This is a genomic window from Microbacterium yannicii PS01 (genome assembly GCF_000304335.1).
In the GTDB taxonomy this organism is placed as follows: domain Bacteria; phylum Actinomycetota; class Actinomycetes; order Actinomycetales; family Microbacteriaceae; genus Microbacterium; species Microbacterium yannicii_A.
This window is the reverse complement of record NZ_CAJF01000007.1, coordinates 57,672-112,706: the sequence shown is the minus strand read 5'-3', so window position 1 is coordinate 112,706 and position 55,035 is coordinate 57,672. Positions and strand designations below refer to the sequence as shown.

The window sequence follows — 55,035 nt, the reverse complement described above, 5'->3', positions numbered from 1 at the left end:
CCGTGGCCTTCCTGGATCGCGTGGACGATCATGATGGCCGCATTGAACCCGTCGGGGCTGAACAGGTCAGGCGTACCGCCCGCCGCTTCGATCGCCTCCACCATCGCGGTGTTGACGTCGTTGTCGGGGGCTGCCGGGAAGTAGTGGTTCAGGAAGTCGATCTTCTCGGACGCCTCGCCGTACGCACCGAACGTGGCCGCATCACCGAGACCGGTCACGACGGGAATCTCGTCGAGAACGCCCTGCTGGCTCATCGCCTGCCACATCGCGCCCGACGTCGCACCGGCCCAGGCGACGAACACGAGGTCCGGAGCGCCGGCCAGCACCTGCTGCGCGAACGGGGTGAACTCGGTCGCATCCTCGGCCACGAGCACGGCCTCGACCGTCGCGCCCTGCCCGCCGAGGATCGCCTCGACCGCGGCGACGTTGCCCTGGCCGAACGCGTTGTCCTGCGCGAACACGGCGACCTTCTTGCCCTCGATGTCGTCGAGGAACGTACCGGCCGTCGCCACATCCTGGGCGCTCTGCCGCCCCGAGCGGAAGGTGTAGTCGTTGATCCCGGTGATCGCATCGGCCGCCGCCGGGCCCGAGATGTAGAGAACCTGATTCTGTGCGGCCTGCTCCGCCACCGCGAGCGCGACACCCGACGAAGCCGTTCCCGCGATGATGTTCACGCCCTCGCCGATGAGCTCCTTGACGGCGGTGACGGCCTTGTCGGGATCGCCGGCGTCATCGCGGTGCTCCACGGTGATCGTGGTGCCGTCGATCTCGCCGGTGCCATCGGTGGCATAGTCCAGCCCCGCTTCGAACGCGTCGAGGTACTGCTGCCCGTATCCTGCGAGGGGTCCGGACTCGCTGGTGACGACGCCGACCGTGACTTCGTCCAGTCTCGCGTCGTCGGTGGTCTCCCCGCTTGGAGCACCGGCCGTCGGCGCGCAGGCCGCAAGAGTCAGCGCCGCGGCGGCGACCGCGGAACCCAGGAGCAACTTCTTCGATACCCGCATGTGCGTGCCTTTCGCCATTGGAAGGAGGGGGCGAGCCGCAAGGCTCAACCTGAGAACCGATTCAGGTTCTTGCAATCTATGAACTGCGGGGCGCGGGGTCAAGTCTCGGGGCGGATGCCGTATGCCGTCGTTATGAAATCGGGACACGGGCAGCGCACCGGAAAACGAAGAGAAGGGCGGTCCGACGGACCGCCCTTCACTGTGGTGCACCCCCTGGGACTTGAACCCAGAACCCACTGATTAAGAGTCAGTTGCTCTGCCGATTGAGCTAGAGGTGCGTGGTTCGCTATGGGGCGAACCGAGGGTCAACATTACCATCACGATTGCGTCAACGAAAAATCGAGCCGGGGATGCGCCGGATATCCTTGTGGGCGTGACCTCCCCCCTCCCCCAGCCGACGTTCGACGCGCCGTTCCCGGGAGACCTGGAGGCCGATCTGGCACTCGCGCTCCGCCTCGCCGACGCCGCGGACGCCGCCTCCATGCAGCGCTTCGATGCCGCCGATCTCGAGATCCGCACGAAGGCGGACGCCACTCACGTCACCGAGGCAGACCTCGCGACCGAGCAGGCGATCCGCTCGCTGCTCGAGGCCGAGCGTCCCGGCGACAGCATCTTCGGCGAGGAGTTCGGCGTCACCGGCCAGTCCAGCCGTCAATGGATCATCGACCCGATCGACGGCACCGCCAACTACCTCAAGGGCATCCCGATGTGGACGACCCTGATCGCACTCGCGATCGACGGCGTGCCGCGCGTCGGGGTGGCGAGCCAGCCGGCGATCGGCCGCCGCTGGTGGGCGGCCACCGGGCATGGCGCGTGGACCGCCTCCGCCTCGGGTGATCCCGTGCGCCTCGCGGTCTCGACCATCGACCGTCTCGAGGACTCGAGCGTCAGCTTTCAGAGCATCGGCCAGTGGCGCGATGCCGGCAGACTCGATGCCCTCGAGCGCCTGACCGCCGCCGTCTGGCGCGACCGCGGCTACGGCGACGCCTGGCCGTACATGCTCCTTGCCGAAGGCCGGCTCGAGTTCGTCGCGGAGTTCGGCGTCAAGGAGTACGACATCGCCGCGCTCGTGCCGATCGTCACCGAGGCGGGCGGGCGCTTCACCTCGTTCGATGGCCGCGACTCCCTCTCAGAGCTCTCCTCGCTCGCGACGAATCGCGTGCTGCACGACGCGTTCCTCGACCTTCTGCACCGCCCCTGAGCTTCTCCTCCTGCCCGCCTCCCCCACACTTCCGGAGAACCCGTGACGCCTCCCACACGCTTCCACCTCGGTGCCCTGGTGGCGGCCGCCATGACCGCGACCCTTCTGCTGACCGGGTGCGCCGGATCGCCCGAGCCTGCGACGCCGCAAGCGACCGACATTGCCCCGACACCGACAGAGGCCGCGCCCGAGCCGAGCGCGACGCCCACTGCGGAACCGGCGAGCGACGAGGACCCGTCGTGCGAGACGCTCATCGCGGAGTCGGTCGTCGCGGACTTCGAGAGTCAGGGTCTGACGTCGCAGGCCGAGCCGCTCTACATCGGCAGCCTCGAGGTCACCGATGGCATGCAGTGCGTGTGGGCCGACTTCGAGGGCCCTGCCGGCGACCACGGTCAGATGTTCGGATGGGCCCGCATCTCGGGGAGCGATGCCGCCGACGCTCAGGCGGAGCTGATCGACCAGGGGTGGCTGCGAGAAGAGGGTCCCGAGGGCGTGTACATCACCGAGAGCCCCGACACGACGATCTCCACCGACGAAGAGGGGTATGGCATGACTTACCTGTTCGGCGACGGCTGGGTCAAGCTCGCCGACACCAAGCAGGGTCTGCTCCTCATCGAGTGGCCGAAAGCCTGACGGGGCCCTCGGCGGGGGCTCACTTCTCGCTGAGCTTGTCCTTGATCACGCCGGTCGCCTTGTCGACGATGTTCGGCTTGCCGTCCGTGCCGTAGAAGCGGGGGTCCGGCTGCGTCGGCGGCGGCATCGGAACCGAGGTCTCGGGCCCTTCGAGGTAGGTGAATTCGCCCTTGCCGTCCGGCGTGGGCCCCGAAGCCCAGGTGCCTTCCGCAGCGGCGGCGCCGTCCGAGAAGTTGATGTACTCGTACGCGACGTCGCGCTGCTCCTGCGACAGCGGGAAGTTGCTCGGCACCGGAAGATCCTCCACGCCCTCGTCATGCAGTTCCTGGGCGGCCCGGATCCACTGGTTCTGATGCATGGTGTCTCGCGCCAGCAGGAACGACAACAGCTCGCGGACGCCGTGGTCGTCGGTCATGTTGTAGATCCTCGCCACCTGAACCCGACCCTGCATCTCGGCATTCGCGTTCGCGGTGAAGTCGGCCAGCAGGTTGCCGCTGGCGGTGATGTACGAGCCCTGCCAGGGATTGCCGTTGCTGTCGACGGGCCGCACTCCGGCACCCGCGACGATGGCCGCCTGCACGTCCATGCCGCCGATCACGGCGCCGAGGACGGGATCCGAGGCCGCTGCGGCCTCGGACTGCTCGACCGGCGCCTTCTCCAGCAGCTGCGCGATCATGATCGCGAGCATCTCGACATGGCCGAACTCCTCAGCGCCGATGCCGTACAGAAGATCGCGGTACTTGCCGGGGATGTGGCAGTTCCATGACTGGAAGCCGTACTGCATGGCGACGGTGATCTCGCCGTACTGCCCTCCGAGCACCTCCTGCAACCGTCGCGCGAAGATCGCGTCGGGCTTGGCCGGGCTCGCCGCGAACTGCAACTCCTGCTTGTGGAAGAACATCAACCGCTCCTTGTCACTGTCATCCCCCTCGCCGATCCGGGCGATCGACGTTCGGCGAGGCTACGTACGCGCAGGCAGATCCCCCGAGGGGGTGGCGTCACGACAGCGAGCCGAGTAGCCTCCGCTGGCACATCGGCGGCGCGGGACGCAAGCCCCCTGGCGATCGGGCGCACAGGCATTTCACTGGAGGTCAGCACCGGCATCGGTCGACCAACGTGAAGGGAAACGCCGAAATGTCAGAGACCACTCCGCAGCAGCGCGCCAAGCGTCCCCGCTCGGCCGTGGCCGGCCCCTACGGCCACCCGTTCCATCCGATCCTCGTGACCATCCCGATCGGGGCATGGGTCGCCAGTCTCATCTTCGACATCATCGGACTCGTATCCGACGACCCCGAGCCCTGGGTCGCGGGCGCGCGGGTGCTGATCCTCATCGGGTTGGTGGGCGCCGTGCTCGCCGCGGGCGTCGGGTTTCTCGACTACAGCCAGCTCGCGCGCGGGACGGCCGCACGCAAGACGGCGACCGTCCACATGGCTCTCAACCTGGGGGTGACGGTGCTCTTCGTCGTCAACCTGCTGGTGCGCTGGTCGGCTGACGACGACGACGTGAGCATCCTCGGCTTCATCCTCAGCATCGTCGGGCTGGGCGCGCTGGGCGTCTCGGGCTGGCTCGGCGGCAAGCTCTCGTACCGCTACGGCGTGCGCGTGGCGGACGAGCGGACGCAGACCGAAGGGTTCCGCTGACCCGTGCTGGCCCGAGCGCGGTCGGGTGCGCTGCTCATCGTCGGCGCGCGAGCGGGGCAGCCGCCACGGCGAGCGCGGCGGCGAGCGCCGTAGCGGCGACCGCGCGTCGGCGGCCGGAACGCCATCCGCCGGTGACCGGGCCTGCCTCGCCGCTCGATTCGAGCACCGTGCCTACGGTGACCTCTGCACCGCTTCCGCGGAGCTCCACGCGGCGCACGAGGAATGAGGAGACCGCATCGTATGCCCGGGGCGAGGCCCGATGCAGCAGGATCGCGCTTCGCTGGAACTGGCCGACGAACGTCGCGAATCGGCGGCGGTCCGGTGCTCGCAGGATCGCGCGCGCGACACGCCGCGGAGATGACGCGGGAGGCAGTGGGTGAACGTGCCGGAGCGTCACGTTCGCCGCGTGCTGATAGATCGGGGTGTCGATCGTGGCGGGAAGGATGAGTCGGAGCCGGATGCCGCTTCCTCGCAGCTCCTGCCGGAGTGTCTCGGCGAAACCGAGCAGCCCGAACTTGCTCGTGACGTAGGGCGAGATCTCCGCCGACCCCACGCGCGAGTACAGAGAGCCGACGAGGACGAGCGCGCCGCTCCCCTGCCGACGGAAGTAGGGCAGCACCGCGCGGGCGCCATGCACCTGGCCCATCAGGTTCGTTTCCACGACCTGGCGGAAGACCCTCGACGGAGTGTCCTCGAAGCCGCCGTAGCTGAAGACACCCGCGTTGCCCACCCAGACGTCGATGCGACCGAACTCGCCCACCGCCGACGCGGCGAGAGCGCGCGTCTCCGCTTCACGCGAGACGTCTGTGGGGACCGCGACCGCCTGCGCTCCAAGCCCGCGGCATTCCTCCACCACCGTGTCGAGGGCCGATCTGCTCCGCGCTGCCAGCACGAGTCGTGCACCGGCACGCGCGTACTCCCGGGCTGTGGCACGCCCGATCCCGCTGGAGGCACCGGTGATCACCACGACCGGCCCTTCCCGGGAGGTCCGGGCGTGAGGGCTCACGGCGACGTCGAGGACCGGCCGGGCAGGTTGAGGTCCTCGGGGTCGACCTCGACGTCTCCGGTGTCGTCGGGGCCTCCGGTGCCCGGCACGGCGCGCACATCCGCCGGGTCGATGTCGTCATCGACGGTGTCGGGGAGCGGGTCGGCCTGCTTGCGCTGCGTCTCGGTCTCGCTCGCGGGGCTGTAGCTCATGTCCTTGCGCAGCGATTCCTGCTCCGACAGCTGGGTGCGCTGGGGGGCGGGAGGCATCTCGTCGGTCTCGCCCGCCGCGAAGCGGGTCTTGTCATCGGGATTCATGGGCCGACGCTACGACGTGGCGGCCGGCTCGGCCGACCCCTTGACAAGGGAGCGCGGAACTGTCGGGCCGCTGCTGGGGCTATACGCCGGAGAAGAGCTCGTCGAGCACCCGGCGCGCGAATTCGGCCTGGCCCGGCGGCTTGTTCGTGATCATGATGAGCCCCTTCCACAGCGCCCATCCTCGTCCTCGGGCCCACGTCGCCTCGTCCACATCCAGGCGTCGCCGGAACTCGTCGCGGGCCCGCCCGGTGAACAGCGTCCACCGCATCACGGTGTCGCACGCCGGGTCGCCCACCGCGGAGCACCCGAAGTCGAGCACGGCCGACAGCCGACCGGCGCTGATCAGCAGGTTGTTCACCGAGACGTCGCCGTGCAGCCACACCGGCGGCCCCTCGAACAGCGCGGCCAGCGCGTCCCGCCAGATCCCCGCCGCCTGATCCCGCTCCCGGCCGTGCACTCGATGAAGGAGTGCGGCCATCTCGTCGTCCCAGTGATCGAGCGGCCCGCCGCGGAAAGCGCTGTGCTGACCCGGTGCCGGGGCATCCGCCGGTACCGGAACGTTCCTCAGCGCGACCAGGAAGTCGGCGATCTCACCCGCGAAGCGCGCCGTGTCGTCGATCTTCGCCACAGCGGCTGGTTCTCCGTCCAGCCAGCCGTAGACCGACCATCGGGCGGGAAAGTCTGGTGAAGGCCGTCCGGCTCCCCGTACCTGCGGAACGGGCAGGGGAAGGCGGGGGGCCAGCCACGGCAGCCACTTCTGCTCCTTCGACACCTGCGGCACGAAGTCCGGGTCGGCGGGCAACCGCACGAGCATGTTCTCGCCGAGCCGAAACATCCGGTGATCGTTGCCCGAGCGATCCATCACGCGCACCGGCAAGTCGGCCCACTCCGGGAACTGCCCGGCCACGAGCCGACGCGCGAGCGGCACGTCGATGCGAGACCGATCGACGACGTTCATGCTCATTCTCGCCAGGCTACCGGCCGAGAGGTCCGACTCGGCGATGTCACCCGGCCAGGGCGCGGTGCACCGATGCGACCGCACTGGAGCCCTCACCGACGGCAGCGGCGACGCGCTTCATCGATCCTCGGCGCACATCCCCCGCCGCGAACACCCGCGGCGTCGACGTTTCGAACGGCAGTGGCTCGCGTCCCAATCGCTGCCACTGCTCGAGCGACTGGGCGGCGATGTCGGTTCCCGTCCGCAGGAAGCCGTCCCGATCCCGGTCCAACGACGACACCCAGTCGGTCGCAGGATCCGCGCCGATGAAACAGAACAGCCCCCGCGCATCGACCTCACCCAGGCTGTCGATGCGGACGCGCTCGAGCGCGACTCCACCGTCGAGTCCGACGACGCGTGACCCGGTGTGCACCTGAACGCGAGGATCCTCCATCAGCCGGTCGACGAGGTACGACGACATGCGTGAGCCGAGATCGGCGCCGCGCGCCACCAGATGCACGGGGCAGCCGTTCGCCGCCAGGTACAGCGCTGCCTGACCGGCGGAGTTGGCGCCTCCGACCACGACGACCGGCGACTCCATGACCTGCCGCAGCTCGAGCTGCGTCGCCGCGTAGTAGATGCCGGCGCGCTCGAAGTCCGGCCATCGCTCGAGGTCCAGTCGGCGGTACGCCGCGCCCGATGTCACGATCGTGCTGCGCGCGCGGATGCGCCGGCCGTCCGACAGCGTCACCTCGAGGACGTCGCCGTCGGGCTGCAGTCCGACCGCTTCGCACGGGGCATACACGCGCACTCCGAACTTCAGCGCCTGAAGACTCGCCTGACCGATGAGGTCTCCGCCGCTGACTCCGAACGGAAAGCCCAGGAAGTTCTCGATGCGCGAGGTCGAGGCCGCCTGGCCACCCGGTGCGACCGCGTCGAGGAGAACCGTGCTCAGCCCTTCGGACGCGCCGTAGATGGCGGCCGCGAGTCCGGCCGGACCGCCGCCGACCACCACCAGATCGACGACTTCGTCACCGTTCGCCTCGTAGGCCAGCCCCAGCCGCTCGGCGACCATTCCCGGCGTCGCCCGCGGCAGCGGCTCACCCTGGATGTAGGCGATGGGCAGATCGTCGACGGTCACTCCGAGCTTCTCGTGATCGCCGAGGTCGGTCGCCGAGAGGTCGACCGACTTGTGCACCAGGTCGAGCCGCTCGGCGAAGCGCTGGAGGGCGAGGTAGTCCCGCGACGAGCTCTGGCCGACGAACTTGAGAGTGAGCGCGGCCGGTCCTCGGCGAAGGGACTCCCGTCGTGCCCACAGCGCGTGCAGCACGAGGTCGCACAGTTCGTCGTCCTCGGCCATCATCCGCCGCAGCTCGGTGCGGCTCACGCGCAATACTCGCCCCGCCTCGGTCGCCCGCGCCGAGAGGAAGGCGCCCTGGCCGTTGAGCAGGCCGAGCTCGCCGACGAAGGTGCGCGGTCCCATGTGAGCGAGCACCGCCTCCTGGATCCAGAAGAGCGAATCGCGGACGAGCTCGACCTGGCCCTCCTCCACCAGGATCAGGTCGTAGTCACGGTCGCCGGATCGGAAGAGATAGTCTCCGGGCGCGACGTCCTCGGGAGTGCCGTAGGCGCGCAGACGCTCCCATTGGGCGTCGGACAGCTCGGGTCGCTGGATCGGGTCGGGGGCGTGAGTTCCCATCGCGAACAGGTTACTGAGCCGCGGGCGTCGTGGGGACCGTTCGAGCGGATTCGGCCTCCGACTCCTCCAGCGCGCGGATGAGGGACTGCGCGTCGTAGGGCCCGACATGGCGACGGCCGTTGACGAAGAGCGTCGGCACCGATGTGATCCCCATGGCTTCGGCATCCAGCATGTCGTCCTGCACGCGACCCGTCACCTCGGCGGACGTGAGATCCCGTTCGAACCGGTCGACGTCGAGGCCGAGCTCGCGCGCGAGCCGGACGATGTCGGACGGCCGCTGATTCTCCTGATCGGCGAAGAGACCGCGCTCGAACTCGAAGAACTTGCCCTGGAGCGCGGCGGCCTCCGAGGCTTCGGCCCCCGCGAGCGCGTTCGGGTGGTACTGCGTGAGCGGGGCGTGACGCCATACGTATCGCAGCCGGTCGCCGAGCACACCGTGCACTTCCTGGATCGACCCCGATGCCTTGAGGCAGAAGCCGCACTGGAAGTCGCCGTACTCGACGATGGTGAACGGGGCATCGGCGGGCCCGAAGACGTGGTCGCGCCGCGGGTCCACCGGCCGTGCGAGAGTCTGGCGTGCGTCATCGTCGGGACGGAGAGCGTCCGAGATGCGAAAGACGATGGTGGCCACGACGAACGCGATGACCGACGCCGCCAGCACCCCCACACGTGCCTCGTTCTGCGCCTCCTCGTCGGCGATCGCGAGGTCCACGATGAACAGCGAGATCGTGAAGCCGATGCCGCACAGCGCCGCGCCGCCTGCCAGGCGGTCCAGCGTCAGACCCGCTCCGAACTCCCCGATGCGGGCGATCTTCATGACGGCGGCCGAGCCGAAGACGCCGATCATCTTGCCGACGACGAGTCCGACGACGATGCCCCATGTGAGAGGAGACACCAGGGCGCCCGCGAGGATGTCGGGGCTGAGCACGACGCCCGCGTTGGCGAGGGCGAACAGCGGCAGGATGACGTAGGCGACATAGGGCGCGTACGCGGTCTGCAGCCGCTCGTTGATCGAGATCGACTCGCGCAGGCTGTTCGCCGCGGCTCGCGCGTACTCGGTGTTCGGCGATTGCCGGAACGTCCTGGCCAGTTCCAGCGCGTGCTCGACGTCGCGCCGATCCGGCCGGTACACCGGCACCAGAAGCGCGATGGCCACACCCGCGAGCGTCGGATGAACGCCCGAGGCGAGAAACGCGAGCCACACGATGATCGACAGCGTGGCGTAGACGGGACCGCGGCCCGTCGGAAAGTATCGCGTGAAGTACACGCCGGCCAGACCCACGGCTGCGATCGCCAGCGGGAGCGGGGTGAAGTTCGCCGTGTAGACGAGAGCGATGATCGAGAGGGCGCCGATGTCGTCCACGACCGCCAGGGCGAGGAGGAACACACGCAGCCGTCCCGGCACGCGTGGGCCGACCAACGCCAGCGCCCCGACGAGGAACGCGGTGTCGGTCGAGATCACGATGCCCCATGCGTGCTCGTAGCGGGAGCCTCGCGCGATGAGCACGAAGAGGAGCGCCGGCAGGACCAGCCCCGCGACCGCCGCGATCACAGGCACCATCGCGCGCGGCCAGCTCGTCAGCTCGCCGATCGCGAACTCGCGGCGGACCTCCAGACCGACGGTGAAGAAGAAGATCGCCATCAGCGCGTCGTTGACCAGTGCGTGCAGCGTGAAATCCAGCTGCAGGTCGCCCAGGCCGACGGTCATGTGCGTCTCCCAGAAGGACTCGTACGAGCCGGTCGAGATGTTCGCCCACAGGATCGCGACGAGAGTCGCGATCAGGAGCAGCAGCGCCCCGATCCGGTTCTGCCCCATGGCGCGGATCTTGTCGGCGATCGAGCGGTGGGTGCGCGAGCGGGCGGCGACGTCTTCGGGATCGGGAGAGCGCTCGATGAGCGTCAGGTTTTCCACGAGTCGGATTGTCCCACGGACCGTGACGCCGCGTGCCGAACGACGGAAAGACCGTCCCGATCGGCGCCCGAGGAACGGTGCTCAGTCGCGCGGCGAGAGATCGGGCAGCGCCCGCGTCCCGAAGTCGTGACGCAGCGCGCTGCGCGCGGCGAACCAGCCGGGCAGCCCGTGCACGCCGGGCCCGGGCGCCACTGATGCCGACGCGAGGTACACGCCGCGCAGCGGCGTACGCCACGGGTCCGGGCTCAGCACGGGACGGCGCACGATCTGCCAGAGCGTGGGTGCGCCGGCGGCGATGTCGCCGCCGGGATAGTTCGGGTTGTGCCGTTCCACCTCGACGGCGTTGCGCGAGCCCGCGGCGAGGATCGTGTCGCGGAAGCCCGGGGCGAACCGCTCGATCTGCCGGATGACCGCCTCCTGCCGGTCGACCCGGCTGCCCGCGGGAACGTGCGTGTACGTCCACAGCGTGTGCTTCCCCGCGGGCGCACGGCTCGCATCGAAGAGCGACGGCTGCGAGACCAGCACATAGGGACGCTCGGGGAGGCGACCGCGATTGACGTCGTTCTCGGCATCCGCGACTTCGTCCCGCGTTCCGCCGACGTGCACCGTTCCGGCCTGACGCGCACCGGGGTCGGCCCACGGCACGGCGTCGCTGAGCGCGAAGTCGACCTTTGCGACGCCGCCTCCGTACCGGAAGTTCTGCAGTGCGCGGCGATACCCCGGGGGCAGAGCGTCGCCCGCCATCCGCACGAGCGCGCGCGGAGTGACGTCGAGAAGGGTGACGCGCGCAGCCGGGATCTCGCGCAGAGAGCTCACCTCCTGGCCGAGGAGGATCTCGCCACCGTGCGAGCGCAGATCATCGAGCATGGCGTCGATGATCGCCTGGCTCCCGCCGACGGGAATCGGCCATCCGCGGGCGTGGGCATAGGCGCCCAGGGCGAGCCCGGCACCGGCGGCCGCGATGCTCGGCTGCGAGAGGATCGTGTGAGCCGCGACACCCGTGAGCATCGCCGGTGCGGCGTCGTCCTGGAAACGCGCCTTCCAGGCGGGGCTGCCCTGCTCGAGCGCACGCAGCCCGAAAGCGAGAGCCGTCGGGATGTCGCGCGGGATCCACAGCAGCGACGAGCCGGTGAACTCGGCGACCTCGGTCGAATGCTCCACCAGCGGCCTCATGAGGGATTCGTACGCGCGGCCGTCACGGCCGAGCTCGTCCCGTGTCCGAGCGAGGTCGCGGTAGGCGATCCCGGCTCGGCCACCGTCCAGAGGGTGGGCGAACGAGATGTCGGGGGTCACGAACTCGACGCGACGGCGAAGGCCGAACTCGCGGAAGAACCGGGACTCGAACGCCATCGGATGCACCGCCGAGCACACGTCGTGCCAGAAGCCGGGGAGTGTCAGCTCCTTCGTCGCCGCACCGCCGCCCGCCTGGTCCGCCCGCTCGTAGACGCGCACCTTCAGCCCCGCGCGTGCCAGGGTGACCGCCGCCGCGAGGCCGTTCGGCCCGGCGCCCACCACGACGGCGTCGAGGTCGGCTGTGCTTCGCGTCCCGGTGCTCACGTGACCGTCGTCCCGCTCTCCCCCGTCGATGCCATCTCTTTCTCCGCCGTGCTGGCGCCGGCCGGTCGTGTCGCACGTCCCTCCGCCAGATACGCCAGCCGGTGCAGGGTCTCGTTGTTGCGCCAGTGCAGCATCACATCCATGACCGGCTCGGGGACGAACCGTCCCGGGCCCGCGACGGCCTCTTCCTGGATGCGCACGACGCACCCGTCGCCCCGCTCCTTCACGTCCAGCGTGACCCGCGCCTCGCCGATCGGCCAGCCTCGGGCACGCATCACCATGCGGCGTCCGGTGATGAACTCCTCGACGACCGTCTTGTCGTTGATCAGTGCCGGCCACACGCCGAACGAATGGTGCAGCTCTGCTCCGGCCATCGGCCACGTCTCATCGACCTCGCGCATGCGCGACGCCCCCACCACCCAGCACGGATAGAGCCAGCCGTCGCTGAGCACCGCGAAGACGTCGTCGGGACTGCAGCGCAGCTCTCTCACGTTGCGAGACATCTCTTCCCCTCGATCGTCGGACTTCTCGGGTTCTGCGAGCGACGATAGGTCAGACGGATGCCGCGGCCGAGGCGCTTGCGCGCGAGCGGGTTCGTGTGATTGACGTCAGGATCACGCCGATCCCGATCCCGCACCCGACACGACGCTGAGTGCCGTCGGGGGCTGAGCCGGATCGCGTTCGACGTCCACGCGCCGCGTGCCGCACACCGCGCATCGTACGTACAGCACGCGCCCCTGGGACGTCGCGTGCGCGGATTCCACCATCCAGCCGTGCTCGTGGACCACGGCCAGGTCGAAGGGCGGGGTGTCTGCCGAGGTCGATCTCGTCGTCATGCTCACACGATGCTGTAATGGTCTTATGCATCTCAACCCTTACGGCGAGTACGCCGTCCTCCTTGCCGGGTCGCTCGCCGACGACTGGCCGGCGGATCGCGAGGGCATCGTCTCGCGCACACGGGACTTCGGCATGACCATGCAGTTCGCCCACGCATCCGACGATCACGGGCAGTCGCGTCGAGTCGTCGACGACTGGCTGTCCGTCGTCGACGCCGAAGACCCCCGTGAGCGTGCGCGACTTCTCAATGTGCACATGGCGACCGTCGCCGCCTATCCGCGCCTGACCGATCACGACGGCGAAGGGTGGCATCTTCACTACCGGGATGACGATGACACGCTCGCTCGCGTCCTCCACGCGGTCATCAGCGTCGGAACGGCTCTGCACCTGACCACGCGCGGCATGCATCGCCTCTCGCGGTGCGCGGCCGGTCGCCTGCCCGCTGACGTATGCCGGAACGTGGTCGTCGACGTGACACGGAACGGCCGTCAACGCTACTGCTCCGTGCGATGCGCGAACCGCGACGCGGTACGCCGGCACCGTGCCCGGCTGGCGGGGTGAAGACGCGTAGGCTCGACCGTTATGGCAGCCGGCGCGACGATCCACACGTTCACGGTCCAGCTCGCCGATGTGGATCGCGGCGTGTACGAGGACATGACGCTTCGCGTGGCACGCCATCCCTCCGAGACCGATGCCTTCATGCTCACCCGAGTGCTGGCCTACTGCCTCGAGTTCGAAGAGGGCATCGGATTCAGCGAGGGGATCTCCGCGACGGATGAGCCCGCCGTGCTCGTGCGCGACCTCACCGGCACCCTCGTCGCCTGGATCGAGGTGGGGGCGCCGGACGCGGCCCGCCTTCACTTCGGCAGCATGCAGGCGGTCCGGACCGCCGTGTACACGCATCGCGATCCCGCCAAGGTCGCGACGCCTTGGGCGGGCAAGCGAATCCATCGCGCGCCCGAGATCCCTTTGTACAGCTTCGATCCGGGGTTCGTCGAGGCGGCCACCGCCGTGCTCGAGCGTCGTAACAGCCTCACGCTCTCGGTCACCGAGCGTCGTATGTACATCGACCTCAACGGCGCGAGCCTCGAGTCGACGATTCACGAGCAGCGTGCCGGCTGAGCTCTGTACGGTCAGGCGGCCGTCGAGATGTGCACGCGCTCGGACGTGGTGATGATTCTCGCGAATCCCCGCGCGCCGAGGATGCTCTCGCTGCGACGCATCAGGTCCTCTCCCGAGACCTCGGCGTAGGACTCGGTCGCGGAGATCGCCGAAGTGGTCGTGGCATCCGTGACGAAGTCGACGTCGAAGCCGAGATCGCTCGCCACACGGGCCGTGGTCTCACAGCACTGCTCTGTGCGGATGCCGCACACGACGACCCTCTGAACCTCGAGCGATCTCAGCTGTCGTTCGAGATCGGTCGAGGTGAAGGAGTTGATGGACGTCTTCGTGACCCGGAGCTCGTCGGCGGCGGGTCGGAGCTCGGAGATGACCTCCACGAAGCCCAGCGCCGGGTCGAAGACGCCGCCGGTGCCCGGCTCGGAGTGCGTGATCCACACGACGACATCGCCGCGTGATCGAGCGTGATCGACGAGCCGAGCGATATTGGTCAGGACGCCGGGGTTGGCCGTCCGCGCCCAGTCATCGGCTCGCTGACGGAAGGACTCCTGGGCGTCGATGACGAGGAGGGCGGTGTGCTTCGGATGGCTCATGCAGCGATCCTCTCCTCCTGTCGCGACGCGGGTGAGGTGCTCGAGCGACATGAGGCGGAGGTATTCGGACATCTCACTGTGATCGGAACGGGCGCTGACCGTTCACGACCAGAATCCGTGGCGCAGCCGCTGCCTGAGCGGACGCCGGCGCGGTCCGACCGGTAGCGTCGAACGCGCGGGCGGGTGAGCTTCGAGGAGAGGTCGGCGATGGAGCACGTTGAGACGATCGTGGTCGGCGCCGGAGTCGCGGGCCTGACCACCGCCAGGCTGCTTGTCGAAGCGGGCCGCGACGTGGTCGTGCTGGAGGCCCGCGATCGGGTCGGTGGCCGAGTGTCCACCGACCGCCGCTTCAGCCTCACCACCGACATGGGCGCATCGTGGATCCATGGCGTGGACGGCTCGCCGGTGGCCGCCGCCGCCGCCGCGTTCGGCATGCCGATGGTCGAGTTCACGGTCGGCGGGTATCAGCCCGACAGCCGGCCCATCGCGTACTACGGGCCGGACGGAGCACGATTGACCGATGCCGCGGCGCAGGCCTTCGCCGCCGACATCCACGTCGTCGATGCCACGCTGCGCGACGTCGTCGCCGGCTCCGGTCCGCAGGCGTCGTATCGCGACGTGACGGAGACGGCCCTCGCCGCCCAGGGCTGGGACGAGGACCGCATCCAGCGCGTGCGGGAGTACCTCGAGCATCGCTCGGAGGAGCAGTACGGGGCGTGGATCGAGGATCTCGCCGCCCACGGCCTCGACGACGACTCGATCGATGGGGACGAGGTCGTCTTCCCTGACGGCTACGACCGGCTCCCGCGTCGGCTGGCCGAGGGCCTCGACGTCCGTCTGACGCACATCGTGTCAGAGGTGCAGTGGGCAGAGGGCGGGGTGACGGTGACGACCGACCACGGCATCTTCCACGGCGCCGACGCCGTCATCACCGTGCCCGTCGGGGTGCTGCACTCCGAAGACCTCGTCATCGCGCCTCCGCTGCCCGAGCCGGTCGCCGGAGCGCTCAGCCGCCTGAGGATGAATGCGTTCGAGAAGGTGTTCCTTCGATTCCCGAGCAAGTTCTGGGATGACGACGTCTACGCGATCCGGCAGCAGGGACCCGAGAGCCGCTGGTGGCACTCCTGGTACGACCTCACCGCCCTGCACGGCACTCCCACACTGCTGACCTTCGCCGCCGGACCCGCCGCGATCGAGACTCGAGACTGGTCCGAAGACGAGATCGTCGATTCGATCCTCGTCCAGCTGCGCCGGCTCTACGGCGACGCAGTACCCCGACCCACGCACGTGCACGTCACCGACTGGCAGGATGACCCCTGGTCGCAGGGCTCGTACGCCTACATGGCGGTCGGGTCGACGACGGCCGATCACGACACGCTGGCGAGCCCGATCGGCGGGGTGCTGCACCTCGCCGGCGAGGCGACGTGGACCGAGGACCCTGCGACGGTCGCGGCGGCGATGTTCTCGGGCCACCGCGCGGCGCAGAACGTCCTCGGGTCGCAGATCCCGATCGATCACGCGTGGTTGATCTGACCCGCCCGAGCCGGACGTGGTCGGTAGCCGAATGTCACTCCGGAGAATTCAGCCCGACGCGGTTGCCCTCGGAATCCTCGATGTAGGCGAACACGCCGCGCCCGCCGCCGATCTCGGTCTTCGGCACGAGGATCCGCCCTCCGGCGGATTCGACCCGCTCCAGCCAGCGGTCGAGCGACGGACCGGCGTCGAAGTAGACACGTGACCCGAAGTGCGACGGCTCATCTTCGGGCGCTGCGAAGAGGCATCCTGCGGCTCCTCCCTCCTCGGCGGCGAAGACGGCGGTCTCCTTTCCCTCGCCGACGGGGAGCCGAATGAGCCGGTCGCCGGTGAGCGCCTCGTAGAACGCGATCGCTCGCGTCATGTCGGTCACGGGGATGTCGAACCACACGACTCTGGACATGGCCTCTTCTCTCGGGACGCCTGATGGGCACGCAGTTCCGAGCATCCCGAAGACCCCTGACCGGGTCAAGACCTCGGTCGCTCGACCCCGTAAGGACTGGCGCAGGCGACGCCTGCCGTTGACAATGGCGCTATGGAGAACTCCGACGCCCCCGATCAGCACGCAGACGCGGCTTCTCTCGACCCGACAGTCGATCGAGTCGCAACTCGCTATCCGAATATCGACCGCAACCGAATCGAGTCGCTCGTCAGCGACTCGGCACACAGCCTGGACGGAGCGCACGTGCGCGACTTCATCCCCGTCCTCGTCGAACACGAAGTCATGGATCAGCTGCGCCGGGAAGCAGACCCGGTCCCCGTCTCCGAGCTGAACCTCGAATCCACCCTCGTCGACGACCCACGTCCACAGGATCCCCGCCGTCCCGACCCTCAGGAAGTGGAGCGCGACGCGGAGCACATCGGGCTGTTGCACGGAGACCTCGGCAACAACTGACTCCGCCTCGCTTCTCTTGTACCTGGATGCCGGTGGTGCCGGCCCACACAATGAAGAGGGCCCGAAATCCGCCTAGTTAGGCGGTTCTCGGGCCCTCTCCTGTGACAGCGGATCGTGGAGATGGGGGGAATCGAATGAACCTGTGGGCGATGGACTGCCCCACTTCGAGCAGCATAATTCGCGCAATGACGCCGCTCTCGAGTACATGCCACGACACGTAGATGCATTGAAAATCGCCGACATTCGGAGCAAACGCGGGCGATTTGTGGGCGGTCCGATGGAGGTAAACCTCGACATTGGTTCGGCGGCCCGACGCCTTCCACGGGCTCGCGGGAGGCTCTGGCTACGCCTACTGACTCCCACGGTACGCCGCCGGGCGATTCGAGGCCACACCCCTCGACAAGGTGGTCAAGGCCCAATCCAACGAACCCCCGCTGCAGCGCCATGCCTCAGCGGATGGCTCAACCAGGACGCATCGATCAGCAATACCGGGCCGACCCATGCGTGGCGTACGCAATACCAACGCTGTGCACGGAGCGCGCGAAACGAGTCACGTGCACGGCGCCCGTTGCTACGGCCCCCACGCGACTCCCCTAGAAAGTCCCAACTCAAGCGTGGACGGATTACAAAACCGAACTCGACATCGACCGAGAAGCGCGAGCAGACTACTGACGATGTTCTCTGCGGTCCCGAGCGCGGACCGATGAGCGTTCACGTCGCGTTCTTGTGGTGTCCTGGGTGCGGGGCTGACTAGGGGTTGATCCGTTTACTCAGGGCTTGCCGACTGAGACCGGTACGCGAGGAGAGCGAAGCCCACGACTCCCCCTCACTGCGCAATTGTGCGATCAGAGCGTCGCGCTCTTTCAATAGCTGCTGTTCTCGTCGATGCAACTTCGTCAGCTCTTTGGATAGGTCAGCGAGCCGTCGCAGTTCGGTACGCGCCAACGTCCGAGCGTGCTTACGAACAGTCGGCGGTTCTGAGGGACGCGCTAGTTGCGCGCCGGTCTGTGATGCTTCGGCGGAGGGAGTAGCTAAACCGAATGCCGCACCCGGTGGACTAGCTCTCTTGTCGACAGGCGTCTCCGCAGGAACACTCGCGACGATGTTCTGCGCCGCTACTGCTGATGAGACCGGGGCGTGGTCATATGCAGCTTTTCGCTTGGAATAGCGTCCGCGACTCATGTAACAAGGTTGACACTACATCGCAGTGTTTTCAACGGATCCAGAAGTGGCCACAGAAGGTGCCTGCGTGCATCGTCGTCATTCCTTGATCGTCCCGCCGCTCTTCCATCATCACCCTGTGTTCGTAGTCGCCCTGGGCGCCGACGCGTCGCTGGTGTCACAGATTGGCCACCCGTCTTGTCGTAGCTGGTGAGCGCATCTCCTCGCGCTCCTCAACGAAAGGCTCATCATGGCAAAGGTCGTCGTCATCGGCGGTTCGGGATTGATCGGCTCGAAGGTCGTCGCGAAGCTCACTGAGCACGGACATGAGGCGGTCGCCGCATCGCCGAACTCAGGCGTCAACACCATCACGGGCGAAGGACTCGTGGAGACACTGTCAGGCGCACAGGTCGTTGTCGATGTGTCGAACTCACCCTCGTTCGCTCCCGACGATGTGATGGACTTCTTCACGACCTCGACGCGCAACCTCATCGCCGCGGCGCGCAACGCAGGCGTCGGGCACTACGTCGCGCTGACCGTCGTAGGGACGAACCGCCCCAACGTAATCCCCTACTTCGCCGCGAAGTCGGCACAGGAGGAGTTGATCCGGGAGTCCGGCCTTCCGTATTCGATCATTCACGCAACGCAGTTCTTCGAGTTCATCGGCGGCATTGCCGGCGTTTCGGGCAATGGCGACGCCGTCCACCTGCCGGGCAACCTCGTTCAGCCGATCGCCGCCGAGGATGTTGCGACAGCGGTCGCCCGGACGGCCGTCGGCGATCCGCTCAACGCCGACATCGAGATCGCTGGACCCGAGGTCATGGGGCTCGACGAGATGGTCGGACGAGGGCTGTCCTTCCGCGGGGACGGCCGCGAGGTGGTGACAGACCCGAGCGCCGAGTACTTCGGCGCCCACATGGAGGAACGCACTCTCATGCCCGTCGGCGGTGTCCGCCAGTTCGAGACGACGCTGGAGGAGTGGCTTCCGGCGAACCCGCCGCGATGAGGTGCAGGTGACCCGGGCCTAGCGACCCGGCCATCGACATCCGCCGACGCCGCGCTGGAAGCTCAAGATCACGGAGGCACCGCCGATGAGCAACATCATGTTCATGAATGTCGCCATGCACGGGCATGTGAACCCCACTCTTCCAGTCGTGGCCGAGCTGGTTCGCCGCGGTCACTCCATTGGCTACTGGACTGCCCCGGAGTTCACGGACACGATCCGTGCGACTGGCGCACGCGTACACCTGTATCCGCGGGGCGACCCACTGGTGGCCAAGCACCCGACGCCACTGGGCATGCTCCAATCGCTTGCCGAGGCGGCTCAACGAAACGTCCCTGTCGTGCTTGGCGATATTGGACGCACTCCTCCCGACCTGATCGTTCATGGAGCGGCATGCCCATGGGGTCTCATCGCGGCGCGGAGCCTGAAGGTGCCGGCCGCTGCCACGTTCACCACGTTCGGATTCAGCACCGCGACGCCTAGCCCGACAGCACCACGTGCGATCTGGAGGGAAATCGGTGCCCATCCAAGAAGCGCCGCGCGATACTTCGCGGCACGATGGTCGCTGGACCGGCGCTACGACACGCGGGGCCTCCCCCGAGTCGACCTAGCGAATGTCGCAGAGTCGTTAAACCTGGTCTTCACGTCGAAGGAGTTTCAGCCGCATGCTGAGCATTTCGATCAGACGTACCGCTTCGTCGGAGCCAGTATCGGGGCCAGGCCAGTGGACCCGACGTTTCCCTTTGATCGCCTGCGAGCACCCGTCCTTCTCGCGTCGTTCGGCACGGTCTTCGAGACGGCCCCAGAACTACTCCGAGCAATTGCAGAGGGTTTGGCTCCGCTAGGCGGCTCCGTCGTGCTGGCGACTGGTCGCACCGATTCGCGCGCCATCGGCGCTCTTCCGGTGAACGTCATCGCGCGGCGGTTCGTCCCACAGCCCGACGTCCTCGCCCGAGCATCCGCGTTCGTCACTCATGGCGGAATGAACAGCGTGAACGAGGCGCTCCACGCCGGCGTGCCCGTGCTCGTGATCCCCCAAGGTGCGGATCAGCCAGAAGTGGCGCGTCGTGTCGTCGATGTTGGTGCCGGCCTTTCTATCGACCCCCGAAAGGCGACATCAGCCGCTGTCCAAGAACAGGCGGCGCGCCTGCTCGCCGAACCGAGCTTTCGCGCCGCGACCGCTGATCTTCAGCAAGCGCAGCTCGACGCCGGCGGACACATCCGTGCCGCAGACGAGCTAGAGGCTTATGCCGAACGAGGCCACTTTCGGGAAGACGGCGCACACACGTGGAGGCAACCGTGAGCCCCGCGGTGGTGGCGTTGCTGATCCTGGCTGGGCTATCCGAATCAGCGGGTCGCATTCTCCCGCTACTCTCGCGTCGCGCCAGCAGTTCCCGGGCCGAGATTCCCAAGCCGATCCTCTTCAGTCTGCTTCTCACCGGCGCGGCGATCGATGCCACCGTCTTCGCGCTGTGGCCGATCTGCGCGTCGCTGCTCGCACCGCTGTTCGGGGCGCCCGCCACGGGACCTGCACCCGTGAACTGGACCGTAGATCTCATCGCTCCGCTGGTGGTGGCCGCGATTATCTCGTTCCCTCTGATCGGCCCGTTCCTCCACGGCCTGCTGATATTTGGCGTGGGGCTGGGACTGCTGGATCAGCTGATCGACGCGACCGGGATGCCCTGGCCGGCTGCTGCGGGATGTATAGCCATCGCTGGCATCGGGCTGGCTGCCTTTGTCGGTCTGCTGCGGGTGCTGGTCGGACGCGTCGTGGTGGTCGGACCGAAACCGAGGGCCGCCGCATGACTCTGTTGCTGCTCGCGCTGGTCATTGGCCCCATCATTCTCGCGGAGGCCATCCTCGCTCGCTACGAAGTGATGGTTTACGCGGCCGGCTGGAGGAATCCCGCGTCACCGCTGCCCGAGGACATCCCGTATGCACGCGGCGCACCTGCCGATCGCCCGCCGAGCAGCTATGTGATTTATCTCGACGGCATCGGGAAACGCCGCCTCACCGACACGCGCGACGGCGGCCGGCTCGTGCGGGCCATTATCGACGCCGCACCCGAGATGCGGGTCCTCGGTCAGATCCAGCCCTACTCACCACTCGCGATGCCGCTGGCCGGCCGCCGAATCTGGGACTGGCTCCGTCGCCACGCCGGGATCGTTTTGTTCCTGCACAACGTCATGCAGACCTTCGTCGCCGCTGACCGGCGCTACCGACCGCTGTATAACCGGGCCGTGGGCCAGCAGATCGCGGAGCAGCTTCGCGGCGCAGGATACGTGGCAGGCAACGGCGTGCCGGTGGTCCTGCTTTCGTACAGCGGCGGAGCCCAGGTGGCCACCGGCGCCGTGTCCGAACTCTTCGCGCAGCTCAAGGCGCCGCTGATCCTGATCAACATCGGCGGCTTTCACAATGGGGCGAATGACCTCTCCGCCGCTGAGCACGTGCACGACCTGACGAGCCGATTCGACCGCATTTCGGGTGTCGGGCGATGGATGTTCCCGCCCCGCTGGCCCGTAGTCCGCATGAGCCCCTGGAATCGGGCGATCAAAGCGGGTCTGGTCAATGTCCATCAGCTGGAGCCCGCCACGCACGTCGGTCCGCGCAGCTACATCAGCGCGACCGCCAAGCTTCCGGACGGCCGAACGCACCTCGAGCGCACCACCGACGTCGTAGTCTCATTGATCCGCGCCCGCGTGGCGCCCCCGGCGCGCTGACGGATGCCGGCGAAGCCCGATCGGGCCCACGACGCTTGAGCGGCTGCTACCCGCCGTCGCGGAAATGCAGCCCCTCAGGATGTCGCCCGACGGTACACCGCGATCATCGCCGCCGTGCTCGTCGACTGCCGGAAGCGCGAGACCAACGCCGGGTCGGGCTGCGGCGCCGAGCCAGCCTTAATGTCGCGCACCGCCTGCCGGATCGTCTGGGCGAGAGCCTCGACCCTTGCGTCCTCGTCGGCGTGCTCGCTCACGAGCCAGTATCCCGCCCTCAATTCCCGGGCGATATCCGGGTCGCTGAGGATGGAGGGGATGCCGAACGAGGCGGCCTCGAACGCCGTCATCCCCTGGGTCTCGAACCCGATCGACGACTGCACGAGCGCGTCGGCATCGATCATCCGCCGAAGTGCCTGCTCATACGGCAGCGTGGCCGTGAATTGCACCCGGTCGCTGATGCCGCGGCGCACCGTCAGGCGCTGCGCCTCGGCCAACTGGACCCCGCCTCCGATCACCTCGACCTCGCAGACGACGTCGGCGTCCGCCACCGCCTCGAGGAACGGGAGCAGACGCTTCTCCGGGCTCATCCGGCCGAGCCACAGCAGCCGCGCCGGCCCCGATCGGCGACGCTCCGGCTTGGAGGCCGCCACCCGCTCGAACGCGTCATCGTCGATACCGTTCCAGATGACGTCGACCGCATCGAACACGTCGTGCTCCTCCAGCCTTCGGGCGAAGTGCCCGGAGGGGGCCGTCACCGCCCGCGCCCCGCGCGCGAGCGCGCGCAGATACGCCCACGCATCCGCCCCGGTATCCGCGGCGCCCGGCAGACCTCGCAGAGCTCGACGCCGCCAGCCGTTCAGTCCGCGCTGGAGGAGGCGGGGCGCCGGCGTGGTGGCCTCGAGCCCGGCGTCGATCCGACTGTGCATGGTGTGGACCACCGGTAGGTCACGGCGGCCCGCGAGCCGGTAGCCGAGGAAGGCGCCCCAGAACTCGCCCTGCACGTGCACGATGTCCGGCGCCGGACGGTTCAGCAGGGCCTGGTCGACGGCTCGGTCGACGCGACGGCCCGGCCAGGTGACGGAGTACTCGCGATCCGTTGTGAGGGGCAGGCCCGGCAGGTCGAGGTAGCCGGGATCGTGCGCGTTCACTCGCCGCTGAGGTCCGTACCTGCGCGGAGCGACGACTGAAACGGTGTGCCCAGCGCGCTCGAGGAATCGTCGCTGCAGCCTGACAGTCACCTGCGCCCCACCGAGGGCCTCGGCGTGCTGGTCCGCGAAGATGACGATGTGCATGATGGTGCCCTCACCGCCGCAGGCGCGCCTCGACGCGCGTCACGAGGAGCTTCTCTGCCTCGAGGAGCAGGAAGATCGTGAGGGCGAGCGCCATTGCGATGCCCCACTCGCGTCCGGCCAGAGGTGCCGTGTGGAATAGCGTCTGCATCGGCGGGGCATAGATGAACAGCAGCTGCAGAGCCACGAGGACCCCGACCGACCACCACAACGCAGGATTGCCGCGTAACGCCCGCACCGTCAGGCTCGAACTTCGCAGGAAGCGCGAGTTGAACAGGTAAGCCACCTGCCCGAGCACCAGCATGGTCACCGCGCTGGTCCGTGCCGCGTCGAGCGTCGCACCTGCAGCAGCCTCGGCAAAGTAGATGCCGATGGTGGCGGCCGTGATCAGGAGGGTCGCCCAGACGACCCTGGGGAGCAGGACCACGTCGATGATCGAGGCCTCGGGGTGTCGCGGCGGACGAGACATCACACCTGTCTCCGCCGGCTCATACGCCAGCGCCAGTGACAACGTGACCGCGGTCACAAGATTGACCCACAGGACCTGCGTGGGCTCGAGCGGCGGGGCGAAGCCGACGAGGACGGCGGTGAGAACGATCAGCGCCTGCGCGAATGTTGTCGGCAGGATGAACATAAGCGACTTCTGAATGTTGTCAAAGATGCGGCGCCCCTCGGCGACGGCGCGTTCGATGGTCGCGAAGTTGTCGTCGGCGAGCACGATGTCAGCCGCCCCTTTGGTGGCCTCGGTTCCGGTGATTCCCATCGCGATCCCCACGTCGGCGCGGGTGAGCGCAGGAGCGTCATTGACCCCGTCGCCGGTCATGGCGACAACCTGACCGCGTTCTTGCAACGCGCGGACGATGCGGATCTTGTGCTCGGGGCTGGTCCGGGCGAACACGTCGACGCCCGGAGCGACCGCAGCCAGCTCCGCGTCGGAGAGACGCTGCAGCTCGGCGCCCGTGACAACCCGTGGTGTCTCGGCCTGCGGGATGCCGAGCTCTCGACTAATCGTGGCGGCGGTCGCCGCGTGGTCGCCCGTAATCATTGTCACGCGGATGCCCGCGTCCCTGCACTGGGCGATCGCCGTGATCACCTCCCTTCGCGGTGGATCCGCGATGCCGACCACACCTAGGAAGGTCAGGCGATTCACGTCCGGCTCCGAAATCGAATCGCGGACCTCAGGTGCCGGCCGGGTCGCAGCCGCCAGAATGCGGTACCCCTCGGCTGCGAGCCCGTCGATGATCCGGTTCCAGTGGTCGAGATCGACCGGGCGCAGGTCACCGTTCGGCCCGCGCTCGGTCTGGCAACGCGCGAGGAGCCGGTCGGGTGCGCCCTTGGCGATCAGCGTCGCGGCGCCAGCGGGGTTGCGGTCCACCACGGCCATGAACTTGTTGGCTGACGCGAACGGCAGCGTCGCTATCCGCACGCCCCCTGCATCTTCGAATCCGGACTTTCGTGCCAGAACCAGCAGGCTGGCCTCGGTCGGCGTGCCGACGATGGACCACTCGCCCTGCGACTCCACCAGAGCGGAGTCATTGCATCTCGCCATCGCGGCGACAACCGCCAACATATCGTCGGCGGTCCCGCCTGGAAGACCAGTGCGCTCGTCGATGATCCGCCCGACCGGCCGGTACCCCTCGCCCTCGACGCGGTAGAGCGCCGACCGGGTCTGCACCCTGCGCACCGCCATCTCGTTGTATGTGAGCGTGCCGGTCTTGTCCGAGCAGATCGTGGTGACCTCCCCCAGTGTCTCCACTGCGGTGAGCCTGCGCGCGATGGCGTGACGCCGCGCCATCTGCTGCACCCCGAGTGCCAACGTGATGGTCACGATCGCCGGCAGGCCTTCCGGGACTGCAGCGACCGCGAAGGTGATGGCAGAGTCAAGCAGCTCCTCGGGTGAGTTCCCGTGAAGAACAAGACCCACGATCGTCATCACGGCCGCGAGCACGAGAATCAGCAGCGCGATGCGCTTGCCGAGGATGTCGAGCTGCCGGGTCAGGGGGGTTCCAAGCGGATCGATCTCGGTGATGAGGTTTTGGATCCGGCCGATCTCCGTCGCGGACCCCGTCGCGACGACGACGCCGGTGCCGGTTCCGGAATGCACGATCGTTCCGGAGAAGGCCATTCCGTCTCGGTCACCGACGACGGCATCCGCCGGGACGGCGCTAGTGTCCTTTGACCGGGCGGCCGACTCGCCGGTCAACGCGGACTCCTCGATCTCCAGATTCTCGGCTGCGAGCAGTCGGAGGTCGGCGGGCACCCGATCTCCGGGACGAAGCCGCACGATGTCTCCCGGCACCAGAGTTTCGGCTGGAACGTCCCGCCAGCCTTCGTCCCGCAATGCCGCGGCACGCACCGACAGCATCCGCTGGATTCCGGCGAGGGCGCGCTCTGCTTGGCCTTCCTGAACGAACCCGATCGCCGCAGTCGCGACCGCGACGACGAGAATCACCCAGAAGTCCAACCAGTCCCGATACACGGCCTTCACGACGGCCGATGCCAGCAGGATGTAGATGAGGATGTTGTTGAAGTGGCCAAGCAGCCTGAGCAGCGGATGGCGGGGATGCGGCTCGGGGAGGAGGTTAGGCCCTTCCCGTTCGAGGCGGACGGCGGCCTCGTCCTCAGAGAGCCCGCCAGCGGTAGAGCCGAGCTGCTCTAGTACCTGCTCGCCCGACAGCGCGTGCGCAGCCTCCGCTTCCACTACGAACGGCCGCGCTCTATGGTCCATCGTCGAACTCCGTGACCCTAGAAGTCTGACCGCTGCGGGTCTAGCAGGTCCTGGTACTCGACGTGCGTCGCGATGAACGCTTGCATGACCGGACACAGCACGGTCACGTGCGCATTCCGTTCGCGAAGGTCGTCAAGTACGTAGGCGATCAGCTCATCGGCGATCCCCCGACGTCGGAAAGCCGGCACGACGGTGGTCGTCAGCAGGACCACGCGCCCGTCCGCTTCCTGGTAGTGGACGGTCGCGATCTCGACGGTGGAGCTGGCGGCGACGTACTCGTGCCGCTCTTCTCGTCGATGTACCGCGATCTCGAAGTCGGCGTCGGTTGACGGGTCATCGACGTGGGCGGATTCGTCGGGCGAGATTGGTGCTGCGGTGTTCATCTGCTCGGTGCTCCGTTCGTTGGGGGCTTCTTGCCCGCCCCGAGGCGTCCGAGGCGAGCAAGAAGCGGCTCGACATGAAAGACCGGGCAGACCGTCGACTTGTGACAGCTCCCGTTCAGTTCGACCCGTGATCGGCGGTGGACACGCCACGAGGTCCCGTGTCAGGAGCCGTTCGAGGGCGCGGCACTCCCCCTCCCGCGCAGCGATGAGAAAGGCCGCGAGGAGGAGCCGATGATCTGCCGCGTCGACGGGTAGATCCCGCCCCGCAGCGACGCGGGCCTGCCCGCGGCGGATGAGCTGGCGCGCGTTCGGCACGCTTGTCTTCAGCAGACGGGCGATGTCGGCGTACGGGTATGCGAAGCCCTTGCGCAACAGGATGGCGACGAGCTGAGTCCGGGACAGCCGCGCCATCAGGGTCTTCAGTACTTGGGCGACGGCGTCGTTTCGCTCGACGCGCCCGGCCGGGTCCTGAGCGCCATCGACGAGATCGTCTGCGAACCACTCTGACGCGATCTCGCGTCGTTGCGCGGCGGTCTGAACGAGGTTGAGCGCAAGATGGGTCACGGTCGTCGCAAGGAAGGCCGACGGCGTCACGACCCGCGCGTGATCGGTCAACTGCCAGCGCACCCACGCCTCCTGCACGCAGTCTTCGGCCCGTGGCACATCCCCCACAATCCGCAACGCGATGCGGAACATGCGGGGCCGGTGATCGAGGAATTCGCGAAGAGCCCATCGGTGCTCGATCGCTGAACGGGAACCGGCGTCGCCGGGCTCGCCGGTCAAACAGACATCGGACGCGGTGCTGAGGGTGGCTGATGACATGGTGACCTCGGGAATGGTCGGGAGAGCGCGATGACGCCACCCTCGCTGCCCGTGGCGCTTTGTCGCGCCACGTGACCACCTGGTGAGGTACGTGGTTCTTAGCGGGGACGCGTAGGCGCTGTCGAGACACGGCGCTCGTGCGCAGAGATGGTCACACCCAGGAGCGCTGTCCGGTCTTTCCAGATGAGGAAACTCTTACCGAACAGGAGCACATCATGCTTACAGCCGCCGATCAGACCGCAGGCAGCGCCATCCAGCCCACCATCGTCCTCGTTCACGGGGCGTGGGCGGATGCGTCCAGTTGGGCCGAGGTCATCGCACGCCTTCGCCGCGACGGCTATCACGTGCGCGCCATTCCCAATGAGCTGCGGTCTCTTGCCGGCGACGCAGGTGTCGTCCGCGCATTTCTCGACAGTCATACCGGACCCGTCGTGCTCGTCGCGCACTCCTACGGCGGAGCCGTGATCACGAATGCGGCGACCGGAATTCCCGGTGTAGCAGCGCTCGTCTATGTCAACGCCTTCGTCCCCGACGAGGGCGAGTCGGCGTTCCAGCTTGCGGGAGCAGACTCGGCTCTGGCCGTCCCGGACCCGACCACGGTGTTCGACCTCGTCCCGTCGGATCTGCCTCCCACCCCCGCGAGCGACGTCTATCTCAAGGAGTCAGCCGTTTCCGGGCCGTTCGCGGCTGGGCTGAGCAGCGATGAACAAGGGCTCGTCTACGCGACCCAGCGTCCGGCGACCTTTGGGGCACTCACTGAAGCATCTGGGGCGCCGGCCTGGAAGACCATTCCGTCTAGATACGTCCTCGGACTCAAGGACCAGATCATCCCGCCCTCCGCCCAGCGCAGTATGGCCGAGCGTGCTGGAGCCGTCGTGACCGAGTACGGTGCCGGGCACCTGGGGCTGTTGTCGGACCCGCAGGTCGTCGTTCATGTCATCGAGGAAGCTGCCCGAGACATCGCCGCCGGCTGAAGGCACCCGGGGGATCGCCGTGACGGCCACGGGTCATCTTCGCGTGCACACCCGCCGCTTCCGCGCAGAGCGGTGTAGAATGCGCGCCGGGAGGCCTTGTGACTCACGGCGGTTCAGGCGTCGAACTGCTCGGCCGACAACGGGAGCGCACAGCCCTCGGCGAATTGGTTACCGCCGTCAGGGCTGGGACGAGTGCGGCCCTGATACTGCGCGGCGAGGCGGGGATCGGGAAGACGGCGCTCTTGGAGTACGCGCGCTCAGCGGCCGCCGGATGCCGCATCCTCCGAGTCGCAGGCGTGGAGTCGGAGATCGAGTTGTCCTACGCGGCGCTACACCAGCTCTGTGGTCCACTGCTCTCCGGCCTGGATAGCCTGCCGGAGCCGCAACAAGACGCGCTTGCCCGTGCATTCGGTCTGCGATCCGGCGGCGCGCCGGACCGCTTCATGGTGGGACTTGCAGTGCTCACGCTCTTCGCCGACGCAGCGGCTGAGCAATCCTTGGTGTGCCTGATCGACGACCTGCAGTGGCTGGACCAAGCCTCGGCACTGACTCTGGCATTCGTCGGTCGCCGGCTCCTGGCTGAATCTGTCCTGCTGATCTTTGCTGTCCGGGAGCCGACCGATACGAATCTCCTTGCCGGACTTCCGGGACTGTTTTTGAAGGGTCTGTCGGACGCCGCGGCTCGACGTCTGCTCGACTCGGTCGCACCTGGACGCATCGACCCGCTGGTTCGGCAACGAATCCTCTCCGAGGCAGCGGGTAACCCCTTGGCGCTGTTGGAAATGCCGCGGGGGCTGATAGCGCCGGAGCTGGCCAGCGGATTCTTGAACGTTGCGGCGCGATCGGCGCCGAGTCACGTCGAAGACGACTTTCTCCGACGTGTCCAGGCACTGCCGGAGGAGCCTCGGCGCATGCTTGTGCTCGCCGCGGCGGATCCTGTCGGGGACGTCCGCCTCTTGAGACGCGCTGCCAAAGCCAGCGGTTTCGATGTGGACCTGACGCTGTCACACGGCCACGCGGCCGACCTTATTTTTGTCGACACCCAGGTGCACTTCCGGCATCCACTGGTGCGCTCGGCGACATACCGCGCAGCTTCGTATAGCGATCGCCTCGAAGCGCACCGTGCGCTTGCTGAATCCATCGATGCCCGGGCTCACCCCGACCAGCACGCCTGGCACCTTGGGCAGGCGACCTCCGCTCCTCACGAAGCGGTAGCGCGTGAGCTGGTCCGATCGGCCGAAGTGGCACAGGCGCGCGGCGGCATCGCTGCCATGGCGGCGTTCCTGGAACGGGCTGCGACGCTGACTCCGGATCCGAAGCTTCGGTCGCAGCGGGCGCTCGATGCGGCGCAGGCGAAGCTCCTATCTGGAGCTTTTGATCAAGCCGCTGGCTTAGTTGCGCTGGCCGAGATCGACCCTCATGACGACCTCGGACGAGCTCGCGTTGACATTCTCAACGCGCAGATTGCGCTGATGCAGAATCATGGAAACGAGGCGACTCCCCTGCTGCTCTCGGCGGCGGGCCGGCTTGAGCGGGTGGATGTTTCTTTGGCCCGTCGGACGTATCTGGACGCAGTCGGGGCCGCGCTGTTCGCGTCCCATCTGGCCGATGGCCCGGGCCTTCGGGAAGTAGGTGCCGCTGCTGCCGCGGCACCCACCAGTGATGTGCCACAACTGTCCGACCGGCTTCTCGACGCGCTGAGCACCCGCCTCACCGTCGGGTATGTTGCCGCCGTGCCTCGGATGAGGGCCGTGCTGGAGGAACTCTGCGAAAACGGCCCTTCGACCCCCGAAACTCTGCGGTGGCTGCTTTTCGGGTCGGTGCTGGCTTCTGAACTGTGGGATCTGGATCAGTGGCTTGCCGTCGCGACCCGACACGTGGCCGTCGTCCGTGAAACCGGGACTCTCACCGATCTTCCCCTCGCGATCGATGCCCTCACAACGGTTCAACTCTTCGCTGGAGACCTGAAGGGCGCCGCCGCGCTCATCGAAGAGGCCAAGATCATTTGCGAAGCAATCGGCAGCCCGCAAGCTCGGCTGGGGCCACTCCTCTTAGCCGTCTTCCAGGGCCGGGAGGATGAGGCCCGCTCGCTGATCGATGAGACGCTGCCGGATGCGACGTCGCGCGGCCAAGGCGCTGCCGTCCTAGTCATCAACTGGTATCACGCCCTGCTCTGCAACAGCCTGTCGCTCTACAGCGAGGCCCTTGCCGCTGCCGAACGGGTCGTCGCGCATCCGGAAGCATTCACCGCGCCCTGGTGGGCCCTCGCCGAGATGATCGAAGCCGCGGCAAGGAGTGGGCACAACGAAATTGCCGCGCAGGCGCTTGACGCGCTGTCTGGGGCCCTACAAGCTAGCGGCACGGATTGGGCGCTTGGGGTCGAGGCCCGTTCCCGAGCTTTGCTACACACGGCGGCCGCCGCAGAAGGTTTGTATCGCAGCGCGATAGAGCACCTCTCGCGAACACGGGCCAACACTGACTTGGCACGCGCGCACCTCCTCTACGGTGAATGGCTACGCCGTGAGAACCGTCGGGTCGACGCGCGGAACGAGCTGCGCATAGCGCACCGGATGCTGGACGAACGCGGCCTTCATGCCTTTGCCGATCGTGCACGCAGAGAACTGCAAGCCACCGGCACAGTGGTGCACCCACCGAAGGAGCAGCTACCTACCACATTGACAATGCAGGAGGAGCAGATCGCCCGAATGGCAGGTGAAGGCCTCACTAATCCTGAGATCGGCGCCCGCTTGTTTCTCAGCCCTCATACGGTCGACTGGCACCTGCGCAAGGTCTTCACCAAACTCGGCATCGCATCGCGCCGCGAAATACGGGGCCTCTTGAGTGCCTCGACTTCCGTGTAACGCCGGAGTTGTCATCGATGAGAGTCAGAAGAATTGGCGCGACTACTCGGCCCCTCCTCCGCCATCATCTTCGCGTAGCTACGATTTCGAAACGACGTTCGACGAGACCCTCCATGACGGTCGCCAACGCCGAAGCGGATGGCGGTGTCCGCGAGAGCCAAATGCCGACGCTTATCCACACGACACACCGGGTTCGCTCAACCGCCCCGCCGCGACCGACGCCTCAGGGCTACCCTGGCCCCGAGGTGACCCATGGGAAGCATTACGGCGTACGAGATTGAGGCGGGACGGCGCTACCGTGTCCGCTGGCGCAACGACCAGCAGAAGCAGGTCGAGAAGAAGGGCTTCCGCACCAAGAAGGATGCGGAGCTTTATCTCGCGCATAGCGAGGTGTCCCGTTCGAACGGCTCCTACACAGATCCCGGCGAGGCGCGCATCACGGTCGGCGCGCTCGGCGTCGAATGGCTCCGCAACAAGGAGCACGCGCTCAAGCCTTCATCGTTCAGTTCGCTGAAGACGTCGTGGAGGGTCTATGTCCTCCCACGCTGGGGCGACGTCCGCATCGGCGACATCCGCGCCTCGCACGTAGAGCAGTGGATCCGGGAGCTCTCCGAGGGAACGGCTACGACGAAGCGCACGAAGAGTGAGAAGGCCGGCGCCAGCCCACGTTCTGCGAGTGTCGTCTACCGTGCGCTAGGAGTGCTCGCGGGCATCCTGGACACCGCCGTACGCGATGGCCGCATCCCGCGCAACGTCGCCCGCGGAGCTCAGAACCTGCCTCCGAAGCAGTCGCAGAAGCCGCGGCGATACCTGACTCATGCCGAGGTGGTCCGCCTTGCCGAGTCGACGAACAACGACACCCACAAGACCCTCATCCTCCTGCTCTCATACTGCGGACTCCGGTGGAGCGAGGCGATCGGCATGCATGTCAGCGACATCATTTTCCCGAGACATCGGATCCAGGTGCGGCGCGCCGCCGTCGAGGTGGAAGGCAAGATCGTGCTCGGCACACCGAAGAATTGGGAACGCCGGCTCGTCCCATTCCCCGCGTTCCTCGAGGGGCCGCTCAAGCAGCTGTGCCGCGGCAAGCGGGCCGATGACCTCGTCTTCACCGACCTCGAGGGCAAGCACCTGCGTCGGGCCAAGACCCAGTACGGCGTGAACTCCTGGTTCACGACGGCGCTCGATCTCGCCGACATCGAGCGGCTGACACCGCACGACCTGCGTCACACAGCCGCGAGCCTTGCGATCTCGTCAGGGGCGAACGTCAAGGCGGTGCAACGGATGCTGGGGCACAAGTCCGCTGCGATGACCCTCGACACGTATGCCGATCTCTTCGATGACGACCTTGCCGACGTCGCGGAGCGGATGAATCAGGGCGGGTTGAACGCCGATGTAGGCCGTCTCTGGGCGAGCTAGTTCCCGGTCGTCTCGCTGCGCTCGCTCGACGAACGACTCGAGCTCGCTCGCGCGGGCAAGCAGGAAATCGACAGCTAGCGGCTTTCGGACACGCTTTCCGACCTATATGAGCCAAAGGTTTGTGGGCGATTTGTGGGCGATCTAGTTTCGAGACGTCTGGCGACCAACGAACAATGGCCCCAAGTTCCGCGTAAATACGCGGCTCTCAGGGCCTTGTTCTGTGACAGCGGGTGGTGGAGATGGGGGGAATCGAACCCCCGTCCATCGCTGGGAAACTGCGGTTTCTCCGGGCGCAGTCTGTGCATGCGTTCTGCTCGGCTCCGACCTTTGTCACAGACACCTAAGTCGACAAGCCCAGCCTGAGAAGAGTCCCGCGCGACGCTCAGGCGACGTCGCGCAGCAAGATTCCTAGATGACGCCAGGGACCGTGACGGAATCACTCACGGACTGACGGACTCGGGCTCGCTACTTACGCAGCGAGGGCGAAGTCAGACTGCTTCTTTTCGGCAGTTATAGGTTTGCAGGGGGCGTTCACGAGATAACCCTGCATCCTCGGCCCGCTTCACGCAGATTTACAGGCGATGTCGAAACCGATCATCCCCGTGATCCTCGAAAGAGGAGTTCCTTCTTGCGAAGGGCCGCTGTCACACTGTGGAGTTGTCAATCACGGGCGGTCGGGCCAGCCGAACCATCCGAGCACATCAGAATACAACGGATGCCGCTCCCCCGCCATTCCCGCGACGTCCACGCACCACGGCATCCGCGTAGAGTCGGCGTCATGAGCGACGTCGTCATCACCGTCCGAGGCGAGCACGAGATCCGCATCGCCCCCGAGCGCGCGGTCGCGCACCTCACGATCCGCGCCGAAGGCCCGGAACGCGGCGCGGTCGTCGAGCGGATGTCGGCACTCACCGAGCCGGTGCGCGACGATCTCGCGGCGCGGAAGTCCGCAGGGACGGTCACCGACTGGACCAGTCAGCGCGTCTCGGTATGGTCGGAGCGTCCCTGGAACAACGAGGGTCGGCGGCTCAATCCCGTGCACTACGCCACGGTCGACTTCTCGGTGACGTTCACCGACTTCGCCGTGCTGTCGTGGTGGGCCGGCGACGTCGCCGAGCGAGACGGCGTGCAGCTCGGGTGGATCGAGTGGAAACTCACTCCCGAGACTCGCGCGCAGACCGAGCGCGACGTCGCGACTCAGGCCGTCGGTGTCGCGGTCGCACGCGCCACTGCCTATGCGGGTGCCATCGGGCTCGCCGACGTCACGGCGCTCGAGATCGCCGACCTCGGGCTTCTCGCGCGACATGACCGGCCGGAGTCAGGTCCGGCGCCGCGCGCTCTGATGGCGAAGGCATCGTTCGCCGCCGATACCGGCTCCGGACCCTCGGTCCAGCTGCAGCCCGAAGACATCGTCGTCTCGTCCGCGGTCGAAGCCCGATTCGTCGCCCGCTGAGTCGCGGCGCCCCGGAACCAGCGCCTCCGCTCCGTTAGTCGCCCAGGCGGTTGCGGGAGCGCATGGCGCGCTCCGCCTCGCGCTTGTCTTCGCGCTCGCGGATCGTCTGGCGCTTCTCGAACTCGCGCTTGCCCTTCGCCACGGCGATCTCCACCTTCGCGCGGCCGTCCGAGAAGTAGAGCTTCAGCGGCACCAGCGTGTATCCGCCTGCGGCGACGGCGTGCGACAGTTTGACGATCTCATCCTTGTGCAGCAGCAGCTTGCGCGTCCGCTTGGCGGAGTGGTTGGTCCAATGCCCCTGGGAGTACTCGGGGATATGAACCGCGTCGAGGAACGCCTCGCCGCCGTCGATGTAGGCGTAGCCGTCACTGAGGTTGGCGCGCCCCTCGCGAAGCGACTTCACCTCGGTCCCCGTGAGCACCAGACCGGCTTCGTACGTCTTCTCGATGGCGTACTCGTGGCGGGCGCGACGATTGGTCGCGACGACCTTCTCACCGCGTTCCTTCGGCATGGCGGGCTCCCTTTTCCGTCCCTGTGCGATGCCGGCGGGCGCACGGCAGCCTGTCAGTCTACCCCCGAGCGGAGCCGGTCACGCGCGCAGCCAGCGCCGGATCGCGAATCCGGCCGACAGCGCCGCCAGCAGCACTCCCACCAGGATGAGCACCGGCACCACCAGCCAGGCCTCACCCATGCCCACCCAGGTCGTCACGAACTCGACCCGGGTGCGCAAGTACTGGTTCACCCCGAAGTGCACGCCTGCGACGATCGCTGCGCTCGCGAGCAGCGATCCTATGAGCGCCGCGAAGACGCCCTCGAGGATGAACGGCGTCTGTATGAAGCGATTGGAGGCGCCGACCAGGCGCATGATGCCGAGCTCCCTTCGCCGCGCATAAGCCGAGAGCCGGATCGTCGTGGCGATCAGAAGGACGGCGGCGATGAGCATCAGCGCCGCGATGCCGACGGCGATATAGGTCGCGATGGTGAGCGCCGAGAAGAGAGGCTCCAGATACTGCAGCTGATCCTGCACCTCTTCGACGCCCTGTGTTCCGGTGAAGGCCTCGATGATGACGTCGGATTGCCGCTGATCGACGAGGTTGATCCAGAACGTCTGGTTCATCTGATCTGGGGTGATGACGCTGGCGTAGTCGTCGCCGAGCAGTTCGACGACGTTCTCGTACGCCTCCTCGCTGCTCTCGAACCGCAGATCGCGGATGAGGGGCGAGAGCGCCTGCCCCTCGAGCTGGGCGCGGACGGCGTCGACCTGCTCCTGCGTCGCCACGCCGTTGGCGCATGTCGGAGACTGCGAGATCGAGGTGCACATGTAGACCGCCACCTGAGCACGGTCGACCCAGAAGTCGCGCATCGTGCCGATCTGCATCTGCATGAGGATCGCGGCGCCGACGAACGTCAGCGAGACGAACGTCACGAGGACGACCGACACCACCATCGACACATTGCGCCGCAGGCCGGTGAGGGCTTCCGACAGGATCAGTCCGAGCCTCATGAGGTCGGCCCCACTTCGTCGTCAGGGTCGGACTCGCCCAGCCCGAGCCGGTCTGCGAGACCGAGTTCGGCCACATCGATCTCGGCCAGATCGAGGACCGGGATGGGCTGCGTGTGCGACGGTGGCGGCGGAGGTGGAGCGGATGCCTCTGTTCGCGGCGGTTCCGTGGGGCGCGGTTCTGCGGGGGCCGTGGCGGCGAGAGCAGCGGACGGCGGTACGGCAGATCGTTCGACGGCCGGCGCCGGCGATCCGGCGCGCTGCGGAACGGTGGGCGAGGACGGCTGGTCGGCGGCCCGGTGCGCGCTGGCCGAGTGTGCCGCGGCATCCGTCGTGTCTTCGTCGTCGGAGGCGACGAGCGTCGGGTCCAGACCGGCGGCTGCGGCGATCGCGGCCTCGCGCTGCACTTCGAGCACCGCTGTCAGCGCGGCCACGGCGGCTGCGCCGCGTTCCGGCTCGGGCGCGAGGCTCGGCAGGCCCGACGTGTCTCCGTAGCCGCCGTGACGCTCATCGCGGACCATCTCACCGAAGCTCAGCTCGATCACGCGGCGCTGCATCTGGTCGACGAAGCCCGCCTCGTGGGTGGCCATCACGACGGTGGTGCCTCCCGCATTGATGCGCGCGAGAAGCTGCATGATGTCGACGGATGTCGCGGGGTCGAGGTTTCCGGTCGGCTCGTCGGCGAGCAGCACCTGGGGGCGGTTCGCGAGGGCGCGGGCGATGGCGACGCGCTGCTGCTCGCCGCCCGACAGCTCGTGCGGGAACCGCTTCTCTTTGCCGGCGAGGCCCACCAGGGCGAGCACTTCGGGCACCGCCTGCTGGATGAAGGCCCGGGACGACCCGATGACCTGCAGCGTGAAGGCGACGTTCTGGAACACCGTCTTCGTCGGCAGCAGCCGGAAGTCCTGGAACACGGACCCGACGTGGCGACGGAAGTACGGCACCTTGCGGTTCGACAGCGATCGCAGATCGCGCCCGAGCACGACCACGCGCCCGTCGCTCGGCGTCTCCTCCCGCAGGATCAGTCGCAGACACGACGACTTGCCCGACCCGGACGCACCGACCAGGAAGACGAACTCCCCGCGCTGCACCTCGAAGTCGACGTTGCTCAGGGCGGGCTTCGCAGTGCCGCGAAAGCGCTTCGTGACGTTCTCGAACCGGATCATGGCCTAACGAGCCTATGCGGCCGCCCCGCCGCGGTGCCCAGCGACACCCGCCCTTCGCCAAAGCTCAGGGCGCGCGTCTCAGTCGTCGTCCTTGCGCTTGCGCCAGCGGATTCCGGCTGCGATCAAGCCGTCGAGATCGCCGTCGAACACGACCGCCGGGTTGCCCACCTCGTATCCGGTGCGCAGATCCTTCACGAGCTGCTGGCCGTAGAGGAAGTACGAGCGCATCTGGTCGCCCCAGCTCGCGGTGATGACGCCGGCGAGCTCTTTCTTCTTCGCCGCCTCTTCCTCCTTTTTGAGCAGGAGGAGGCGGGTCTGGAGCACCCTCATGGCCGCGGCGCGGTTCTGGATCTGCGACTTCTCGTTCTGCATCGACACGACGATGCCGGTCGGGATGTGCGTGAGGCGCACGGCGGAATCCGTCGTGTTGACGGACTGACCGCCGGGGCCGGACGAGCGGAAGACGTCGACGCGGATGTCGCCCTCGGGAATGTCGACCTCGACGGCCTCCTCCATCACCGGGATGACCTCGACGGCAGCGAAGCTGGTCTGGCGCTTGTCGGCCGAACCGAACGGGCTGATCCGTGCGAGGCGATGCGTGCCCGCCTCGACAGAGAGGGTGCCGTAGGCGTAGGGCGTGTCGATCTCGAACGTGGCCGACTTGATGCCCGCTCCCTCGGCGTACGAGGTGTCCATGACCTTCACGGGGTACTTGTGGCGCTCGGCCCAGCGCAGGTACATGCGCAGCAGCATCTCGGCGAAGTCGGTGGCGTCGTCTCCGCCGGCGCCCGAGCGGATCGTGACGACCGCCGCCCGCTCGTCGTATTCGCCGTCCAGGAGGGTCTGCACCTCGAGCTGTCCGATGATGTCTTCGAGTTCGGCGATCTCGTGGCGCGCCTCTTCGGCCGAATCCTCGTCGTCCATCTCGTTCGCGAGCTCGACCAGCACGTCCAGGTCGTCGAGGCGACGCTCGACGTCGGTGATGCGCTTCAGCTCGGACTGACGGTGGCTCAGGGCACTGGTGACCTTCTGGGCCTTGTCGACGTCATCCCAGAGATCGGGAGCGCCGGCCTCTTCGCTCAGACGGGCGATCTCGGCGGTGAGTGCGTCGACGTCGACCACGGACTTGATGTCGGAGAACGTGGAGCGCAGCGCCTGGATGTCGGCGGAAGGATCGAAGTCGAGCATGACAGTCCAGACTAACGTGGTTGAACGTGACGGACCGCCCCGACTCCCCCACAGCGCGTGACGTGCTGTGGCGGTTCGGGCCCATGGTCTACGGCCCGACCGTGCTCTTCGCCCTCGGCGAGGGCGCCGTCCTTCCGGTCATCCCCGTGATCGCGGCCGACCTCGGCGCGGATGTCGCCGTCGCCGCCCTGGTGGCCTCGGCGCTGGTGGTCGGTCAGCTCTGCGGAAACATCCCCGCCGGCTGGGCCGTCGCCCGCATCGGCGAGCGCCTCACGATGGTCATCGCCGGCGTCGTCGCACTCGCCGGTGTCGTGGGAATGGCGCTCGCACCGTCACTGGGCCTGTTCGCCGTCGCGGTGTTCCTCATCGGATTCTGTGCGGCGGCATTCGGGCTCGCCCGCCACTCCTTCATGACGACACGCGTGCCGCTGGCCTTCCGCGCTCGAGCGCTGTCGCTCCTGGGCGGCACCTTTCGCCTCGGCATGTTCATCGGACCCTTCGTCGCCGCCGGACTTCTGAGCCTGTTCGGCGACGAGCACGCCACGATCTGGTTCTTCGGCGGATGCCTCGTGGCGACCGTCCTTCTGGTGCTCTTGGGCCCCGACCCCGAGCGTCAGTTCGTCGGGCCGCCCTCGACGCGCGAATCGCCCGTGAACTACACCGAAGACACCGGCGAGCCCGTCACAGGCTCGATCCCGCTGGCCGCGAATGACCGTGGCGGAGCGGGCGCCGGGGTGTTCCGCACGATGTGGCGCCACCGCCGCGTGCTGTCGCGGCTCGGCCTCGCCGCGGCATCCCTCTCGGCCGTCCGCTCGGCCCGGCAGGTCGTCCTGCCGCTGTGGGGCGTCTCGATCGGCCTCGACGGGCAGACCATCGCCCTCGTCGTCGGCATCTCGGGGGCGATCGACTTCGCCCTCTTCTACGCGAGCGGCCAGGTGATGGACCGGTTCGGGCGCCTGTGGGCGGCGCTGCCCGCGATGCTCCTCATGGGTGTCGGATTCATCGCCCTGTCGTTCACGCACGACGGAGACCAGGCGGCGATGTGGTTCGCCATGTTCGCTGCCGTGCTCGGCGTGGGCAACGGGCTCTCGAGCGGCATCCTGCTCACCCTCGGCGCAGATGTCGCTCCCCGGGCCGACCCCGCTGCCTTCCTCGGCTCGTGGCGCACGCTGACGGATGCCGGCGGCGCGGTCGCCCCGCTGCTCGTGTCGGGGATCACCGCTCTGGCCTCGCTCGCCGTCGCGACGGGGATCATGGGTGTGGTCGGCCTCGTGGGAGCCCTCGCCTTCGTGCGGTGGGTGCCGCGGTTCGTGCCGCCAGCACGCTGATCCGCCGCGCTCGAGTCCCAGCCGCGGCGCAGAGGTGCGTGACGGCCCCTGCCTGCGCGGTACCGTCGTCGGCATGGAGGACTCGACCGCCGCAGCCGCCCCCGGGGTGGTCCAGTTCTGCCGCAGTCGCAATGCCGGCCGTCGCTGTACGCGTCCCCTCGGCCACCCAGGGCTTCATCGTCATCGAACGATCATGTGGTCCGATGCCGGCTCTGACGCACCGCGCTGCCTCGGCTCGGATACGGCCGGCGTCCCCGCCGAGCCTCTGCCCGACGGGTATCCGGACGGTCGGGCGCTGTGCGAGCGCTGTCTGCGGTTCATCGCGCTCGATGAAGAGCATCGGCTCGTCGAGCACGACACGACAGACCCGGCGGAAACGGATGCCGAGCGCGCCCGACGCCGTGAGTGGTTCAACATCCACGGCTGGTAGCCCGTCGGCTCCTGCCCATCAGCGCAGCGCAGTCCGACTGGTCGCCGTCGCCGCGAGCGCGACGCCGTCCGGCACGAACAGCGTCACCACGGGTGGATGCCATGCCCCCGCAACGGTGACACGCGCCGACACGCCGTCCGGCGTGTCCGCGGCCACGAGCATCGCGTCCCCGCCGATCTCGTCGATCATGAGCTGCGCCTGGTCGCGTACGTCGGTATCGCTGAGCGTGGCGACCGGTTCACCGGCGACCACCGTCAGCTCGAAGCCGTCCGCGGCGGCGAGAGCCGCGGCATCCGCCAGGGCGTCCAGACGCTTCTGCGCGAGGTACAGGCTCGTCGCCGCCACACAGATGAGGATCGCCACGATCGCGAGTACGGCGTAGCCGAGCGTCAGGACCATGACACTGCCGTCGTCGTCGGACCCGAAGGCCGGCGCCCTGTCGCCTCGCGCCCGCATCATGAGGTTCCCCAGAAGCGGGACACCTTGTGCGCGGCGGTGGCCTCGATGGGGATCGAGGCCATCCGCTCGAGGCCGAGCACGGGCGGGACGAGTGGCAGTGCGACCGCCGCACGGACGGTCACCATGAGCGTCGCGCCGGGCGCCGGGCATGCGGAGCCCGCGGGCCGGCAGTCGATGTCGATGTCGACGCCGTCCAGTCCGTACTGGTCGATGACCGAGGCGAGGACTCGGTCGGCTCGCTCGCTCGCCTCAGCCGAGTTCCCCGCCGTGGAGATGGCGCGGGCGACATGCCGCGCGCCCGCTTCAGCGCCGAGCGTCTGATGCTGGATCGCGCCCAGGGCGACGACCAGGTAGACCAGCGGCACGAGCATGAGCAGTCCGACGAGGATGAACTCCAGGGCAGCCGACCCGCGCTCGTCATCCGCGGACTTCTCCTCGCACCCCGTGTCAGTCGAGCGACTCGACGGGCGCATGCGCCGTCACCTCCATCGTCCTCGGGGATCCGAGCAATCCGATGAGCGGGAGCGCCGCCGATACGCGCACTTCGACGGACGGGTGGCCGAGCGCCGTCGTCTCTCGTACCGAGACGTCCGCGGAGTACTGTGCGCCGACGGTGCGCGTGACGATGTCGCGGGTCCGGCGTGCGCCCTCGTCGAGCGACGTGTCGGCCAGAGCCGCGTGATACGCGCCTTCCACCGCCGCATCATGCACGACGTTGCGCACATAGACGGCGAGCCCGAGCTGCAGCACGGCCAGGGTCAGCACCGTCAGGAGTGTGCCGACGAGGACGAACTCGACGGGACTCGACCCGTCTTCTCCCTCGTGCGCAGCAGCGAGCCGGGCACGCAGGCCCTTCGCGCGCCGAACACGAGTGTCACCCACGGTTCAGAGGCCGGAGACGCGCTCGATGGCCTGCTCGAAGAGACCTGCCAGGGCAGGCCCCGCGACAGCCCAGATCAGAACGACGAGACCCGCGGTCATCAGCGTGATCAGCACCCATCCGGGGACGTCACCGCGCTCGTCCTCGTCGAGGTCCTGCAACACGGTGCGCACTCTGTCGACTGCATCATGGATCAGCGTCATCTTCATCTCTCTCTTTCGGACCGTGCGGTCATCCGATGCCCAGCCGAAGCATGAAGATCCCCGGAAACACCGCGAACAGCACGCTCAGCGGCAGGATCAGGAAGACCAACGGTCCGGGCATGTCGACTTCACCCTTGTGAGGTGCACAATGTGCCGTTCTGCAAACATGTCATCATGTCCAGCACAGCCAAGCTCGCCACCGCCCTCGCCGCGCTCGTCCTCGCCGCGACCGCGGTCGCCGGGTGCACCGTTGCGACCGCACCGCAGACGGCTGATCCGACACCAAAGCCAACAGTGAGCGCTACACCGACCCCGACCTACCTGACCGAGTTGCCGGAGTGGGCCCGCGAGAACAGCAGGTGGCTCATCTACCCGGACGGCTTCGAGTGCTACGGCACTGAGGGGTGCGCGAACGACTACCGCGCATTCTTCGGCGAGCCAGGCCCGGTCCTGCCGGAAGGCGTGGAGTACTACGAGCCAGCCAGGCACGACTGCGTCGTCGTTCAACCTGCGAGTGTGGACTGCACTGCCGGCTGAAGAAGTGTGTTTACCCAATACTGCGAGGGATCAGCATGTAGATCTCTTTGCGCCCGGCTCGCTCGATGAGCCCGCGCTTGGCGTCTTCGCGGGCATCGAGCGCCTGCGCGTGCAGTACCTGCGCGAGCGGGGCCCCGCGATCGATCGCAGCGACCAGCTGGTCGACCGAACGGCTCACTGAGGCGATGTCGAGCCGTCCCGCAAGCCGGCCGAGCGAGTCCGACAGCGTCGAGCCGGTCCCGACGGCGACCACGACGCCGCGCAGCTCGGCCGTGAGCTCTCCGGCGCCCACCTCGCTCACCCGCCGCAGCGAATCGAGGATCCCTTCTCCCGCCGACAGGCACAGCGCGAGGAACTCGAGCACCGTCGGCAGCTCTTCCTCGATCCGCGCGACGCGCGCCCGGGCTGCCTGTGTGAGCCAGGCATCGCACGCGAGCGCGCCGCCGATCGCTGCCAGCGGAGGGAGCAGACCGAGAGCCGGTGAGCCGCGACCCAGGAGCACCAGGGCCACGACCACGGCGCCGCCGAGAGCGAGCCCGGCCACCGCCCAGCCGAGCTGTCGACCGCGGAAGCGCGGGGCATCCATCGTCCACCCCGCCTGCTGCAGGCGCCGTCGGACGGCCTCGTCTCCGCCGATCGCACGTGCGAAGCGCGCCTGCACGGCGGCCCAGGCGAGGGAGGGGTCGTAGCCGCTTCCAGATGGCGACACGTCCAGACCGCGCGGGTCGGTCACGTCCCGGATGTACGGCGCGATCCGGCGCGCGAGGCTCGGCGCACCCCATCGCGGCGCGAGCGAGACCAGCAGGCAGACCCCGACTCCGAGCGCCGTACCCAGCACGACGGCGTAGGCGAGGTCTCCGGTCGTGAGCGTCATCATCCGAACCACCGCCGCGGCTCGGGCAGCCTGCCCAGGCGGATCATGACGCGGAACGCCATGAACGACACGGCCGCTCCCCCGAGAATGAGGACGATCCCCTCAGGACTGCCATACGCACGCGCGCCCTCGGGACGAAACGCGAGAAGCGCCAGGATCACCCACGGTGCGGAGACGCCGAGCACGGCCGCGCCGCGGATCCACGACTGACGCGACTCGACCTCGGAGCGCAGCGAGGCATCGGCGCGCACGGAGGTCGCCAGAGCCCGCAGCACAGCGGTCAGCTCCGTTCCTCCGACCTGGCGCGCCATCCGGAGCGTCTCGACGATCCGATCGGCGACGGGGTCGGCGAGATACGCCTTCAGCCGCTGCGCGCTGGAGTCGAAGTGGCCCGAGGCGGAGACATCACGTGCGAAGGCGGCGAATGCGGGACGCAGTTCGACGGGCGCGGAGTCCGAAAGGCTTGCGACCGCATCCGGGAGCGACATGCCGGCGCGCACCGAGGCGATCAGCAGGTCGCACACGTCGGGCCACAGCGCGCGCCGGCTGCGCAGCAGGCGGGAGCGGCGCGCCCGCAGCCACGCGAACGGAGCGATCGCACCGGCGGCCGCCGCCACGAGGCTGAGCGCTGCCACCTGCGTGACGAGCCAGGCCGTCGCGGCGGCGACGGCTGCCGTGCACCCGGCGACCACCAGGATCGAGGTCGGCGACACCCGCGGCAGCCCGGAGTCCTCGAGAAGACGGGCGAGCCGGCCGGGTCGTCCTGCGACGGCGCGCCGCTGCCCTGCCGGCCAGAGCCATGGCGAGATCACCAGCAGGACGCCCGCGGCGAGCACCGCTCCCCAGACGAACGTCATGCCCCACCCGCCCGGTACAGCGAGCGCGCGGTGATCACGCCGTCCTCGACTCCCGTCGGGGTGACGATCTCGACCACCCGGCGTGCGCCGGACGCGTCGCGCTCGCAGTGCGCCACCAGATCGACCGATGCCGCGACCGCCGGGAGCACGAAGGCGGAGTCGATGTTGCGTCCGGCCAGCAGCGGCAGCGCCGCGAGCTTGCGCAGCGCCCCGCGCGCCGAGTTGGCGTGGATCGTTGCGGCGCCAGGCACGCCGGTGTTGAGCGCGAGAAGGAGATCGAGCGCCTCCGCGTCGCGGACCTCGCCCACGACGAGACGGTCGGGTCGCATTCGCAGCGCCTCTTTCACGAGGCGTCGGAGACTCACTTCGCCGGTGCCCTCGAGACTCGGCTGTCGTCCCTGAAGCGAGACGATGTCGGGGGCCGCGACGGCGAGTTCGAACGTCTCCTCGACGGTGACGATGCGGTGCTGAGGCGGGCAGGCGGCGATCAGAGCACCCAGCAGTGTGGTCTTGCCCGCGTGCGTGGCACCCGACACGAGCACCGACTGGCCCTGCGCCATTGCCTCTCGAAGAATCTGGGCTGCGTGCGGGTCCAGGGAGCCTGCTTCGACGAGCCGGTGCAGATCCCGATACGCCGGAAGGAACTTCCTGATGTTCACCGCCCAGTGGCGCCGCGTGATGTCGGGGATGACGACGTGCAGCCGCGAGCCGTCCGGCAGCGACGCGTCGACGAACGGCTGGCTGAGGTCGACGCGGCGCCCACTGGACTGCAGCATCCGCTCGACCAGGTCGCGCACGGCGGTGTCGGTCAGCACGAGCGGTGCGCGCTCCGGGACACCGCCTCGAGCCACGAAGACGCGATCGGGGGCGTTGATCCACAGTTCTTCGACGGTCGGATCGTCGAGGTACGTCTGCAGTGGGCCGAACCCCGCCACGACGGCCAGCACCTCGCGCACGCACGCCGACTCGTCGTCGACCGTGGCAAGGCCCCGAGCGAGGGCGAAGTCGTTGTGACGCCGCACTTCGGCGCGCGCGATCTGCGCGGCGAAGTCCGGGTCGCGCGCCGGGTCGGCGCGCTCGGCTCGCAGCCGATCGCGGACGCGCTCGGCCACAAGGGTCGAGACGGGCGGCGGCGCGAGGGTCACCGAAGCATCCTCGCAAGTCGGCGCCGCGGCATCCGCAAGTTATCCACAGGTGCCATCGCGCGAAGCATGAAGTCCGGTGCGAGACCTTCGACCGGATCAGCGCGTGAAGCCGGTGAAGTCGACGGATGGCGCTGTGCCAGCATGAGGGGCATGGCGATCCGATATGTGAGCGATCTGTCGAGGGCGAACTGGAGCTCGGCAGTCGCCGGGATCGTCGGCGTCGCGGTCGTCGTCGGGATCCTCTACCTTCGTCCCGACTTCCCTTACCAGAATCTCGCCACAGTGCTCGCGGCGTTCTACCTCGTCGTATGGCCGATGTTCGTGACCATCTATCTCGTGTGGACGCACATCGTCTACGTGAGTCAAGGGCCGCGACGGCTGGATGCGGCCGCCCGACGAGAGGCGCGATCGCTCCGTCGCTGGTGGATCCGCCTCTTCGGCTACGGGGGCGCACAGAGCTGGGCGCTGACGGGCGCATTCGTCGCTGTCGGACTCACCATCGTCATCGCACAGGACCCGGCGTTCCGCGAAGACCTGATTTTCGTCGTGCTCGGCCTGCTCACGGTGGCCGCCTCCTGGGCGCTGCTGGTCTACTCCTTTGCCCTCGAATACCTCCGTCTGGCGCTTGGCAGCGACGAGGAGCGGCACATCACGTTGAGCATCCAGGACGAGCCTCGCTTCACCGACTTCCTGACCCTCGCGATCCTGCTTTCCACCATGGCCGCGACGGTGTCGGCGACGATCGAGTCACGGCGTGCATGGACTCTTGTGCGCGTCAATGTCCTTTTCGCCTTCACCTTCAACTCCGTGATCGTCGCGATGATGGTGTCCCTCCTGTTCGGCGGGCTACTGTCCTGAAGCTCGTCGGGTGGTCGACCGATCGGCGACGGTCGGCTGCGACGTCCTCCATGTCGAGGCCGGTTTGCCCGCCGACGAAGAATCCTCTCCGCAGGTGCGATCCCGGGCCGTCGGCGGCAGGATGGACGTGGGGAGCGAAAGGAGCATGACGATGGACGAAAAGACGATGGATCAGATCAAGACGCGGATCTCTCCCGGTGCGCGGGCGGGCCTCGGCATTGCGGGGCTCGTGCAGGTGGCCTTCGCCTTCCTGGCCTTCTGGGACCTGGCAAGCCGCGACGCCCGCGAAGTGCGCGGTCCGAAGGCGGCGTGGATCCCGGCGATCCTCGTGAACTGGATCGGGCCCGCGAGCTACTTCCTCTTCGGCATCAAGCGCTAGTCCGCGAGCCGCGTCAAGCGCCACATCCGGGGGCCATCCCCACCGTCCCGCCCGGGTCACCTCAGTAGACTGAACCCACTCGCGGGAGTGGTGGAATTGGCAGACACGCAGGATTTAGGTTCCTGTGCCTCCGGGCGTGTGGGTTCAAGTCCCACCTTCCGCACGCGGACGTTCGCAGACTTCGCCGACCGCCGACACCTCGACCGACGGGAATCCCACCGTGCACGCAGTCCCTACCGCCCTGATCCCCTGGCTCGACCCGGCCGCGATCATCGCATGGGCAGGTCCCTGGGCGCTCGTCGTCGTGTGCTTCATCGTCTTCGCCGAGACCGGACTGCTCGTCGGCTTCCTGCTGCCCGGTGACACGCTCCTGGTCATCGCCGGCCTGCTCTCGCACTCGACCGACGCGGCGCCCAACGGAGTCTTCGGAATCAGCGTGTGGTGGGTGGCGCTCCTGATCGGTCTCGCCGCGTTCGTAGGAGGGGAGGTCGGGTATCTCATCGGCCACAAGGCCGGCCCCGCCGTCTTCGAGCGCAAGGAGAGCGGCCTGTTCAGCGTCAAGAACGTCGAGCGCACCAATGCCTTCTTCGAGCGCTTCGGCGGCCTGACGATCATCCTCGCCCGCTTCGTGCCGATCGTCCGCACCTTCGCGCCGGTCGCGGCGGGCGTCGGCCACATGCACAAGGGCAAGTACACGCTGTACAACCTCATCGGCGCCGTGCTGTGGGGTTTCGGCCTCACGATGTTCGGCTACGCGATCGGATTCATCCCGTTCGTGCGCGACCTGGTCACCGAGTACATCGACGTCATCCTGCTGATCGCCGTCGGCGGCACCGCCCTCATCACGCTGTGGCATTACCTCCGCGAGCGCAGCAAGGCCAAGAAGGCCGCTGCTGCGGGCGAGGACGTCGTCACCGACGAGGCCGAGGCCGAGGCGCTCGTGCTCGACCCCGAGGTCTTCGAGCGTGGCCCCGAGACCGGCGAGACGCCGCGAGCCTGAGACCGCGTCAGGAGGCCTTCTTCTTCGCGGCGGGCTTCTTCTCCGCCGTCTTCTTTGCCGCCGGCTTCTTGGCTCCGGAACCGGAAGCCTTGGCGTCCGACCTCGCGGCGCCGGCATCCTTCTTTCCGGAATCCTTCGAGTCCGATCCGCCGCGCGCCGCGCGCGACTTCTCGACGCTCGCCCGCAGGGCCGCCATGAGGTCGATGACCTCACCGCCGGTCTCTTCCTCGTCGTGGTCGCCGAAGGTCTCGGCCGTGTCGACGGCGTCGCCCTTCTCGAGCTTGGCCTCGATGAGCGTCCGCAGCTCGGCCTGGTACTCGTCGGTGAACTCCTCCGGGTCGAAGTCGCTCGCGAAGCTCTCGACGAGGGATGCCGACAGCTCGAGCTCCTTCGCCGAGATGCGCACCGATTCATCCAGCGCGGGGAACGCCGCCTCGCGCACCTCATCGGCCCACAGAAGGGTCTGCAGCACCAGGACGTCGCCGCGGACCCGCAATGCGGCCAGGCGCGTCTTCTGCCGCAGCGAGAACCGCACGATCGCCGTGCGGTCGGTCTGCTCCAGGGTCTTGCGCAGCAGCACGTACGCCTTGGGCGACGCGGAGTCGGGCTCGAGGTAGTACGCGCGGTCGAGCGTCAGCAGGTCGACCTGCTCGCTCGGCACGAACTCCACGACGTCGATCTCACGGCTCTTCTCAGAGGGCAGCGAGGCGAGGTCGTCCTTGGTGAGCACGACCGTCTTGTCGCCGTCGTCGTACGCCTTGTCGATGTCGGAGTAGGGCACGACCTCGCCGTCTATTTCGCAGACCCGCTGGTAGCGGATGCGTCCGCCGTCCTTGTTGTGCACCTGGTGCAGCGAGACGTCGTGGTCCTCGGTCGCGGAATACACCTTGACCGGCACGTTCACGAGCCCGAACGTCAGCGCACCTTTCCAGATCGCCCTCATCACACCAGTACACCGTGTTTGAGCGCCCAAGGCCAGCGGCGGCACCACTCCCGGCTAGCCTGAACGCATGCCCGGCGGAGAGCAACTGGTGAGCATCGGCGGCAGGCGCCTGCGCATCACGAACCTCGACAAGGTGCTCTATCCCGAGACGGGCACCACCAAGGGCGAGGTGATCGACTACTACACGCGCGTCGCCGAGGTCATGATTCCTCACGTGATCGGGCGCCCCGTCACCCGGAAGCGCTGGCCCGACGGCGTCGGGACCGAGGACGACCCCGGCATGGTCTTCTTCGCCAAGGACCTCGAACGCGGCGCACCGTCGTGGGTGAGGCGGATGCCGATCCCCCACTCCTCGGGCACCAAGGACTATCCGCTCGCCGGCGACGTGCCCACCCTCGTCTACCTCGCGCAGGTGGCCAGCCTCGAGCTGCACGTGCCGCAGTGGCGCTTCGCGCCGGACGGCGGCCGCGGCGACGCAGACCGGCTGGTGCTCGACCTGGATCCTGGGCCCGGGGTCGGGCTCGCCGAGTGCGCCGTGGTCGCCGGCTGGGCGCGGGCGATCCTCGAGGGGATGGGCCTCGAGCCTTTTCCCGTCACCAGCGGCAGCAAGGGCATCCACCTCTACACCGCGCTTCCACCGGGGCAGTCGACCGAGCAGGCGTCCGCGCTCGCGAACGAGCTGGCGCGCGCGATCGAGGCCGACCAGCCCGACCTCGTCGTCAGCAGCATGAAGAAGTCCGAGCGGCGCGGCAAGGTGCTCATCGACTGGAGTCAGAACAACGGGTCCAAGACGACGATCGCCCCGTACTCGCTGCGGGGCCGCTCGCACCCGACGGTCGCCGCGCCGCGCCACTGGGACGAGCTCGAAGATCCCGACCTGCGCCACCTCGAGTTCACCGAGGTCCTCGAGCGGATCGAGGCGATCGGCGACCCGATGGCGCCGCTCGGTTTCCACGCCGGTGGCCGAGAGGCGGAGGCGGGTCCGCTGTCGGCCTACATCTCCAAGCGCAGCGCCGACCGCACGCCCGAGCCGGTTCCCACCAATCCGCTCGGGGCGACACCGACCGATGAGAAGCCGCGTTTCGTGATCCAGGAGCACCACGCCACGGCGCTGCACTGGGATTTCCGTCTCGAGCGCGACGGCGTGCTCGTCAGCTGGGCCGTGCCGCGCGGCGTCCCGCACTCCTACAAGCGCAACAACCTCGCGATCATGACCGAGGACCACCCGATGGAGTACGCGACCTTCGAGGGCACGATCCCGGCCGGCGAGTACGGCGGCGGCTCGGTCACGATCTGGGACGACGGCCGCTACGACCTCGAGAAGTGGCGCGACGACGAGGTCATCGCGACCCTCGAGGGTCGTCCCGGCGGCCCCCTCGGCCGTGTTCGCCTGGCGCTCATCCGCACCGAGGGCGAGGGTGAGAAGTCGTCCTGGCTGCTGCACCGGATGAAGACGGATGCCGAGGGCCGGCTCCAGCCGGACGGCACTCCCGTCGAACCCAGTCCTCAGGCCGACGAGCCGCGACCCACGGCATCCGCCCGCCGTCCCTCTCCCCCGCCGCCGGCGACTGTCGCCGCCGACGATCTGCGGCCGATGCTGTCGACGTCGGCCAGCCCCGCACTCGCGCAACAGGCGGCCCAGCGGTGGGGAGACCCGGCGTGGGTCGAGGCGAAATGGGACGGCATCCGCGCGATCGGCGTCTGGGACGGATCGCGCCTCCGCCTGTACGCGCGCAGCGGCAACGAGCTGACCCACCGCTACCCCGAACTCACGGCCGTCGACGCCGGGCTCGGCGACGAGGCGGCGGTGGTCGACGGTGAGCTGGTGGCGCTCGAGCCCGACGGGCGGCCGAGCTTTCCGCTGCTGCAGACCCGCATGAACCTCGAGCGCGCGGGCGACATCACCCGCGAAGCGCGTCGCACCCCGGTGCGCTACTACCTCTTCGACGTCCTCCGGCACGACGGCGACGACCTCACCCCGCTTCCGCTGCGCGAGCGCCGCGACGTGCTGGAGGCGATCGCGGCCGGCGCGATCGATCCGATCGCCGTGCCTCCGGTCTTCGACGACGTCGACGCGGCGCTGGAGGCCAGCCGTCAGCTGCGCCTGGAAGGGATCGTGGTGAAGGATCCGGCATCGCGGTATCTTCGCGGAGCTCGCTCGGAGTCGTGGCTCAAGGTGAAGATCACCCACACCCAGGAGGTCGTGATCGCCGGCATCCGTCCTGGCAAGGGCGGGCGCAGCAGCACCTTCGGTTCGCTCCTGCTCGGCATTCCCGGGCTGGACGGACTGCACTATGCGGGCCGGGTGGGCTCTGGCTTCAGCGACTCCGCGTTGGCCGCACTGCTCAAGAAGCTCACGCCGCTCCGCACCGACGAGAACCCCCTCGCGGGCGTGCCGCCGCTCGACGCGCGGGATGCGCTGTGGGTGCGCCCCGAGCTGGTGGGCGAGGTCGAGTACGGCGAGTTCACACCCGGCGGGATCCTTCGCCATCCGCGCTGGCGCGGTCTGCGCCCCGACAAGAGCCCGCAGGAGGTGCGCCGCGAGGACGCACCGCCGGCCGAGTAGCCGGACGGAGCGCATTCCGGTCAGGCGTGCGCTTCGTGCTCCACGTGACCGGCCGGCTCGAGCTGGAACGTCGAGTGCTCGACATCGAAGTGCTGCGACAGGCAGGTCTGCAGCTGACTCAGGATGCCGGAGGCCTGGCCGTTGCGCATCACCCGATCGTCGACCACGACGTGGGCCGAGAACACCGGCGCTCCGCGGGTGAGCTGCCAGACATGCACGTCGTGGACGTCGACGACTCCCGGGGTCGCCAGGATGTGGTCGCGGATGTCGCGCACGTGCGTGCCCTGCGGCGCCGACTCGGCCAGCACCGACACGACTTCCTTCAGCAGCCCGATCGCCCGAGGGACGATCATGGCGGCGATCAGCAGAGAGGCGATGGCGTCCGCCGGTGCCCACCCCGTGACGAGGATCACGATCGCCGCGACGATCACGGCGGCCGAGCCGAGAAGGTCGCCCAGCACCTCGAGGTAGGCGCCCCGTACGTTCAGGCTGTGTCGCTGGGCCCCGCTGAGAAGCCACATCGCGACCGCGTTGGCGAGCAGGCCGACAATGGCGACGACGAGCATGAGACCGCCCTCGACCTCCACATCGGCCGGCGCGAGCAGGCGAGACACGCCTTCCACCGCGACCCACGCCGTCAGGGCGAGGAGGATGACGCCGTTGACCAGCGCGCCGAACACCTCTGCCCGCTGATATCCGAAGGTCCGCCGGTCGTTGGCGGGCCGGGCGGCGACGATGCTCGCGACCAGCGCGATCACCAGGGCTGCGGCATCCGTGAACATGTGGGCGGCGTCCGCGAGCAGCGCGAGCGAGCCCGACAGCGCCGCGCCGACGATCTGAACGACCATGACGACCGTCGTGATCGCGAGCGAGATCGCGAGCAGGCGGCGATTGCCCGCCCCGCGGATGCCGCTCGGCGCGTGGTCGTGCATGGCTCCAGGCTAGGCGCCCGGCGTGCGATCCCGCGGCGCGCGCGGCATCTCGGGAATGAGTGTCCTTCTCACCACGCCGGTGATCCGCCCGCGTCGAGGCGTCAGAGATCCTCGAGGAGCGGTGCGAGCGCCGCGAAGGCGCGGGACCGGTGCGACGCGCCGTTCTTCTCCGCCGCGGACCACTCGCCGACCGTGCGGTCGGCGTCAGCGGGCTGACCGTCGGGGATGAAGATCGGGTCGTAGCCGAAGCCGCCGTGCCCCGCGGGAGCGGTGGCGAGCCGGCCCGGCCACACTCCCTCGACCACGCACTCGCTCGAGGCATCGGCAGGCACCACGAGAGCGATCGTGGAGACGAATTGCGCCGTGCGGTGCGGATCCCTGATGTCGGACAGCTGATCGAGCAGCAGCGCGAGGTTGGCCTCCGGGTCTTTCGCGTGCCCGGCCCAGTAGGCCGAGAAGACTCCCGGCGCGCCGCCGAGGACGTCGACGCAGATGCCGGAGTCGTCCGCCAGCGCCGGAAGCCCGGTGTACGCGGCGGCGGCGCGCGCTTTGATCAGGGCGTTCTCGGCGAAGGTCACGCCGTCCTCGACCGGCTCGGGTCCGTCGTACGCGACGACGTACAGGTCGGGCCGAGTCGCGGCCACGATGGCCTGGAACTCCTCCACCTTGTGCGCGTTGTGGGTCGCCAGCACGATCCTGCGAAGGGTGTCGGTCTCCGACAGCGCCTCTTTCACGGCCTCGGACATCTCGTCCGGATGAGCCATGTCAGGCCTCGTCAGCCGGCCGAAGCACGGCCAGCTGGTGCTCACGCAGGTCGGCGCATCCGGCGACGCCGAGATCGAGCAGCGCGTCGAGCTCACGCTTGTCGAACGGCGCACCCTCGGCCGTGCCCTGCACCTCGACGAAGAGTCCGCGCCCGGTGACGACGACGTTCATGTCGGTCTCGGCCCGCACGTCCTCGACGTAGGCGAGATCGAGCATCGGCTCGCCGTCGATGATGCCGACCGACACCGCCGCAACGGAGTCCACGAGCACCTGCGATCGCTGGCCGATGAACTTCTTGGTCCGGCCCCACTCGATGGCGTCCGCGAGTGCGACGTAGGCCCCGGTGATCGCGGCGGTGCGGGTGCCGCCGTCGGCCTGCAGCACATCGCAGTCGATCACGATGGTGTTCTCTCCGAGCGCCTTCGTGTCGACGACCGCCCGGAGCGCCCGTCCGATGAGTCGCGAGATCTCGTGGGTGCGCCCGCCGATCCTGCCCTTGACGCTCTCGCGGTCGTTGCGGTCGTTGGTCGCTCGCGGCAGCATCGCGTACTCGGCGGTGATCCACCCCTTGCCCTTGCCCGACAGCCAGCGCGGGACCCCGTTGGTGAACGATGCGGTGCACAGCACCTTGGTGTTGCCGAACGAGATCAGCGCCGAGCCCTCGGCCTGACTCGACCAGCCGCGCTCGATGACGATGGGACGAAGCTGGTCGACGGTGCGGCCGTCGGCGCGGACGATGTCGGTCATGGGACTCCTCAGGGAAGGGATGCCTAGCCGAGGCGGCTGGCGGAACTGCGGGTGGAGGGAAGCTCGATCGCGCCGGTCTGCACGAGGCGCACGGCGGTCACCTCACGACCCATGAGGCGATGAGCGAGGTCGAGGAACTCGTCGGCGGAGGCACCCGTCGCCTCGTAGACGTGCCTGGGCTCGGCATCCTGGCCAGCGAGCAGGCCGCGGGAGACGAGCTGACGGTAGACGTCCTTGGCGGTCTCGGTGTCGCTGGAGACGAGGCTCACCTCGGGCCCCATGACGTAGCTGATGGCTCCCTCGAGGAACGGGTAGTGCGTGCAGCCGAGCACGAGGGTGTCGACGCCGGCGTGGCGCAGGGGCGCGAGGTATTCCTCGGCCACCGCGAGGACCTCAGGAGAATCCGTGACGCCCGCCTCGACGAACTCGACGAACCGCGGGCACGCCTGGGCGAAGACGGTCAGTCGCTCGTTCACCTCGAGCATGTCCTGATAGGCGCCGGAGCTGATCGTGCCGGCGGTGCCGATGACACCGATCCTGCCGTTGCGGGTGGTCGACATCGCGGTCCGCACCGCGGGGCCGATGACCTCGACCACGGGGACGTCGTAGCGCTCGCGCGCATCGCGCAGCATCGCGGCCGATGCCGTGTTGCACGCGATGACCAGCATCTTCACGCCCTGCTCGACGAGGGCGTCGAGGATCTCGAGCGAGTAGCGCCGCACGTCGGCGATGGGCTTGGGGCCGTACGGCGACCGCGCGGTGTCGCCGATGTAGAGGACCGACTCGCGCGGAAGCTGCGCCGAGACGGCCCGGGCGACGGTCAGCCCGCCGACGCCGGAGTCGAAGATTCCGATCGGCGCGTCGGCGCCGCTCTGAGCCTGTCGAAGAGTCACGATGCCCCAGCCTACGCCAGGCGGTCAGTAGGCTGACCCGCATGAATCCCTCGACCGCCCTGCTGACGGACCGTTACGAGCTCACGATGCTCGACGCCTCGCTGCGTGACGGCTCCGCCGACCGTCGGTGCGTGTTCGAGCTGTTCGCCCGCCGCCTGCCCGGCGCTCGCCGGTTCGGGGTCGTAGCGGGGACAGGGCGCCTGCTCGAGCTGATCCGCGATTTCCGCTTCGGTGATGACGAGCTGCGGTTCCTGCGGGATGAGAAGGTGGTCGCCGCAGCGACCCTCGACTACCTCGAGGGCTACCGCTTCACCGGCTCGATCACCGGCTACCGCGAGGGCGAGCTGTACTTCCCGGGCTCCCCGATCCTCACCGTCGAGGGCACTTTCGCCGAGGCCGTCGTGCTCGAGACGCTGGCGCTGAGCGTGCTCAACCACGACTCCGCGATCGCGACCGCGGCGGCCCGCATGAGCGTGGCGGCAGGCGATCGGCCGCTCGCCGAGATGGGCTCGCGCAGAGCCGCGGAGTCCTCAGCCGTCGCCGCCGCGCGGGCGGCGTACATCGCGGGCTTCGGCGCGACCTCGAACCTCGAAGCGGGGCGCCGCTGGGGGATTCCGACGATGGGGACGGCCGCCCATTCCTGGACCCTGCTGCACGACAGCGAGGAGGCCGCGTTCCGGGCTCAGGTCGATGCGCTCGGCGTCGGCACGACGCTCCTCGTCGACACCTACGACATCAGTGAGGGCGTCGCCACGGCGGTACGGGTGGCGGGCACCGGACTGGGCGGCGTACGCATCGATTCGGGCGACCTGCCGACCGTGGCCGCGGATGTTCGCGCGCAGCTCGACGAGCTCGGAGCGACGCAGACCCGCATCACGGTGACCAGCGACCTCGACGAGTTCGCGATCGCGGCGCTCGCGGCATCCCCCGTCGACGCCTACGGCGTGGGCACCTCGGTGGTCACCGGCTCGGGCAGCCCGACGGCCGGCATGGTCTACAAGCTGGTCGCGCGCCAGGATTCCGCCGGCGGCTGGGTCGCGGTCGCGAAGGCGTCGACCGACAAGGGGTCGCGGGGCGGTCGCAAGGCCGCCTTCCGGACGCTCGACGGCGGCACGGCGACCAGTGAGCTGATCGCGGTGTCGGACGGCTTCGAGGAGCTCGAGACCTCGGCCTCGCATCCCGACGCCCGCGCCCTCCAGGTGCCGCTCGTGACGGACGGGACCCCTGACGCCGGCTACGAGGGCGCCCCGGGGGTCGAGGCTGCTCGCAGGCACCATGCCCGAGTGCGCGAGGAGCTGCCGGTGCGCGCTCTGGCGCTCAGCCGGTCCGACCCGGCGCTTCCGACGGTCTACGTCGACGCGGACTGACCGTCAGCCGCCGAGGGTCTCGTAGATCTCCTTGCAGGTGGGGCAGACCGGGAACTTCTCGGGGTCGCGCCCGGGAGTCCACTTCTTGCCGCACAGCGCCCGCACCGGCTTGCCGGTGATGGCCGACTCGAGGATCTTGTCCTTCTTGACGTAGTGCGAGAAGCGCTCGTGGTCACCCGGCTCGACGCTCTCTTCGCGGATGAGCTCTTCGAGCTCGCGGTCGAGGGTCGCGAGGCCGCCCTGATCCGGACCTTCGAGGGGAGTACTCATGGTGTGCCAGTGTAGTCGCGACGAGCCCGGCCCGGACCGCGGCGGCGTGTTCGGCGAACGGGTCAGGTCGCTTC

The 55,035-nt window shown here is 68.3% G+C and carries 56 protein-coding genes, 2 tRNA genes and 1 other RNA gene (2 of these 59 running past the window's edge); 24 read left to right on the top strand and 35 right to left on the bottom strand.

The window, feature by feature from the left end:
• Both WYM_RS05810 and WYM_RS05805 read right to left on the bottom strand, forming a co-directional pair.
• Positions 1–1,004, bottom strand: the 5' portion of a protein-coding gene (locus WYM_RS05810) for a substrate-binding domain-containing protein (protein WP_019179890.1). It extends 199 nt beyond the left edge of the window; only the first 1,004 of its 1,203 coding nucleotides appear in the window; it begins with the start codon at positions 1,002–1,004; its stop codon lies off the left edge, out of view.
• Between the two features lie 202 nt (positions 1,005–1,206).
• Positions 1,207–1,282: transfer RNA gene (locus WYM_RS05805), tRNA-Lys, on the bottom strand.
• 89 nt (positions 1,283–1,371) lie between these two features.
• On the opposite strand from WYM_RS05805, the gene WYM_RS05800 reads away from it, so the two are divergent.
• Both WYM_RS05800 and WYM_RS05795 read left to right on the top strand, forming a co-directional pair.
• Positions 1,372–2,205, top strand: coding sequence for an inositol monophosphatase family protein (locus tag WYM_RS05800; RefSeq protein WP_019179889.1), 834 nt, complete (start codon positions 1,372–1,374; stop codon positions 2,203–2,205).
• 42 nt (positions 2,206–2,247) lie between these two features.
• Positions 2,248–2,838, top strand: a complete 591-nt coding sequence (locus WYM_RS05795) for a hypothetical protein (protein ID WP_019179888.1) — start codon at positions 2,248–2,250, stop codon at positions 2,836–2,838.
• 19 nt (positions 2,839–2,857) lie between these two features.
• Here the strand turns inward: WYM_RS05795 and WYM_RS05790 are convergent, their stop codons facing one another.
• Entirely contained in the window at positions 2,858–3,739 is an 882-nt protein-coding gene (locus WYM_RS05790) for a manganese catalase family protein (RefSeq protein WP_019179887.1), read from the bottom strand.
• A 233-nt stretch (positions 3,740–3,972) separates the two neighbouring features.
• On the opposite strand from WYM_RS05790, the gene WYM_RS05785 reads away from it, so the two are divergent.
• On the top strand, positions 3,973–4,479 hold the full coding sequence (locus WYM_RS05785; protein ID WP_019179886.1) for a DUF2231 domain-containing protein: 507 nt from the start codon (positions 3,973–3,975) through the stop codon (positions 4,477–4,479).
• A gap of 34 nt (positions 4,480–4,513) precedes the next feature.
• On the opposite strand, the gene WYM_RS19365 is transcribed toward WYM_RS05785, so the two are convergent.
• The 8 genes from WYM_RS19365 to WYM_RS05745 form a co-directional block, all read right to left on the bottom strand.
• Positions 4,514–5,446 carry an SDR family NAD(P)-dependent oxidoreductase gene (locus tag WYM_RS19365; protein ID WP_019179885.1) on the bottom strand — a complete coding sequence of 311 codons (933 nt, stop codon included), beginning with the start codon at positions 5,444–5,446 and terminating at the stop codon, positions 4,514–4,516.
• Positions 5,447–5,481: 35 nt separating this feature from the next.
• A complete protein-coding gene (locus WYM_RS05775; protein ID WP_019179884.1) occupies positions 5,482–5,781 on the bottom strand; it encodes a hypothetical protein in 300 nt (99 codons plus the stop codon).
• Between the two features lie 79 nt (positions 5,782–5,860).
• Positions 5,861–6,745: an aminoglycoside phosphotransferase family protein gene (locus tag WYM_RS05770; protein ID WP_202802628.1), complete on the bottom strand. Its 885-nt coding sequence runs from the start codon at positions 6,743–6,745 to the stop codon at positions 5,861–5,863.
• Positions 6,746–6,785: 40 nt separating this feature from the next.
• Entirely contained in the window at positions 6,786–8,417 is a 1,632-nt protein-coding gene (locus tag WYM_RS05765; protein ID WP_019179882.1) for an FAD-dependent oxidoreductase, read from the bottom strand.
• A 10-nt stretch (positions 8,418–8,427) separates the two neighbouring features.
• Entirely contained in the window at positions 8,428–10,329 is a 1,902-nt protein-coding gene (gene nhaA, locus WYM_RS05760; protein ID WP_019179881.1) for a Na+/H+ antiporter NhaA, read from the bottom strand.
• Positions 10,330–10,410: 81 nt separating this feature from the next.
• On the bottom strand, positions 10,411–11,886 hold the full coding sequence (locus WYM_RS05755) for a phytoene desaturase family protein (RefSeq protein WP_019179880.1): 1,476 nt from the start codon (positions 11,884–11,886) through the stop codon (positions 10,411–10,413).
• On the bottom strand, positions 11,883–12,389 hold the full coding sequence (locus WYM_RS05750; protein ID WP_019179879.1) for an SRPBCC family protein: 507 nt from the start codon (positions 12,387–12,389) through the stop codon (positions 11,883–11,885). Before WYM_RS05750 ends, WYM_RS05755 begins: the two co-directional genes overlap by 4 nt.
• A 111-nt stretch (positions 12,390–12,500) precedes the next feature.
• Positions 12,501–12,722, bottom strand: coding sequence for a hypothetical protein (locus WYM_RS05745; protein WP_019179878.1), 222 nt, complete (start codon positions 12,720–12,722; stop codon positions 12,501–12,503).
• 25 nt (positions 12,723–12,747) lie between these two features.
• Here WYM_RS05745 and WYM_RS05740 point away from each other — a divergent pair, with 25 nt between their 5' ends.
• Together WYM_RS05740 and WYM_RS05735 are read left to right on the top strand one after the other, a co-directional pair.
• Positions 12,748–13,284, top strand: coding sequence for a CGNR zinc finger domain-containing protein (locus tag WYM_RS05740; RefSeq protein ID WP_019179877.1), 537 nt, complete (start codon positions 12,748–12,750; stop codon positions 13,282–13,284).
• 21 nt (positions 13,285–13,305) lie between these two features.
• Positions 13,306–13,845 (top strand): YaeQ family protein, encoded by a 540-nt coding sequence (locus tag WYM_RS05735; protein ID WP_019179876.1) that lies wholly within the window; start codon positions 13,306–13,308, stop codon positions 13,843–13,845.
• Between the two features lie 11 nt (positions 13,846–13,856).
• Here WYM_RS05735 and WYM_RS05730 read toward each other — a convergent pair whose 3' ends face one another.
• A complete protein-coding gene (locus WYM_RS05730) occupies positions 13,857–14,435 on the bottom strand; it encodes an isochorismatase family protein (RefSeq protein WP_040569104.1) in 579 nt (192 codons plus the stop codon).
• A 207-nt stretch (positions 14,436–14,642) separates the two neighbouring features.
• On the opposite strand from WYM_RS05730, the gene WYM_RS05725 reads away from it, so the two are divergent.
• A complete protein-coding gene (locus WYM_RS05725; protein ID WP_019179874.1) occupies positions 14,643–15,968 on the top strand; it encodes a flavin monoamine oxidase family protein in 1,326 nt (441 codons plus the stop codon).
• A gap of 34 nt (positions 15,969–16,002) precedes the next feature.
• Here the strand turns inward: WYM_RS05725 and WYM_RS05720 are convergent, their stop codons facing one another.
• Positions 16,003–16,371, bottom strand: coding sequence for a VOC family protein (locus WYM_RS05720; protein ID WP_019179873.1), 369 nt, complete (start codon positions 16,369–16,371; stop codon positions 16,003–16,005).
• A gap of 132 nt (positions 16,372–16,503) precedes the next feature.
• Between WYM_RS05720 and WYM_RS21915 the strand changes: the two genes are divergently transcribed.
• The 5 genes from WYM_RS21915 (at position 16,504) to WYM_RS05685 (ending at position 21,747) form a co-directional block, all read left to right on the top strand.
• Positions 16,504–16,863 carry a three-helix bundle dimerization domain-containing protein gene (locus WYM_RS21915; protein WP_019179872.1) on the top strand — a complete coding sequence of 120 codons (360 nt, stop codon included), beginning with the start codon at positions 16,504–16,506 and terminating at the stop codon, positions 16,861–16,863.
• 1,411 nt (positions 16,864–18,274) lie between these two features.
• Positions 18,275–19,030, top strand: coding sequence for an SDR family oxidoreductase (locus tag WYM_RS05710; RefSeq protein ID WP_019179871.1), 756 nt, complete (start codon positions 18,275–18,277; stop codon positions 19,028–19,030).
• An 85-nt stretch (positions 19,031–19,115) separates the two neighbouring features.
• Positions 19,116–20,330, top strand: coding sequence for a macrolide family glycosyltransferase (locus tag WYM_RS21395; RefSeq protein ID WP_083866150.1), 1,215 nt, complete (start codon positions 19,116–19,118; stop codon positions 20,328–20,330).
• Entirely contained in the window at positions 20,327–20,833 is a 507-nt protein-coding gene (locus tag WYM_RS05690) for a hypothetical protein (RefSeq protein ID WP_040569103.1), read from the top strand. The genes WYM_RS21395 and WYM_RS05690 overlap by 4 nt, the downstream gene beginning before the upstream one ends.
• Complete coding sequence (locus tag WYM_RS05685; protein WP_019179866.1) at positions 20,830–21,747, top strand: hypothetical protein; 918 nt, start codon at positions 20,830–20,832, stop codon at positions 21,745–21,747. The genes WYM_RS05690 and WYM_RS05685 overlap by 4 nt, the downstream gene beginning before the upstream one ends.
• 74 nt (positions 21,748–21,821) lie before the next feature.
• Here the strand turns inward: WYM_RS05685 and WYM_RS05680 are convergent, their stop codons facing one another.
• Genes WYM_RS05680 through WYM_RS21005 form a run of 3 tightly spaced genes read right to left on the bottom strand, consistent with a single transcriptional unit; the run spans position 21,822 to position 26,927 of the window.
• Positions 21,822–23,036 (bottom strand): glycosyltransferase, encoded by a 1,215-nt coding sequence (locus tag WYM_RS05680; RefSeq protein WP_019179865.1) that lies wholly within the window; start codon positions 23,034–23,036, stop codon positions 21,822–21,824.
• A gap of 10 nt (positions 23,037–23,046) precedes the next feature.
• Positions 23,047–25,761: a cation-translocating P-type ATPase gene (locus WYM_RS05675; RefSeq protein ID WP_051008070.1), complete on the bottom strand. Its 2,715-nt coding sequence runs from the start codon at positions 25,759–25,761 to the stop codon at positions 23,047–23,049.
• Positions 25,762–25,778: 17 nt separating this feature from the next.
• Positions 25,779–26,927: a GNAT family N-acetyltransferase gene (locus WYM_RS21005; protein ID WP_019179863.1), complete on the bottom strand. Its 1,149-nt coding sequence runs from the start codon at positions 26,925–26,927 to the stop codon at positions 25,779–25,781.
• 254 nt (positions 26,928–27,181) lie between these two features.
• On the opposite strand from WYM_RS21005, the gene WYM_RS05665 reads away from it, so the two are divergent.
• From WYM_RS05665 to WYM_RS05655, 3 genes are all read left to right on the top strand, one after another.
• Complete coding sequence (locus tag WYM_RS05665) at positions 27,182–27,940, top strand: alpha/beta fold hydrolase (RefSeq protein WP_019179862.1); 759 nt, start codon at positions 27,182–27,184, stop codon at positions 27,938–27,940.
• A gap of 98 nt (positions 27,941–28,038) precedes the next feature.
• Complete coding sequence (locus WYM_RS05660; RefSeq protein WP_019179861.1) at positions 28,039–30,801, top strand: helix-turn-helix transcriptional regulator; 2,763 nt, start codon at positions 28,039–28,041, stop codon at positions 30,799–30,801.
• A 252-nt stretch (positions 30,802–31,053) separates the two neighbouring features.
• Positions 31,054–32,220: a tyrosine-type recombinase/integrase gene (locus tag WYM_RS05655; protein WP_019179860.1), complete on the top strand. Its 1,167-nt coding sequence runs from the start codon at positions 31,054–31,056 to the stop codon at positions 32,218–32,220.
• Between the two features lie 231 nt (positions 32,221–32,451).
• On the opposite strand, the gene ssrA is transcribed toward WYM_RS05655, so the two are convergent.
• Positions 32,452–32,822: a transfer-messenger RNA gene (gene ssrA, locus WYM_RS21390) on the bottom strand.
• A gap of 176 nt (positions 32,823–32,998) precedes the next feature.
• Here ssrA and WYM_RS05650 point away from each other — a divergent pair.
• Complete coding sequence (locus tag WYM_RS05650; RefSeq protein WP_019179859.1) at positions 32,999–33,673, top strand: SIMPL domain-containing protein; 675 nt, start codon at positions 32,999–33,001, stop codon at positions 33,671–33,673.
• A gap of 34 nt (positions 33,674–33,707) precedes the next feature.
• Here the strand turns inward: WYM_RS05650 and smpB are convergent, their stop codons facing one another.
• The 4 genes from smpB to prfB all read right to left on the bottom strand — a co-directional run bounded on the left by smpB (position 33,708) and on the right by prfB (position 37,528).
• Positions 33,708–34,184 (bottom strand): SsrA-binding protein SmpB, encoded by a 477-nt coding sequence (gene smpB, locus WYM_RS05645; protein WP_019179858.1) that lies wholly within the window; start codon positions 34,182–34,184, stop codon positions 33,708–33,710.
• A 78-nt stretch (positions 34,185–34,262) separates the two neighbouring features.
• Entirely contained in the window at positions 34,263–35,177 is a 915-nt protein-coding gene (gene ftsX / locus WYM_RS05640) for a permease-like cell division protein FtsX (RefSeq protein ID WP_019179857.1), read from the bottom strand.
• Positions 35,174–36,340, bottom strand: coding sequence for a cell division ATP-binding protein FtsE (ftsE, locus tag WYM_RS05635; RefSeq protein ID WP_019179856.1), 1,167 nt, complete (start codon positions 36,338–36,340; stop codon positions 35,174–35,176). The genes ftsX and ftsE overlap by 4 nt, the downstream gene beginning before the upstream one ends.
• 78 nt (positions 36,341–36,418) lie before the next feature.
• Positions 36,419–37,528: a peptide chain release factor 2 gene (gene prfB / locus WYM_RS05630; RefSeq protein WP_019179855.1), complete on the bottom strand. Its 1,110-nt coding sequence runs from the start codon at positions 37,526–37,528 to the stop codon at positions 36,419–36,421.
• Positions 37,529–37,611: 83 nt separating this feature from the next.
• Here prfB and WYM_RS05625 point away from each other — a divergent pair, with 83 nt between their 5' ends.
• Positions 37,612–38,856, top strand: coding sequence for an MFS transporter (locus tag WYM_RS05625; RefSeq protein ID WP_192813718.1), 1,245 nt, complete (start codon positions 37,612–37,614; stop codon positions 38,854–38,856).
• A 193-nt stretch (positions 38,857–39,049) separates the two neighbouring features.
• Entirely contained in the window at positions 39,050–39,286 is a 237-nt protein-coding gene (locus WYM_RS05620; RefSeq protein ID WP_019179853.1) for a hypothetical protein, read from the top strand.
• 18 nt (positions 39,287–39,304) lie between these two features.
• Here WYM_RS05620 and WYM_RS05615 read toward each other — a convergent pair whose 3' ends face one another.
• Genes WYM_RS05615 through WYM_RS19350 form a run of 4 tightly spaced genes read right to left on the bottom strand, consistent with a single transcriptional unit; the run spans position 39,305 to position 40,828 of the window.
• Positions 39,305–39,745: a pilus assembly protein TadG-related protein gene (locus WYM_RS05615; protein WP_237739318.1), complete on the bottom strand. Its 441-nt coding sequence runs from the start codon at positions 39,743–39,745 to the stop codon at positions 39,305–39,307.
• Entirely contained in the window at positions 39,742–40,218 is a 477-nt protein-coding gene (locus WYM_RS05610; protein ID WP_019179851.1) for a TadE/TadG family type IV pilus assembly protein, read from the bottom strand. Before WYM_RS05610 ends, WYM_RS05615 begins: the two co-directional genes overlap by 4 nt.
• Positions 40,193–40,627: a TadE/TadG family type IV pilus assembly protein gene (locus tag WYM_RS05605; protein ID WP_019179850.1), complete on the bottom strand. Its 435-nt coding sequence runs from the start codon at positions 40,625–40,627 to the stop codon at positions 40,193–40,195. Before WYM_RS05605 ends, WYM_RS05610 begins: the two co-directional genes overlap by 26 nt.
• Before the next feature lie 3 nt (positions 40,628–40,630).
• Positions 40,631–40,828, bottom strand: a complete 198-nt coding sequence (locus WYM_RS19350; protein ID WP_040569101.1) for a hypothetical protein — start codon at positions 40,826–40,828, stop codon at positions 40,631–40,633.
• Between the two features lie 174 nt (positions 40,829–41,002).
• On the opposite strand from WYM_RS19350, the gene WYM_RS05590 reads away from it, so the two are divergent.
• The gene (locus tag WYM_RS05590; RefSeq protein WP_157524910.1) at positions 41,003–41,365 is read left to right on the top strand and encodes a hypothetical protein; all 363 of its coding nucleotides are present in this window, start codon (positions 41,003–41,005) and stop codon (positions 41,363–41,365) included.
• Positions 41,366–41,375: 10 nt separating this feature from the next.
• Here the strand turns inward: WYM_RS05590 and WYM_RS05585 are convergent, their stop codons facing one another.
• From WYM_RS05585 to WYM_RS05575, 3 genes are read right to left on the bottom strand one after another with little or no spacing between them, the layout of a single operon-like run.
• Positions 41,376–42,239, bottom strand: coding sequence for a type II secretion system F family protein (locus WYM_RS05585; RefSeq protein ID WP_019179846.1), 864 nt, complete (start codon positions 42,237–42,239; stop codon positions 41,376–41,378).
• Positions 42,239–43,096, bottom strand: a complete 858-nt coding sequence (locus WYM_RS05580) for a type II secretion system F family protein (RefSeq protein ID WP_019179845.1) — start codon at positions 43,094–43,096, stop codon at positions 42,239–42,241. Before WYM_RS05580 ends, WYM_RS05585 begins: the two co-directional genes overlap by 1 nt.
• A complete protein-coding gene (locus WYM_RS05575) occupies positions 43,093–44,241 on the bottom strand; it encodes a CpaF family protein (RefSeq protein ID WP_026059581.1) in 1,149 nt (382 codons plus the stop codon). The genes WYM_RS05580 and WYM_RS05575 overlap by 4 nt, the downstream gene beginning before the upstream one ends.
• 150 nt (positions 44,242–44,391) lie before the next feature.
• Here WYM_RS05575 and WYM_RS21385 point away from each other — a divergent pair, with 150 nt between their 5' ends.
• The 4 genes from WYM_RS21385 (at position 44,392) to WYM_RS05555 (ending at position 46,478) form a co-directional block, all read left to right on the top strand.
• Positions 44,392–45,099 carry a DUF1345 domain-containing protein gene (locus WYM_RS21385; RefSeq protein ID WP_192813715.1) on the top strand — a complete coding sequence of 236 codons (708 nt, stop codon included), beginning with the start codon at positions 44,392–44,394 and terminating at the stop codon, positions 45,097–45,099.
• Between the two features lie 151 nt (positions 45,100–45,250).
• Positions 45,251–45,478, top strand: a complete 228-nt coding sequence (locus WYM_RS05565) for a PLDc N-terminal domain-containing protein (protein ID WP_019179842.1) — start codon at positions 45,251–45,253, stop codon at positions 45,476–45,478.
• A gap of 81 nt (positions 45,479–45,559) precedes the next feature.
• Positions 45,560–45,641 (top strand) — tRNA-Leu (locus WYM_RS05560).
• Between the two features lie 57 nt (positions 45,642–45,698).
• Positions 45,699–46,478 carry a DedA family protein gene (locus WYM_RS05555; RefSeq protein ID WP_026059579.1) on the top strand — a complete coding sequence of 260 codons (780 nt, stop codon included), beginning with the start codon at positions 45,699–45,701 and terminating at the stop codon, positions 46,476–46,478.
• A 7-nt stretch (positions 46,479–46,485) separates the two neighbouring features.
• Here the strand turns inward: WYM_RS05555 and WYM_RS05550 are convergent, their stop codons facing one another.
• A complete protein-coding gene (locus tag WYM_RS05550; RefSeq protein WP_019179841.1) occupies positions 46,486–47,421 on the bottom strand; it encodes a Ku protein in 936 nt (311 codons plus the stop codon).
• Between the two features lie 67 nt (positions 47,422–47,488).
• Between WYM_RS05550 and WYM_RS05545 the strand changes: the two genes are divergently transcribed.
• Positions 47,489–49,987, top strand: coding sequence for an ATP-dependent DNA ligase (locus tag WYM_RS05545; RefSeq protein WP_026059577.1), 2,499 nt, complete (start codon positions 47,489–47,491; stop codon positions 49,985–49,987).
• 20 nt (positions 49,988–50,007) lie between these two features.
• On the opposite strand, the gene WYM_RS05540 is transcribed toward WYM_RS05545, so the two are convergent.
• From WYM_RS05540 to murI, 4 genes are all read right to left on the bottom strand, one after another.
• Entirely contained in the window at positions 50,008–50,919 is a 912-nt protein-coding gene (locus WYM_RS05540) for a cation diffusion facilitator family transporter (RefSeq protein WP_019179839.1), read from the bottom strand.
• Between the two features lie 101 nt (positions 50,920–51,020).
• On the bottom strand, positions 51,021–51,683 hold the full coding sequence (rdgB, locus tag WYM_RS05535) for an RdgB/HAM1 family non-canonical purine NTP pyrophosphatase (protein ID WP_019179838.1): 663 nt from the start codon (positions 51,681–51,683) through the stop codon (positions 51,021–51,023).
• Between the two features lies 1 nt (position 51,684).
• On the bottom strand, positions 51,685–52,431 hold the full coding sequence (gene rph, locus WYM_RS05530) for a ribonuclease PH (protein WP_019179837.1): 747 nt from the start codon (positions 52,429–52,431) through the stop codon (positions 51,685–51,687).
• A gap of 23 nt (positions 52,432–52,454) precedes the next feature.
• Complete coding sequence (gene murI, locus WYM_RS05525) at positions 52,455–53,324, bottom strand: glutamate racemase (RefSeq protein WP_019179836.1); 870 nt, start codon at positions 53,322–53,324, stop codon at positions 52,455–52,457.
• Between the two features lie 41 nt (positions 53,325–53,365).
• Between murI and WYM_RS05520 the strand changes: the two genes are divergently transcribed.
• Positions 53,366–54,691, top strand: coding sequence for a nicotinate phosphoribosyltransferase (locus WYM_RS05520; protein ID WP_019179835.1), 1,326 nt, complete (start codon positions 53,366–53,368; stop codon positions 54,689–54,691).
• 3 nt (positions 54,692–54,694) lie between these two features.
• On the opposite strand, the gene WYM_RS05515 is transcribed toward WYM_RS05520, so the two are convergent.
• On the bottom strand, positions 54,695–54,961 hold the full coding sequence (locus WYM_RS05515; protein WP_019179834.1) for a DUF3039 domain-containing protein: 267 nt from the start codon (positions 54,959–54,961) through the stop codon (positions 54,695–54,697).
• A gap of 62 nt (positions 54,962–55,023) precedes the next feature.
• Positions 55,024–55,035, bottom strand: the 3' end of a protein-coding gene (locus tag WYM_RS05510) for a hypothetical protein (RefSeq protein WP_019179833.1). Its footprint extends 1,557 nt past the window's final position; 12 of the gene's 1,569 nt are visible here — the last part of the coding sequence; the start codon falls outside the window, past its right edge; it ends in the stop codon at positions 55,024–55,026.

Excerpts from the sequence above, each read along its gene's own strand:
- WYM_RS05790 (WP_019179887.1), bottom strand. The coding sequence starts at position 3,739 with ATGTTCTTCCACAAGCAGGAGTTGCAGTTCGCGGCGAGCCCGGCCAAG.
- WYM_RS05785 (WP_019179886.1), top strand. The coding sequence starts at position 3,973 with ATGTCAGAGACCACTCCGCAGCAGCGCGCCAAGCGTCCCCGCTCGGCC.
- WYM_RS05775 (WP_019179884.1), bottom strand. The coding sequence starts at position 5,781 with ATGAATCCCGATGACAAGACCCGCTTCGCGGCGGGCGAGACCGACGAG.
- WYM_RS05770 (WP_202802628.1), bottom strand. The coding sequence starts at position 6,745 with ATGAGCATGAACGTCGTCGATCGGTCTCGCATCGACGTGCCGCTCGCG.
- WYM_RS05765 (WP_019179882.1), bottom strand. The coding sequence starts at position 8,417 with ATGGGAACTCACGCCCCCGACCCGATCCAGCGACCCGAGCTGTCCGAC.
- WYM_RS05750 (WP_019179879.1), bottom strand. The coding sequence starts at position 12,389 with ATGTCTCGCAACGTGAGAGAGCTGCGCTGCAGTCCCGACGACGTCTTC.
- WYM_RS05745 (WP_019179878.1), bottom strand. The coding sequence starts at position 12,722 with ATGACGACGAGATCGACCTCGGCAGACACCCCGCCCTTCGACCTGGCC.
- WYM_RS05740 (WP_019179877.1), top strand. The coding sequence starts at position 12,748 with ATGCATCTCAACCCTTACGGCGAGTACGCCGTCCTCCTTGCCGGGTCG.
- WYM_RS05735 (WP_019179876.1), top strand. The coding sequence starts at position 13,306 with ATGGCAGCCGGCGCGACGATCCACACGTTCACGGTCCAGCTCGCCGAT.
- WYM_RS05730 (WP_040569104.1), bottom strand. The coding sequence starts at position 14,435 with ATGAGCCATCCGAAGCACACCGCCCTCCTCGTCATCGACGCCCAGGAG.
- WYM_RS05725 (WP_019179874.1), top strand. The coding sequence starts at position 14,643 with ATGGAGCACGTTGAGACGATCGTGGTCGGCGCCGGAGTCGCGGGCCTG.
- WYM_RS05720 (WP_019179873.1), bottom strand. The coding sequence starts at position 16,371 with ATGTCCAGAGTCGTGTGGTTCGACATCCCCGTGACCGACATGACGCGA.
- WYM_RS21915 (WP_019179872.1), top strand. The coding sequence starts at position 16,504 with ATGGAGAACTCCGACGCCCCCGATCAGCACGCAGACGCGGCTTCTCTC.
- WYM_RS05710 (WP_019179871.1), top strand. The coding sequence starts at position 18,275 with ATGGCAAAGGTCGTCGTCATCGGCGGTTCGGGATTGATCGGCTCGAAG.
- WYM_RS21395 (WP_083866150.1), top strand. The coding sequence starts at position 19,116 with ATGAGCAACATCATGTTCATGAATGTCGCCATGCACGGGCATGTGAAC.
- WYM_RS05685 (WP_019179866.1), top strand. The coding sequence starts at position 20,830 with ATGACTCTGTTGCTGCTCGCGCTGGTCATTGGCCCCATCATTCTCGCG.
- WYM_RS05680 (WP_019179865.1), bottom strand. The coding sequence starts at position 23,036 with ATGCACATCGTCATCTTCGCGGACCAGCACGCCGAGGCCCTCGGTGGG.
- WYM_RS05675 (WP_051008070.1), bottom strand. The coding sequence starts at position 25,761 with ATGGACCATAGAGCGCGGCCGTTCGTAGTGGAAGCGGAGGCTGCGCAC.
- WYM_RS05665 (WP_019179862.1), top strand. The coding sequence starts at position 27,182 with ATGCTTACAGCCGCCGATCAGACCGCAGGCAGCGCCATCCAGCCCACC.
- WYM_RS05655 (WP_019179860.1), top strand. The coding sequence starts at position 31,054 with ATGGGAAGCATTACGGCGTACGAGATTGAGGCGGGACGGCGCTACCGT.
- WYM_RS05650 (WP_019179859.1), top strand. The coding sequence starts at position 32,999 with ATGAGCGACGTCGTCATCACCGTCCGAGGCGAGCACGAGATCCGCATC.
- smpB (WP_019179858.1), bottom strand. The coding sequence starts at position 34,184 with ATGCCGAAGGAACGCGGTGAGAAGGTCGTCGCGACCAATCGTCGCGCC.
- ftsX (WP_019179857.1), bottom strand. The coding sequence starts at position 35,177 with ATGAGGCTCGGACTGATCCTGTCGGAAGCCCTCACCGGCCTGCGGCGC.
- ftsE (WP_019179856.1), bottom strand. The coding sequence starts at position 36,340 with ATGATCCGGTTCGAGAACGTCACGAAGCGCTTTCGCGGCACTGCGAAG.
- prfB (WP_019179855.1), bottom strand. The coding sequence starts at position 37,528 with ATGCTCGACTTCGATCCTTCCGCCGACATCCAGGCGCTGCGCTCCACG.
- WYM_RS05625 (WP_192813718.1), top strand. The coding sequence starts at position 37,612 with ATGGTCTACGGCCCGACCGTGCTCTTCGCCCTCGGCGAGGGCGCCGTC.
- WYM_RS05620 (WP_019179853.1), top strand. The coding sequence starts at position 39,050 with ATGTGGTCCGATGCCGGCTCTGACGCACCGCGCTGCCTCGGCTCGGAT.
- WYM_RS05615 (WP_237739318.1), bottom strand. The coding sequence starts at position 39,745 with ATGATGCGGGCGCGAGGCGACAGGGCGCCGGCCTTCGGGTCCGACGAC.
- WYM_RS05610 (WP_019179851.1), bottom strand. The coding sequence starts at position 40,218 with ATGCGCCCGTCGAGTCGCTCGACTGACACGGGGTGCGAGGAGAAGTCC.
- WYM_RS19350 (WP_040569101.1), bottom strand. The coding sequence starts at position 40,828 with ATGACGCTGATCCATGATGCAGTCGACAGAGTGCGCACCGTGTTGCAG.
- WYM_RS05590 (WP_157524910.1), top strand. The coding sequence starts at position 41,003 with ATGTCCAGCACAGCCAAGCTCGCCACCGCCCTCGCCGCGCTCGTCCTC.
- WYM_RS05585 (WP_019179846.1), bottom strand. The coding sequence starts at position 42,239 with ATGACGCTCACGACCGGAGACCTCGCCTACGCCGTCGTGCTGGGTACG.
- WYM_RS05580 (WP_019179845.1), bottom strand. The coding sequence starts at position 43,096 with ATGACGTTCGTCTGGGGAGCGGTGCTCGCCGCGGGCGTCCTGCTGGTG.
- WYM_RS21385 (WP_192813715.1), top strand. The coding sequence starts at position 44,392 with ATGGCGATCCGATATGTGAGCGATCTGTCGAGGGCGAACTGGAGCTCG.
- WYM_RS05565 (WP_019179842.1), top strand. The coding sequence starts at position 45,251 with ATGGACGAAAAGACGATGGATCAGATCAAGACGCGGATCTCTCCCGGT.
- WYM_RS05550 (WP_019179841.1), bottom strand. The coding sequence starts at position 47,421 with ATGAGGGCGATCTGGAAAGGTGCGCTGACGTTCGGGCTCGTGAACGTG.
- WYM_RS05545 (WP_026059577.1), top strand. The coding sequence starts at position 47,489 with ATGCCCGGCGGAGAGCAACTGGTGAGCATCGGCGGCAGGCGCCTGCGC.
- WYM_RS05540 (WP_019179839.1), bottom strand. The coding sequence starts at position 50,919 with ATGCACGACCACGCGCCGAGCGGCATCCGCGGGGCGGGCAATCGCCGC.
- rdgB (WP_019179838.1), bottom strand. The coding sequence starts at position 51,683 with ATGGCTCATCCGGACGAGATGTCCGAGGCCGTGAAAGAGGCGCTGTCG.
- rph (WP_019179837.1), bottom strand. The coding sequence starts at position 52,431 with ATGACCGACATCGTCCGCGCCGACGGCCGCACCGTCGACCAGCTTCGT.
- WYM_RS05520 (WP_019179835.1), top strand. The coding sequence starts at position 53,366 with ATGAATCCCTCGACCGCCCTGCTGACGGACCGTTACGAGCTCACGATG.
- WYM_RS05515 (WP_019179834.1), bottom strand. The coding sequence starts at position 54,961 with ATGAGTACTCCCCTCGAAGGTCCGGATCAGGGCGGCCTCGCGACCCTC.